Origin of the sequence: Desulfobulbus sp., assembly GCF_030824455.1 — a bacterium.
In the GTDB taxonomy this organism is placed as follows: Bacteria; Desulfobacterota; Desulfobulbia; order Desulfobulbales; family Desulfobulbaceae; genus Desulfobulbus.
Window position 1 is genome coordinate 1 of record NZ_JAVBXR010000127.1, and the last position, 47,278, is coordinate 47,278.

Below are 47,278 nucleotides of genomic sequence, written 5' to 3' on the forward strand. Positions count from 1 at the left end.
ACGCCAATGTCGCCGTAGCGTGCGGGTCATGCCAACTTCGGGAGTTGTCACTCCCTGAAAAACGACTTAACCGAACCATAAAAGGGAAATCCGGCCAAGACTGTCACTGATTCAGGGCAAAGATCTAGATGCTAATAGCTTTCCACAAGACATGGCAAATTCTTATAATTTAAACCTTAAATACGAAATCACGCGTCCTGTTCCAGGTTTTTCCCCAATCCACACTTATCTGCACACTGGAGAAAATGAATATATTAGAGTTACAACATTTGGATTTGTTTATATTAAAAAAAGAGAAAAAGGTAATTTCGATTAGCTGCATAGACATAAATAAGGAACTAGAGAAACATTAAAATTGCGCTTCACCAACTGCATGAGGCGGCTGAGGAAATCAATCAATCCAACACCTCCGCGCCTGAAAAATTCAATACATTACAACAAATATTTCACCAACAGCAACGGGGCGACAGTCCCATTGTTTTTCAGTCGCTGGAAATTTTGCATGGCAATTCTGGCATCTTTCTCGGGTGTTTTTCGGGTCTTTTTGACAAATCCATGCAGAAGGACGATATCGTTGGCCGGTGTTTTGACAAAAAGCACCCGGGCAGACTCTTTTCCGCAATCCACGCGCAGCTTGTAAACGGGGGGTTCCGGTGACATGATACGTAATTCCAATCGAGGCTAATTTTCTCTCCCGCCTCCATCTGCGGAAAGGAAACGGGGACGGATTCATGTTCAAAGGCAGCAACTTTTTTTGGAAATAAGGAGTCAGAGAAACCTTGGAATTGCGCTTCACCAACCGCATGAGGCGGTTGAGGGCATCCATCAATCCAACACGTCAGCGCCTGAAAATTCAATACATTACAGCAAATATTTTGCCAGCGGCATGGGAGCGACGGCCCCGTTGTTTTTCAGTCGCTGGAAATTTTGCATGGCGATTCTGGCGTCTTTCTCGGGTGTTTTTCGGGTCTTTTTTACAAATCCATGCAGAAGGACGATATCGTTGGCCGGTGTTTTGACAAAAAGCACCCGGGCGGACTCTTTTCCGCAATCCACGCGTAGCTTGTAAATTGTTCCCTTATATCCCCAAATTCTGGGGTTGAGAATTTTCAAACTGCTGCAGGAATACACATCATCGAACTCGTTGTAGGTCTGCATTTTTCGACATATCGCCGCAGCGAGCTTCCCGGAAACCAGATGCAAAAAGGCTTCGAACTCGGGCAAGCCGTCAGGCCCGTGCAGACTGAGTATATTCATGACCACACTTCCAGAAAAGAAGGGGCAGCAGGGCATCCAGCAGTGCACTTTCAGCCGCGTCACGCAGCATTGGGGCGAAATCCATTAACGTCGCCATCCCCAGGCGTTGCGGGATTCGGCTCGCTCGCCCCATGCCGGTTGCCTCCGACCATCGCCGGAACGGCACTCCGCCCCCCTGTGGAGAAAGAGGCCCGGCGACAACCATCGGGTTCAGCGCGAGGCGACCACCTCTTTTCTCCCCTCGATCACCAAAAAATTCAGGGTGACGTGGATGGTAAACAGGGGAAAGAACAGGGCCATCAAAAAGACGTTCAGTAGCGGGATCATGCTGATCACCGCTGGAAGCACTCCCAGTCGGAAGGCCTGATGGGGATGCCGCCGCAGCCAGAGCATTTTCGCGCCCAGGGTCCAGCGGTAGCGGGAAGCCGGATAGTCGACAAACATCAACGCCGAGTAATAGGTGTAGAGAACAAAAACCGCCGCCTGGCCGACCACCGGAATGAAGTTGGCAAACAGGGCGACCACCGTGACCACAATCCCCATGGCGCCGATTTTTATACCCTCCCAGAGATCAATCAGCGCCCCCGACAGGGTCAGGGCGGCCTCTCCGTGTCCAGCCTGTGCACAGTAGCGGTTGCCGGCCCAGGTGCTTAAAAACACGTATCCCGGTGTGGTTAAACTGTACGCCAGGACAAAGGCCAGGTAAAAGGCGACCACTCGGGAAAGAATAAGGTACACCCATTTCATGGCCGTCCATCCCCACAGCAGGGGCCAATGCCAGAATTTGTCCACGGTTGGCGGGGTGGTGAACAGGGAACCGCTGAGCTGGTTGATCAGATCAACGGAAAGCAGATACCCCAGCCAGGTGAGGCCGCCGGTGAGCACGACCAGCACCAGGCTCCAGCCCAACAGGCGGGGATAGCGAAAGAGAAAGGAAAAGGAAAAGCTGAGCGGCACCCAGGGAGGCGACGCGACGGGATGGCCGGGATGGGATGAGGTGGTTGTGTTCATGGCTTTTTGGCTTTTGGGGGAATGCCGCACCAGGCGGATGGGTTGGACTGCGTCGGCAAGCGATGCGTGCCGGCCGATTGAGAAGAACTAGCCGGCTGCTTTTCTCACAGCAGCGGGCACTCCTCTTCAAGGCCACTCTATAGCCCTCTGGAGCGAAGGCGACAAGAGAGAAAGCGCGACAAGCGGCACGCCCTTGCGCAGGGGTTCCAAGAGAGTTCCGAGAACTTTGCCCTGCCCGCCGGGCAGGGTGCAGGGGCTTATCAGCCCTGATAGGCGCAACTGACCAGGTCGGCGGTTTCGCATGCGATGGCATGGTCCGCCAGCGCTTTGAAAACGCCCAGCAACTGTTCCCTGCCGGCGATTGCCGCCACGGCGCCGTTCTCATCCTCCAGGATCGTATAGCCGCAGGACCGCAAAACGGACAGCGCCTTTTCCAGGCAATCGACCCTCAGGCCCAGACGGGAAAAATCGTTCATGTAAAACAGCGGCCACTCCCGGTGGCAGGCCGTCGGCTTTCCTTTTTCCATAATCGGCAGCAATCCCATTGCCGTCTCCTTCAAGGTAAAGGGTTATTCCATTTCAAAAGTGAAACGCGGTTGTGCTTGGACACCAGAGAACGAGAGCGGGCCGGCGGACCGTAGCCTGGATGCAGCTTGCGGAATCCGGGGTTTGATATGATCTGTTCCCGGATTCCGTTGCACTTCATCCAGGCTACGGGTTGAGATGACGCACCCTCCTCGACGAGATGTTGCGGTGTGCAGCAGGCCTCGTTTGATTGAGAAATGGAATTACACAACACACGCCAACCTATCGCCCGGATATTCGGCCCTCTGCCAGGCTCTCCTGCGCGCCAGCCGCCGGACAAAATTCAGGATGCGGGCGAAAAAAACTCCTTTGCATCCGCGTCCCGTGCTACGGTGCGCGCGAGCAGCGGCGCAATGCGAACCGCCGCAGCAACCACTTCCCCAACCATGCTGGAGCCGCCATGTCGACATTGAATGATCCCAGGGTGTTTTTCGCGGCCGAACGGACCTTGCTGGCCTGGACCCGCACCTCGCTGACGCTGATGGCCTTCGGCTTTGTGGTCGAGCGCTTTGGCCTGTTCCTCTCTACCCTGCTGCCGCAGCAGAGCCAGACGCTCCAGCGCGGACTTTCATTCTGGATTGGCCTGTCCTTTATTCTACTCGGCTCGCTCTCCGCAGTGGCGGCGGTGACGCAGTACCGCAAGGTTCTGCGCACGCTCAACCCCAAAGAGATCCCCGACGTTTACCTCACCGGACTCGCTCCCTGGGCCAATCTGATTGTCGCCGCACTCGGCGCAGCCCTGAGCGCCTACCTGTTCCACGGCGCAAGGCTCTGAGCTTGCCCGAAGCGCAACCGCTGCACCGTCCCCAGGCGCTGCCGACCAAGCGCCGCCCCTACGGGAGCGTCGGCAACAAGCGGCCATAGCGGCGTTTGCGCTCAGCGGTAAACGACCACCAGGGGCGGGATTCGCCGCCCGCCATGAAATCGACCGCAGCCATGAAGACGTCGAGCACGCAGGGATCGTGTCGCTGACCGGTGATCTCCTGCAGCGCCTGATAGAGCTGAAGCGGGTCCCGGCCGATCAGTTGTTGCGGGTGTTCGATGCCGAGCAGGCGGAGGTCGGCGGCCATGGCCTTGCCGATGTTGGGCAGCTGTTCCAGTCGGTCGAGGAGTGTTCGGTCAGGATTTTTCATCGGCGCAGGTCAGGCGGGAAATAGCCCGGCGTTCCATGGGACGCTCACGCGGCAATATCGGCAACCGGACCGCCGGCCAGGCGGATCAGGTCTTCGCTGGCGATGCTGAACACCGCGTGCGGGGTCCCGGCGGCGGCCCACATCCGCGCAAAACGCCGCACCGTGGCGTCCACCAGCACCAGGGGCTGCTCCGCATGGGCAAAGGGGCCACCCCGCCGATGACAAAACCAGTGCGGGCGCGGACAAAATCGGCGTCCGCCCGGCCGATCTTCTCGCCGATCACGCCGGCCACCTTCTTTTCATCAACCCGGTTGTCGCCGCAGGCAATCACCAGCACCGGACGGTCACTGGCTTTGGCGCGGAACACCACCGATTTGGCAATCTGCGCCGGCGTGCAGCCCAGGGCGTCGACCGCCTCCTGCGCGGTCCGGGTGCTGGCGGCAAGAATCTCCACCCGGCTGTCCAGGTCGCTTGCGTCTAAAAATCGCTGCACCCGCTGGCAGCTTTCCGGCAGATCAACCATGTTGACGACTCCACTTATGATTGTTCATCTTCCCTGCTCCTGTACAAACACCACCACGTAGCGGGTAGCGCGGTTCAACCCAATCCTTTCATCCCGGCAATCCCGCCTCAACGCACCGAACGATCCAGCATGGCCGGCAGGCCGCCCTGGTCTTCCGGGGCAAACCCAAAGACCTGCCGCCAGATCGTGTCGTTTTCCATACAAAAATAGATGCAGGTGCGCGGACTCGCATACTTGCGCAGCTCCTCCAGAATAAACCGGTACATCTCCACCCGCTGGCTGCGGAAATAGCGGCGTTTGCCGTCCAAACCGTCGATGAATTCCTGGTAAAAAAAACGCGAGCCCGGAAATCGTTCGGCCGCAATCTGTTTAAGAGAGGGCAGATAGCGCAGCGCGCCCATGCTGATCCAGGCGATGGACTCGGCCGGGACTGTGGCAAACAGCCGGCGGATGGTGGATTGGTACCCCTCCTGCCAGCCGTCGTGGAGGATGATCGGGTCAAAGTGGAAGGCCAGCCGGTAGCCCCACTCGGCGCATTGGGCCGCCGCCTGCAGACGCTCTTCCAGTGTGGCGGTGCGGATCTCCTCGCGAGCCATGATCGGCGGGCTGTTGAGCGACCAGGCGACCAGGGTGCGGCCTTGGTGCTCCAGGCCTTCGAGGTTGGCGATGTTGACGCTTTTGGATTTTAGCTCCAGCACCGCGTTCTTACGTCCGGCCATATACCGCACCAAAAGGGGGCTGAGACGGGTGAGGCTGTCCAGGGCCAGGCTGTCGGTGAATTCGCCGGTGCCGATGCGAAAGAAGCGCTCGGGCTCGGCGTCCAGGGCCGCGTCAAGCTCGGCAAACAGGTCCTCGACGTTGATGAAAAAGCTGAGCCAAGGGTTGTTGAGATAGGCCTGGAGGATGCAATAGACGCAATCCATGGGGCAGTTCATGCCGATGTTGAGCACCTGGTAGTCGCAGCAACGGTACTCGCGGGTGCCGGGACAGGGCTTGAAAAAAGCGCCCCGGTTGCGGCACAAGAGCAGGTGGCGCTTGCCGGCGGTCATGTTGTAGGGATAATCGCCGGCAATGTCGGGCGCGCCGCGCTCGCCGACCACGGTAACCGGCAGGCCGGCGCGGGCGATGATCTCCCGGGCGTAGGGCGCGTCCAGACAATCTTCCGCCACATGCAGACGGGTGACAAAACCGGCGGGGTCGCCGTAGGAGGAGGTCTGTTTCAAAACTCGTGTTTCCCTGTTGATTGATGGAGCTGGGCCAGCGCCAGATAGCGCGCCCCTTCCTCGGGTCGGCCGTGTTTGACGCAGCCCTGGCCGTAAATCAGACACTTGCGAATCAGTTCGATGCGTGCCGCCTGCTGCTGGGCTGGGGTCAACACCCCTGAATCGAGCAGCTGGGCCAGCGACCGGATGCGGAAGACGTCCATGCCCATGCGGTGGATTTCAGACAGCTGATCCGGCCGGCCGCCCTCCTTGCCTGTCAACGGTTGAGGCACCAGCAGGAAAGGTTCCCGACTCCCGGCCCGCAGCCAGAGATCGTAATCCTCGCAGCAGGGCAGGTCTTCGTCAAACAAACCGTAGCGATCAAAAAATTGCCGCCGCGCGACCACCGTGGACATGCCGACCACGCACATCCCCAGGCTGGCGGCAAAGACGTCGCCGTCGGGCGGGTCGTGCTTCTTCTTCTGATTCACCCGTTGGCCGTTGCGATGCCAGATCTCGCGGGTGTGGGAAATCAGCACCTCAGGCCGGGCCTCCATGGCCGCCGCCTGCACGGCCAGTTTGCCCGGCAGCCACCAGTCGTCGGAATCAAGAAAAGCCAGCAGCGAGCCCCGCGCCATGCGGATGCCCAGGTTGCGGGCTGCGGCCGCGCCCCGGTTGTCCTGGCGCAGCACACGAATTGGGATGCGGGCGCCTTCGGCCAGTCGCGCCAGCACGGCCTGCGTCTGGTCGGTGGAGCCGTCGTCGACCACGATCAGCTCGTCGCAGGCCCGCCGCTGCGTCAGCACCGAGCCGATGGCCCGCTCCAGGTGCGCGGCCCGGTTATAGGTGGGGATTATTGCCGTAATCAAATCAGTTACCAACCCCAAACGGCCCCGCCGCCGGCCTGCGGGCCTGGGTTGCGGCCAATTTACCCTAGCGGTTTGCCGACAGTATAGTATAGTAAAATGCTTGTTTCATAAAAACTTACGCGTCCGCACGGTTGCGCCTTGGCCCTTGGTTACAGCGGACGGCATCTGACCCGGCATTTCTATGTACACAGACATCCTCATCAATGCAACCTCCTACGAGAACCGGATCGCGCTGGTGGAAAACGGCAATCTGCGCGAATTCCACCTGGAACGGGTCTCGGAGAAGGGGCTGATCGGCAACATCTACCTGGGCCGGGTGGTTCGGGTGTTGCCCGGCATTGATGCGGCTTTTGTCGACGTGGGTCTGGACCGCACCGGCTTTCTCTACGTCGACGAAGCCCTGTACATATTTGCCGAGAATTTCCAGCGCCTTCCCCTTGGGCACAAACTTCGCTCGATCCCGCCGCCCCATCTCTCCGCCGCCCCGGCCATCAACGAGATCCTCCGCGAGGGTCAGGAAATTCTGGTGCAGATCGCCAAGGAACCCATCGGCTCCAAGGGCGCCCGCCTGACCTGCAACATCACCCTGCCCTGCCGCAACCTGGTGTTCATGCCCCTGACCGACCACATCGGCATCTCGCGCAAGATCGAGGACGAGGTCACCCGCCAGCAGCTGCGCGACAAGATCGAGGTGCTGCGCCCGCCGGGCACCGGGTTCATCATGCGCACCGTGGCTGAAAACATCGGCAACGAGGCCCTGGAAGCGGACATGGAGTTCCTGCTGCTGCTGTGGGACGAAATCCTCACCAAGGCGCAGAAGTCGCCGGCCCCCTGCCTGATCTACAAGGATCTCGACATCATCCTCCGTTCGGTCCGCGATTTCTTCACCGAAGACATCAACGAGCTGGTGATCGACAACCACGAGGTCTACGAGCAGCTGCTGTCCTACGCCAAGACCTTTGCCCCCCAGCTGCAGGACAAGATCACCTTTTACGAGTCCGACCTGCCCCTGTTTGAACGCTACGGGGTTGAGGCGGACATCAACAGCGCGCTCGACAAAAAAGTCTGGCTGCGCTCCGGCGGCTACATCATCATCGAGCCCACCGAGGCCCTGACGGTGATTGACGTCAACACCGGCCGCTACGTCGGCGCCAGCGACCTGGCCGAGACCATCTTCAAGACCAACATGGAGGCGGTGCGCGAGATCGCCCGCCAGCTCCGGCTGCGCAACCTCGGCGGCATCATCATCATCGACTTCATCGACATGGACAACGAACAGCACCGCGAGGAGCTGTACACCGCCTTCCAGGAAGCGATGCGCAACGACAAGAGCAAAGTCAACATCCTCAAGCTCTCGGAGTTCGGCCTGGTGCAGATGACCCGCAAACGGCTGTCGGAAAGCCTGATCCAGACCATGTGCGAGCCCTGCCTGTACTGCGGCGGCGACGGCTTCATCAAGTCGCGGCGCACCATCTGCCATGAAATTTTCCGCAAGATCAGCCGCGATTCGCGCAAAATCGGCGGCTCGCACGTCACCATCAAGGTGCATCCCCACATCGCGGAGATGCTGCTCAACGAGGAATCCTACACCATTGAGCTGCTCGAACAAAAAACGGAAAAACGCTTCACCATCATCCCGGTTCCGGACATGCACATCAAGCGCTACGACGTGATCTGGAACGAATAGCACAACCCGATCAACCCCCAAATCCAATTTCTCCAACAGTTATCTATGGCTACACAAATCCGATTGCGCGGCTCGGCGCGAAAAGGCGGTTTCTTCAAACAGTTGCTCCTGGCCCTGGCCGCCACCGCCGTACTTGCCCTGGCCGTGGTCGCCTTTCTCCTCTTTGAATTTGAAAAACCGACCCTGGTGCTGGACAAACAGATCAAATACCTGGGCGGCAAGGTTGAGCTGCCCCTGCACGTCACCGACAACAAAAGCGGCATCAGCGCCGTGGTCATCACCCTGACCCAGGGCCCCAAAAGCGCCGTGCTCCTGGAACGCACCTTCCCGCGCGCCGCCTGGTTCAAACCCGCCGGGCCGCAAATTCTCAACGAAAAGGTGACCATCGACGCCCAGAAAGCGGGCATCAAGGAAGGCAACGCGGAGCTGACCATTTCGGTGCGGGATTTCTCGCTCAACGGATTTTTCAAGGGCAACGAAACCCTCACCCGCATCCCGGTGGCCATGGACACCACCCCGCCCAAGGCAGTGCTGACGCACGGTCCGCGCCTGATCCATCCCGGCGGCAGCGGCATGGCGCTCTACACCGTATCCGAGCAACCGGCGCGGCACGGAGTAATGATTGACAACGCCTTTTTCCCGGGATTTCCCACGAACAAAGCAAACGCCTTTGTCGCCTACTTCGCCCTGCCCTGGGACGCCGGCAAACCGGAAAAGGTCCGGGTGGTCGCCTTTGACGAGGCCGGCAACGAGGCCGCAGTCCCCTTGCCCTCGGTCTTCAAGAAGGACCCGGACAAACACGACAGCATCAATCTCAGCGAACAGTTCCTGCAGCAAAAGATGCCGGAATTCGAGCAGCACTATCCGGAGATGAAGGGCACGCTGCTGGAAAAATATCTCTACGTCAACAACCAAGTGCGGCAGAGCAACGCCCAGGCCATTGCCAAGACCTGTGCAACCACCGATCCCCAGCAGTTGTGGACCGACCGGTTCTTCCGCATGCCCGGCGCCGGACGGGCCGGGTTCGCCGACCAGCGCACCTACCTTCACAACGGCACGGCCATCGACAACCAGACCCATCTCGGGGTCGACATCGCCTCCACTGAACGGGCCGAGATCCGCGCCGCCAACCGGGGCAAGGTGGTGTTTGCCGATTATCTGGGCATTTACGGCAACATGATCATTATCGACCACGGCCAGGGCGTCGCCAGTTTGTACTCGCACTTGAGCAGCATCGAAACCACCGTGGGGACGCTGGTGGAGAAAAACCAACCCATCGCCCGCTCTGGCACGACAGGCATGGCCGGCGGCGACCACCTCCATTTTTCCATGCTGGTGCACGGCATTTTCGTCACCCCAATCGAGTGGTGGGACCAGCACTGGATCGACGTCAACATCAAAGCCGCCTTCAATGCGCCCTGAACCGACTCCAGCAGACGGCGTGAAAACGGCCGCCGACGGCGTTGCGCCGTGGTTTCGGCGCCGCCCGCCCCTGCTGCTCTACAGCTACATCGCCAACGAACTGCTGGCCCCTTTCTTTGCCAGCTTTCTCATTCTCTACGGCGTTTTTTTCCTGGTGCGGCTGATTCCGCTCCTGGAGGTGGTGCTGGCCCTGCGCATTGGTCCGGCTGATTTCATCCGCTTGTTTTCCTACATCTTTCCCCGGATGCTGCTCTACATCATTCCCATGGCCAGCATGGCCGGGGTGATCGTCGGCTTCACCCGCCTGACCAACGACCGGGAGATTCTGGCCCTCAAGGCCTGCGGCGTCAGCCTCAAGCAGATGCTGCCGCCGGTGATTCTCATCGCCGCCGCCATCGCCACCCTGACCGGTTTTTTTTCCATCCGCCTTATCCCCGCCGGCGCGCTGGGATTCAAGCAACTGATGTTTCAACTGGCCAAGGAAAAGATCGACAAGGGGCTGCAAGCCAAGGAATTCACCGAGGCTCTGGGCGACATCGTCGTCTATGTCGATGAAATCGACGACCAGCAGCGCTGGCACGGGGTTTATGTCTCCGACATGCGCGGCCGCACCCAACCGCTGATCACTGTCGCCAAAACCGGGCACATGGAGGCCGAGATGGAGCGGATGATGGTGACGATTGTCCTCAACGACGGCACCCTGCACAACAACGAAGGCCTGGACAACCAGTTGATCCGCTTTGAGCGCTATCAGCTGCAGATTTCACTGCGCCAGCCGACCCAGGTCGGCAAGGAAGACGTCACCAGCCAGACCCGCGGGGCTATGAGTCAGGATCAACTGCTCAAGGCCGCCGCCAAACTCGCGCCCGATTCCAAGGCGGCGCGCATTTACCTGTCCGAATACCACCATCGGTTGGTGTTGCCGGTCGGCTGCTTCATCCTCAGCCTGCTCGGACTGCCGCTGGGACTGCAGGCCGGGCCGGGTCGACAGGCCGTGGGCATCCCCTTGGGGCTGGGCTTTTTTGTGCTCTACTACATCACCTTCACCACCACCCGGGTGATGAGCGAGGAAGGGGTTGTGCCCCTGGTTTTGGGGATGTGGCTGCCCAACATCCTCTTTTTGCTCCTCACTGTGCTCATTTTCCGGCGGGTGAACCGGGAACGGCCGCTGATCCCGGAGCCGGTGCAGCGGGTGCTGCTGGCCTTCTACGACCGGGCGCTCAAGACCGCCTGGCAAAGGGCCGTTGCTCTCGGCCGACGACTGTTTGATCGCCTCGCCGGCCGCAAGCCCTAACCCAGGGAGCCGCGTCGCGGAACCAATACGCGGTTGCCGCCGGCCGCAAGTCCCTTTATAGTGACGAGCAGACCCGACCTGTTTTTGGGCGGCAGCTGGTTGCAGCTGTTGCCGACGCCCCGCAAACCCTCACGATCACGAGAACATCGCCCATGCAACTGGCCTCTGCCGCGCAGATGCGCGAACTCGACCGACGCGCCATTGAAGAGATAGGCATCCCCGGCATGGTGCTGATGGAAAACGCCGGCCGGGGCACGGTGGATCGAATGATCCAAATTCTGGGACCGGTGGCGGGCAAAACCGTGTGCGTCTTTGCCGGCCCCGGCAACAACGGCGGCGACGGCCTGGTGATCGCCCGCACCGTGCATGGCCTGGGGGCCTTTCCCTTTGTCTTTTTCCTGGTTGATCCGGAACAACTGCAAGGCGACGCGGCCCACAACTTCGCCATTCTCAAACGGCTCCGCCTGCCCTACCAGGTGCTCGATTATTCAGAAAAAATGCTCACCCTGATCGACACCGTCCTAACCCTCAACCGGATCCATCCCATGCACTGCCTGGTGGACGCGATCTTCGGCACCGGGTTGGCGCGAGCGGTCGAAGGCCGTTTCCTGGACGTAATCACCGGCCTCAACATCCTGCGCGAGCGCCATCAATTGCCGGTGGTCAGCGTGGACGTGCCCTCGGGCCTGAACAGCGACAGCGGCGCCGTCCTCGGCTCGGTGGTCCAGGCGGACCTCACCGTCACCTATGGCCTGGCCAAACCCGGACATTTTCATCACGGCGGCCCCAGTGTGGGCCGGCTGGAACGGGTCGACATCGGCATCCCCACCAAGGTGGTGGCGCAGATGGGACTGAGCGGTTCGCTGCTTGACCGCGACATCGCCCACCTGCTCCAGCCCCGTGAGAAAGCCGCGCACAAGGGCGCAAACGGCCACCTCCTGATTGTGGCCGGCTCCGAGGGAAAAACCGGCGCCGCCCTGCTCTGCGCCCAGGGAGCGCTGCGCAGTGGAAGCGGTCTGGTGAGTTTTGCGGTTCCCCAGGACCTCAACCCCATCTTTGAAACCGCCATCGCCGAGTCGATGTCCGTGCCGCTGCCCGCCTCGCATCGGTTTCTTTCCATTGACGACTATCCCCTGATCGAATCCACGGCCAGGGGCAAAGACGCCCTGGTCCTCGGTCCCGGCATCGGCACGGAAGAGGCAACGGCGCAGCTGGCGCTCCGGCTGTACGCGGAAATCAGCAGCCCAATGGTGGTGGACGCCGACGCCCTCAACATCCTCGCCGCCCATCCCGAGGTGATTCGCAAACCAGCCGGCCCGCGGATTTTCACCCCCCATCCGGGCGAGATGGCCCGCTTGCTCGGATCAACCATTGAGGCGGTGCAGGCGGACCGACTCGCGGCGGCCCAGTGGCTCAACCAGGACATGGCCGCCGACAGCCCGCCGATGATCACCGTGCTCAAGGGCGCGGGCACGGTGGCGGCTGCGGCCACAGGGGAATGGGCCATTAACGGCACAGGCAACCCCGGCATGGGAACCGGCGGCATGGGCGACGTGTTGGCCGGCATCATCGGCGGTTTGCTGGCCCAGGGGCATGCTCCCTGGCAAGCCGCCTGTCTTGGCGTGTATCTTCACGGTCTGGCGGCCGACCAGATCGCCGTTGGTCGTCCCTACGGCTTCTCCGCCACCGAGGTGGCTCAGATCTTGCCGCAGGTCATTGGAACTTTTATCAAACCCTTCAACCAGGAGAATATAATATGCTGACAGCACAGAACATCATGACGAGCGAGGTCATCACGGTCAAAGAAAACGCCACGGTGCGGGAATTGGCCGCGCTGTTGCTCACCAGCAACATCAGCGGCGCCCCGGTGGTCGACGACGCGGGCAAGGTGATCGGCGTGGTTACCGAGAGCGATCTGATTTTTCAAAACAAAAAGGTGCATCTGCCGACGGCCTTTGCCATCTTGGACGCCTTTGTTTTTCTTGAACGACCGGAAAAGATGGAAATGGAGCTGAAAAAAATCGCAGGCTCCAAGGTCGGCGACATCTGTTCGCGCAAGCTGATCAGCGTCGGGCCGGAAACGGAGTTGGAGGAACTGGCTACCTTGATGGCGGAGAAAAAAATCCACACCCTGCCGGTGATGTCCGAGGGGCGGTTGGTGGGGGTGATCGGCAAATCGGATATTATCAGGACGATTGCCCAGGGGTTGTAACGATGGGCGCGTAGAGCTGCCAGCAGTTGCGGCCTTTTTTCTTGGCCTCGTACATGGCGATGTCGGCGTGGCGGAGCATGGTTTCGGCGTCGCTGCAGTCGTTGGGGAACACTGAGATGCCGATGCTGGCGCCGATGAAACAGATGTGATCGTTGGCTTCAATCGGTTCGTTGAGCGACTCGATCACCTTTTGCGCCACCAGGGTTGATCCTTCCAGGGTCTCGGTGCTCTCCAGCAGAATCACAAATTCGTCGCCGCCCAGCCGGCACACCGAGTCCGAGGTGCGCAGCACGCTGCGCAACCGTTCCGCCACCTGCATCAGGACAATGTCGCCGACCCCATGCCCGAACTGGTCGTTGATCGGCTTGAACCGGTCGAGATCGATGAACAGCAGGCAGAGGATGCGGCCGTAGCGCTTGGCCAGGGAGATGGCCTGGGGCAGTCGCCTGCGGAAATAGTTGCGGTTGGGCAGGTTGGTGAGCGGGTCGTGGTTGGCCATGTAGCGGATGAGTTCCGCCGCTTCCTGGCGCTCGGTGACGTCCTGAAACACCAGCACCCCGCCGACCAGCCGCTGCCCCTGGCGAATCGGGGTGGAGCGAAAATCCACCGGAAAGCTGGTGCCGTCCTTGCGCAGCATCCGGGCCTCGTCGTAGCAGGTGGTGGCGTGTGCGTCCGGTTGACCAAAATACGGGCAGCAGGCCTCGGAAAAATCCTCGCTGCCGGGCAGGGAGAGCTTGAAGACGTCGCCGCAGTTGCGCCCCCTGACTTCCTCGTTTCTGTACCCCAGCATTTTCAACGCCGCCGGATTGATGTACGAAATCATGCCGGCGTCGTCGACGCCGCAGATGCCGTTGGCCGCTGCGTCGAGAATCATCTCGTAATTGCGCGAAAGCAACTCCAGTTCCTGCTTGGCCCGGTGTGAGCCAAGGATATAGCGGATGCGGTTTTTCAGCACCGGCCAGCGCAGCGGTTTGCGAATGTAGTCAACCGCGCCGGCGCTGTAGGAGCGTTCAATGCTCCGTTCGTCGTCCAGGGCCGTCACCATCAGCACCGGCGGCGGGTCGGTCATGGAGCTGCGGATGTGCTCGCAGACGCCGGGTCCGTCTATGCCCGGCATGGCGATGTCCAGGATGATCAGATCAAAGGCCTGCTCCGCCGCCTTCTCCAGGGCCTCGTGGCCGTCCTCCGCCTCAACGACCGCATAGCCCTCGCTCTCCAGAAACTGGCGCATGAGCATGCGGATCACTTCGTCGTCGTCGACAATCAGAATGACCGGTGTGGAGCCCGACAAAAGGGAGACTGTCATAGCCTGTGCATCACCAAGAAGAGGTTTGATTTGACGAACAGTTCAACTGTAATTGTAGAAAGAACTCAAGATTAATCAAGCTGTTCGGCGAAAAAATGCTTTACCTGGGCCACGGCTTGGACAATTTGCGCAAAAATGCGGTCAATTTGGGCGATATTGCCGTTCTTGCCCATGTTTTCCGCCAACAAACACAGATGGGCCAGCTCCTCGGCTCCGAACTGGCTGCTGCTGCCTTTCATGGTGTGGGCCACCTTGTTGATCGCCTCGCTCTCCTTGGCTTGCACTGCCCGCTCCAGCTCGGCGACCCGACGGTCAAGAGAACGCAAAAAGACGCCGACCACCGGGGCGATGTTGCCGACATGCTCGCGCAAGCGCGAGAGCACCGCCGCGTTGACCACCACGGCGCCGGTTGCCGCCGCGTCCGCCCCATCGTCGCCGCCCTCCTCCGCAGCCAGCGATTTGGGCACCACCGAGGCCTGCAGTTCGGGCAGCCAGGACGAGAGCACCGCCTGTAATTTCTTAAAATCGAGCGGTTTGATCAGATAATCGACCATGCCCACTTCCTGGCACCGTTTCTTGGCCCCGGCGGTGGCGTCGGCGGTGAGGGCGATGATCGGAGGCGGCTTGCGCTGGTTGCGCTCGGCTTCCTCCATAATGGCCTTGGTGGCGGCAAATCCGTCGACCACCGGCATCTGGCAATCCATGAAGATCAGATTAAATCGGTTGGACCGGCACAGGTCAATGGCCTCCTGGCCGTTTTCCGCCAGCACAATCTCAACCCCAGCGTGGCGGAAGGTTTCCGCCATCACGATTCGATTGGTTTCCTCGTCGTCGACAAACAGCAGCCGGAGCCCTTTTTCGGCCCCAGGAGGCGGTCCGGCATCGATTTCGCCAAAGATCGGCAGATGCTCCGCCGGCTCGCGTTCCTCTGCGGGCGCGGTTTCGGTCTCGGGGCTGGTTCTGGCCGCCGACAGCGGCAGGGTGAACCAGAAGGTCGAGCCCTGGCCGTAGTTGGAGCGGACGCCAAGGTCCCCTGCCATCAACTTGACCAGCTTGGCGCAGATCGAGAGCCCAAGCCCGCTGCCGCCATACCGCCGAGTGGTGGAGCTGTCGACCTGAGAAAAGGGCTGAAAGAGCTTGCCTATGGATTCGTCGGCGATCCCCACTCCCGAATCCTGCACCTCGAACTTAAGCAGGTCCCCATCGTCGCTACGGTGAATCAGGCTCACCCGCAGCAGAATCGTGCCCTGCTCGGTGAATTTGACCGCATTACCCAGCAGATTGACCAGCACCTGGCGCAGCCGGTAGGCGTCGCCCAGATAGCGCGGCGCCAGGGTGGGGGCGATCTCGGCGCTCACGGTCAATCCTTTGCGCCGGCCGGTCACCTGATACAGGGCCACCAACTGGGCCAGCAGGGTCTGGAGATCAAAGGGCTCGACATCAAGGGCCATCTTGTCCGCCTCGATCTTGCTGAAATCAAGCAGGTTGTTGATCAGAGTCAGGAGACTGGCGGCGGAGGTGCGGATGAGCTGGGCAAAGTGCTTCTGACGCGGTTGCAAGTCGGTGTCGAGCAGCAGTTCGCTGATGCCGATCACCCCGTTCATCGGCGTGCGAATCTCGTGGCTGATCATCGCCAGGAAATCGGATTTGGCCTGATTGGCCGAATCGGCCTGCCGGGCCTTTTGCCGCAACTTTTTGTTTTCCCGCTCCAGACGCTGGGTCTCGGCTTCGAGTTCGGCGATGCGGTCCTGCAGTTGCGTCAACGGGTCCATGGCTCAGGGAAAAAGCAAGAGTTGCCGGTGCGCCGGCTTTCGTTTCGCGGCCGATCGCATTTGGGGCGGCGGCGAAAAAACAGTGGGCGGCAATTCCGCCAAAAAAGGCGAGGGTTGCCGGTGGTCGGATTGCTGACCATGCACCGACCGCGACCGGCTCCAGGTGAGGTAGAGCGCCGCCCCCGCGCGAGTAAGGCCCACGAAAAACAGCCGCCGCTCCTCCTCGAGATGCGCCTTCAGGGCTTCGGGGGCCAGCGGCTGTCGCGGCGCCAGCGGCAGCAGTCCGTCCTCGACGCCGGCAATGAACACCACCGGAAACTCAAGCCCCTTGGCGGCGTGCAGGGTGGACAGGGTCACCGCCTCGGCGCGCGGATCAAACAGCACCGAATCGCTGAACCGCTGGAGATGGGCGGCAAAATCCGGCAGCGAGTCGCCAAAGGTCAGGGCCAGTTCGCGCAGGCGAGCCAGATCCGGTTCCTGGGCGTCAAACTGGTAATGGTCGATGAGCGCGGCCAACACCGATGCTGCCGATTGCTCGCCCGCCAGCCGCTGCAATTGGGCGTGTAGCCGGCGAAACCGCGCTAAAGCCGCTCCGGCGGGGCCGTCCAGGGCCAGATGGTCAAGCGACGGCGGCCCTTGGCCTGCGTCCAGAAAACTAGCCCGCGCCAGCTGCAGGGACTGACGCCCGATTCCCGGCTCGCGGCCGAGCAGCCACAGCAGATGCTCGGGTTCGGCCAGCCCGGCCAACAGCAGCGTCCAGGCGTAGAGCAGGCGGCAATCGCCCTTGGTGTAATAGGCCTCAAGATCGACCAGCTGAAAGGGAATGGAGCGCTCGTTCAACACCCGGCCGATGACCTCGGCCTGACGCGAGGTCCGGCAGAGCACGCCGATGTCGCGCAACGAGGCGGCCGCCGCCCCGGTGTGATCAAACCGCTCCAGGCTGCGGTGCGAGGTGCCGCCCAACTGCAGCTCGATCTGATCGGCGATGAAGACCGCCTCGCGTTCCGGGTTGGGGCAGTCCTGTTGATGGAGCGTGCCCGGCTGTCCGCTGCACGGTTGCATGGGTTCAAGCGGTCGGGGATGGGGATTGCGGCGGATGAGTTGTTCGGCTGCGGACAGGATCGCGGCGCCGTTGCGGTAGTTGCGCCTCAGCTGATGACACTCGGGCTGAAAGTCCTGGATAAAGGTGTGGAACCAGCGCGGGTCCGCGCCCCGGAATCCGTAGATGGCCTGGTCAGGGTCGCCGATGACAAACACCGAGGCATGCTCGGCCAGCAGCGCCACCAGGGCGTACTGCGCCTGGTTGACGTCCTGAAATTCATCGACAAAGAGATGGGCGACGCCCGCGCGCACCGCCGCTGCAGGCTCGCCGCCCCGGCGGAGCAGTTCGACCGTTTGCGGGACCAGGGCGTCAAGATCCGCCAGCGAACGCTCTTCCAGGACCTGGAGATAGCGGCGCGCATCGGTTCCCGGCGCCGGCAGCTCGGGGCTGCGCAAGGCCAACGACAGGGCGCGGGAAAAATCGGCCCGCTCCTGTTCGCTCCACTCGGGATGCAGCTCGGCAATCAGGGCGGCCCGCTCCGTAGGCCCGACTACCTGCAGGTTGGGCTGGGCGCGGCGCAGCTGGCTCAGGCAGAAGCCGTGAAAGGTGGCGACGGTCGCGTTTGCCAAATTCGCCGCATCCTTGCCCAGTCGCTCGCGCACCTCGGCCGCCGCCTTGTTGGTGAAGGTGATCACCGCACAGGGTCCGGAGCCATGTCCAAGCTGCCGCTGCACCCGAGCAACCAGGGTGTGGGTCTTGCCGGTTCCCGGTCCGGCCTGGACCAGAACCAGCGAGGCCTCGCTTGCCACCGCCCGCTGCTGTTCGCTATTCAGGCCTTTGGCCGTCGGCGCGACCACCACCAGCTGGATGCGCTCATCTTCGGCGGAGTCCAGCCGGGTTCGCTTGGTCCTGCTTCGCGGCACCGGCGCAATCGGCCCCAACAGGCTGCTCTGCCCGCAGAGACTGGCGCGCTCGCCGGCGGAAAACACCGTGATCACGCCAAACTCGCCGTCGTACCCGGCCTGGCGGATCACCCGGTTGGTCCGCACCCGGTCAATGGCCTCGGCCAGGAGCGGAAAGCCCTTGCTCTGAATCTCCGCAATCGGCGTATCCAGGAGCAGACCGAATTCCGAGCCAAACACGCTGATCAGCCGCGCGTAGCCTGCCGCCACTTTCTTGCTGGCCGGACCGCAGTCCAGCAGCTCGGCAACGATTTCCTGCAGGGGAATAAGGCTGTGCACCGCCGGACTGCCGGCTGGAAAGACCGGTTCAGCCCGGTCGGCCAATTCCATCACCCGGTGGAGCACCCCGATGGTCAACGGTTTGCCGCAACTCGGGCAGAGCCCGCCCACTTTGCGGGTGGCCGCAGGCTCCAGGCAGACGTTGCATTTGCGGTGACCGTCGCAGTGGTACTTGCCCTCTTCCGGGTAGAACTCAACCGTGGCGGCAAAGACCTGCTCGCCTGCCGGGTTGCGCGGGGAGCGCAGGGCCTCGCGCAGGGCAAAATAATCAAAATCCGTTGCCAGCAGGTTGGCCTCGCGGCCCAGCTTGCCGGGGGAATGGCAATCAGAGTTGGAAATCAGGGTGAAACGGTCAAGGCTTGAGATCAGCCGGTTCATCTCCGGGTCCGAGGACAGCCCGGTTTCCAGGGCAAAGATGTGATCGCTAAGGTCGCCGAAGCAGTCCTCGATGCGGTCAAACCCGGATTTTGAACCGAACAGGGAAAACCAGGGGGTCCAGATGTGGGCGGGCACGAGGAACCCCTGCGGTGCCTTTTCGAGGAGAATTTCAAGCAGATCGCGGGAATCAAGGCCCAAAATGGGGCGACCGTCGGAGGCGATGTTGCCCAGGGTGGCCAGGGTGGCGTTGATGCGCCGGACCGACTCCAGATCCGGGGCGTAGAGCAGGTTGTGCACCTTGCGCACCTTGCCGCCGCGCTTGTAAATGGAGCTGATCTCGGCGCTGAGCACAAAACGGACCGATTCGGGGGGAACAACGGGCTGAACGCCCGGCGGCAGCAGGTTGCTCCAGTCGCGGCCGGGTTCGCTTTTCAGGCGGAAGAAACCGGGTTCGGCCTCTTCAAGGCAGTCGTGGAGATGGGCGAACCAGCCGGGGTGGGTGAAATCGCCGGTCGCCGCCACGCCAATGCCCTTGACCGCCGCCCAGGCCGCCAGCCCATGCAGATGGCTGGCCTTGCTCGTGGCCCGGGAGTAATGGGAATGGATGTGAAGATCGGCGATATAGTTCACGCGCTGTCCCGCCAACCGTAGAGATGATGGGTTTTGATGTAGGCGAACACCGCCGGCGGCAGCATGGCCGGGACCCGGCCCAGGGCCAGTTCCTTGCGGATCGAGGAGGAGGAAACCGGCAGTTCGATGTCGCTGAGATAGGTCACGGTCCGCCCTCCCGGGCCGTTCCAGCGCCCCTGGGGCTCATCGAAGTGGAAGGCGGGATCAAGGGAGACGAGCGCCTGGTTGATCATCACTGCATCCACCGTGTCCCGTCGAACCACAATCAGATCGACCAGGGCCAGGAGTTCGTCGGAGCGGCGCCAGTGCGGCAGATCAAACAACGAATCCGCGCCGATGATGAGGGAAAAGCGCTGTCCCGGCGCCTGACGCGTCAGGGCCTCCACCGTGTTGATGGTGTAGGAGGGCGTGGGCAGGTGTTCTTCGATGTAGGAGCACTGCATCCGGCCGTGATTGTCGGCCGCAAGCAGCGCCGCTTCGAGCATGGCCGCGCGGTGGGCAAAGGAGACTGCGGTCTGCCGTTTGTGCGGCGGCCGCGGCGCCGGGATGAACAGCAGGCTGTCCAGACGGCAACGGTCGAGCACGTGGCGGGCCAGATGCACATGCCCCGAATGCACCGGATCAAAGGTGCCGCCGAACAGGCCGATAGTGCGGCCCTCGCAGGGAGCGGGCACGCTTCAGGCGCGGGTTTCGCCCATGCCGTAGACGATGAATTTCTGCGTGGTCAGCTCTTTCAGGCCCATGGGCCCGTAGGCGTGCAGTTTGGTGGTGGAGATGCCGATTTCAGCGCCCAGGCCAAATTGACCGCCGTCGTTGAAGCGGGTGGAGGCGTTGACCATCACCGCCGAGGCGTCGACCTCGCGCAGGAAACGCTGGCTGCGCTCATACGAGCGGGTGAGGATGATTTCCGTGTGCTGGGAGCCGTAGCGGGCAATATAGTCCATGGCCTCGTCGATGTCGGCCACCACCTTGACCACCATGGCCAATTCCAGAAACTCCCTGCCCCAGTCGCTTTCGGCTGCGGGTTCGATCATCTCGTCGCAGAGCAAACAGCTGCTGTGGCAGCCGAGCAGGCGGACCCCGGCCTTGTGCAGGGCCTGGGCCACGCGGGGGAGGAACTCCGCCGCGATCTCCCGATGCACCAGCAGCGCTTCCAGGGAATTGCAGGCGCTGGGCCGCTGCGCCTTGCTGTTGAGGATCACCGGGATAGCCATGTCCATGTCGGCGTCCGCGTCGACAAAGCAGTGGCAGACGCCCTTGTAGTGTTTGAGCACCGGGATGCGGGATTTTTCGGTCACCGCCCGGATCAACCCCTCGCCGCCGCGCGGAATGACCAGGTCAATGTAGGCCTCCTGCCGGAGCAGACAATCGACGCCGCCCCGGTCGGTGAAGGCCAGCACCTGGACGATGGCGGGATTGACCTGGTGTTTGGCCAGCACCTCCTGCAGCACCTTGGCCAGGGCCAGATTGGAACGCAGGGCCTCAGAGCCGCCGCGCAGGATCACCGCGTTGCCGGCCTTGAGGCAGAGGGCCGCGGAATCGATGGTGACGTTGGGACGGGATTCAAAAATCATCAGGATAACGCCGAGCGGAGCGCGCATGCGGCCAACCGTGATGCCGCTCGGGCGGCGGCGCATCTCGCTGATCTCGCCCACCGGATCTTCGAGGGCGGCCACCTCGCGCAATCCCTGGACCATGTCGAGAATGCCCTGTTCGGTGATCTGCAGCCGGTTGAGCATGGCCTCAGACATGCCCTTGGCCTTGGCGTCGGCCATGTCTTTGGCGTTTTCCTGGAGGATGAACGGTTGCTGGGCTACCAGGGCCTCGCCGACGTCAAGCAGCACAGCGTTCTTCACCGCCGCGGGCAGGGCGGCGATGCTGCGGGAGGCGGCCTTGGCTTTTTTCACCATATCCAAAACGATTGCTTCGATCTGCACGGGTTCCATTGCGGGGTTCTCCTCTGCTCTGCACGGGGCGCCTGCCGGGTGGTCCGGCGGCGCGGCTCTCAATCTCACCTTCAACGCCCCACTATGACGTGAAGCGCCTTGCTTGTAAAGCGGCTTTACAACAGGCCGTCCCGACCCATGACCACCAGGTTGTCGCGGTGGATCACCTCGTCGCTGTCCTTGCCGCCAAGGATGGAGGCAATCTCATGGGTTTTTTTGCCTCGAATCCGCTCTACGTCAACGGCGTTGTAATTGCTCAGACCAGCGGCAATCAGCACCCCGTCCTCGCCCAGACAATGGACCGGCGCGCCGACGGCGAAACTCCCCCGGACCTCGCACACCCCGGAGGGCAGCAAACTCTTGCCCTGTTCCACCAGGGCGCGGCGGGCTCCGTCGTCGATCACCAGAAATCCTTGCGGTTTGAGCACATAGGCGATCCAGTGTTTGCGCCGATTGATCTTGCCCTTGCCGGGCAGGAAAAAGGTGCCGACCAGTTCGCCGCTGAACAGGGCCTGGAGGATGTCCGGCCGCCGGCCAGGGCCAATGAACGAACACCCGCCGCAGGCAGCCACCATCTTGGCGGCGCGGATCTTGGCCATCATCCCGCCGGTGCCGACCAGACTGGTCGCCTGTCCGGCCATAGTCTCGATTTCCTTGGTTATCTGGGCAACGGTGTAGATGGGGCGGGCGGTGGAATCTGCCGACGGATTGCCGGTATAGAGGCTGTCGACGTCGGTGAGGATAATAAACATGTCGGCGCCGATCATGTTGGTCATCAAGGCGCCCAGGGTGTCGTTGTCAGAGAAACGCAGTTCCTCGGCCGACACGGTGTCGTTCTCGTTGATGATCGGCGCCACCCCGAATTCAAACAGGGTGAGGATGGTGTTGCGGACGTTGAGATACCGGCCCCGGTGGGAGAGGTCGGCGTGGGTGAGCAGCACTTGGGCGACCGGCTGCTGAAAATCGGCAAAGGCCTGTTCATAGGCCTGCATCAGCAAGCCTTGACCGGTGGCGGCCAGGGCCTGCTTGATTCTGAGTTCCTCGTGCGGGGTTTTGACCACGCCCAGCCGCTTGCGACCGGCGGCCACCGCCCCGGAACTGACCAGAATCACCTCGCGTCCGGTGGACTGAAGAAAGGAGACCTGGCGGGCAATGTTGCCGATGATGGTCAAATCCAGGCCGTTGTCGTCGGTGAGGACGGCGCTGCCGACCTTGATCACCACCCGCTTGGCCTGATCAAAAAGGGACTGACGGTAAAAAAGACCGTCGTCTTTACTCACCTGAAAGGTCATGGCGCACCTCTGCGCGCTGCTCCTCCAGCAGATTGCCGAGCAGCTCCTTCAACGATTCCAGACCGTCTTCCATCTCCGCCGATATTGCCAGCACCTGAAATCCGGCCCCGGCAAACTGCGCCGTGACCTCGGCCAGACGCTCTTCATCGACCAGATCGATCTTATTAAGGACAATCAAACGCTTGCGCCCGAGCAATTCCTCGTTGTACGCGGCCAACTCGCTGGCCAGCACCTGATAATCCTGCAGGGGCTGATCATCGGGGCTGGAAACGTCGATCAGATGCAGCAGGATCGAGGTCCGTTCAATATGGCGCAGAAACTGATGTCCCAGCCCGACGCCTTCGTGCGCGCCCTCGATCAAGCCTGGAATGTCGGCAATGATGCAGGGATCGCTGAATTTGATGTGCATCACCCCCAATTGTGGTTCCAGGGTGGTGAACGGATAGGGCGCGATTTTGGGATTGGCGGCGGAGAGCTTGGACAGCAAGGTCGATTTGCCGGCGTTAGGCAAGCCGATCAGACCGACGTCGGCCAGCAGCTTGAGCTCAATCCGCAGCCAGCGCTCTTCGCCCGGTCGCCCGAGGGTGGCTTTGCGCGGCGCCCGATTGGTCGAGGTGGCGAAACGGGCGTTGCCCAGGCCGCCCTTGCCGCCTTCGGCGGCACAATAGACCTGCTCCGGTTCGGTCAGGTCGACCAGCACCGTGCCGGTTTCCGCATCCTTGATCACCGAACCAAGCGGCACCCGGAGCACGCAATCCTTGCCGCCCCGCCCGTGCCGGTCGCTGCCCACGCCGCTCACGCCGGGTTCGGCCTTGAAATGCGAATGGTAGCGAAAATCGATCAGCGAGCGGAGATTGGGGTCGGCCACCAAGTAGACGTCGCCGCCTTTGCCGCCGTCGCCGCCGTTGGGGCCGCCCTTGGGCACATATTTTTCCCGCCGAAAACTGACGCAACCATTGCCGCCGTCACCGGCCTTTACGAAAAATTTCGCTTCGTCGACAAAACCCATAATTCATCCGGGAAATACAAGGAGGGGGATAATACGAAAAAACCCGGCATCAAAAATTTGATGCCGGGTCCGCAATGCTTCAAGCGGGGCAACCCCTCGAAAGGAGGGAAAAAAGACCCTCCGCAGGCGTGAACCGCCTACTCGACAGGATATACCGCGACTCTTTTCCGATCCTTGCCAAAGGATTCGTAGGTCACGGTGCCGTCGACCTTGGCAAACAGGGTGTAGTCCCGACCGCAACCAACGTTGGCGCCGGGGTGGATAACGGTCCCCAACTGGCGCACCAGAATGCTGCCGGCTTTGACGACCTGTCCGCCGAAACGTTTAATTCCGCGCCGTTGTCCCGCGCTGTCGCGGCCGTTTCGTGAACTGCCGCCTGCTTTTTTATGAGCCATGGTGTGTTCTCCAGTAAATCAGTTTGTCACTTATGCTGAGATCGTTTCAATCGTCAAAGCGGTGTACATCTGGCGATGTCCGTTCTTCACCTGGTATCCCTGGCGCTTCCGCTTCTTGAAAACGATGACCTTTTTATGGCGGCCCTGCTCAACGATCTTGGCAACCACTTTCGCGCCGTCAACCTGGGGCTGGCCGATTGTAACGGTTTCGCCGTCAACCACCAGAAGAACTTCCGCCAACTCTACCGTGTCGCCAACTTCACCCTGAAGCTTCTCAACGCGAAGCGTATCACCGGCCTCTACCTGGTATTGTTTACCGCCGGTCCGAACTATTGCATACATGCGACTCCTCCTCTCTATCCTCAAATCTATAACGGCCAATGGAAATAATTAATCGCAAAGCGTGCTATTTAACCCGATTCCCACAACGCCTGTCAAGAGTAATGTGCACCTCGCGCCCTTTTCGCGGCAAACAATCGCGCGCAAGGTCTGGCCGGCAGCCCCTCGCCAGGTGCCCAATCCACTGTAAGACAACCACAACGAAGGATAATTTTTCTCAACAACACGTTCTTTGCCTTGTCCGCACGGCGAATAATAACTACTGTGAATGTACAGCGGATCGCCCGCGCCAAGCAGCCGTCTTGTCCAGTGCTGCGGGAAAACATCATCAAAACCCATCTTTCCAGGAGATATTGACATGCAGAAAATGGAATGCCCCTGTGGATACGTGTACGATCCCGAAGAAGGCGATTATGAGCACGGCGTAGCCGCCGGCACCGCCTTTGCCGACCTGCCCGACGAGTGGGTTTGCCCCAAGTGCGGCGCTGAAAAGGAATATTTCTACGCCGTTGACTGATTCCCCCGGCTCCAGACCGCCACCGCGCCGCGGTCTGGAGCCAGCCTGTCAACTGGCCTCAAGACCTCGTCTCGCCCCCTGCCTGATTCCCTGCGAAGCTCGCCCCCTCCTGAAGGACTGCCCCTATTTTTCCCTTGTGGAAAGCCGGACGATGCCATATCATCAATGATTCCGACAGGAAGAAACCCGTCCCCCGTTTTTTTCAAGAGGAGTTTCCCCATGCCTTTCCAGCGTTTGCGCCTTTTCTCGATGCTCTGTTGCGCCCTTGCCTTCCTCTTTTCCGTGGCCCCTGTTGCCGCCGATTATTACGGCGAACCGGCGGAATTGGTGGAACGCTCCGCCTCGGTGTACAAAGGCTTCATGGCCGATCCGAACATGGAGTGGTTTCAGCGCAACGTCAACCAGGCCAGGGGCGTCTTCATCGTGCCGCAGATGCTGCGCGGCGGCTTCATCATCGGCGGTTCCGGCGGTCGCGGCGCGCTGCTTGCCCAGGATCAGACCAGCGGCAAATGGAGTTCTCCGTCCTTTTACAGCATGGGCTCGGTATCCTTCGGCTTTCAGGCCGGGGCCGACGCCTCGGAGATCATCCTCCTGATCATGACCGACCGGGGGCTCAACGCCATGCTCTCCACCGACTACAAACTCGGCGCCGACGTGGCGGTGGCCGCCGGCCCCATGGGCGCCTCAGCCAAGGCGCAGACCGCCGACATCCTGGCCTTTGGCCGCTCCCAGGGCATTTACGGCGGCATCAGCCTCGAGGGCGCGGCCATCTCGCCGCTGGACGACTGGAATCGCCAGTATTACGGCAAACCGGTGCAGGTGTTCGACATTCTCATCAATCAGAAATGGAGCAACCGCCAGGCTGACCCCTTGCGCAACCTCCTGCCCAAGCCGGGAAGAAACGCCCAGCCCATAGGCAGATAATCGGCAGATAATCCCGGATCAATGTCTCGGGCAACGCAGCGTCTCGCAGGTTGAACCCCATGACTCCACAGCCTTGCTTCACCCTTGACCGCAGCCAGCCGGAACAACTGACCGTCCGGCTCGACGGCGCCTGGACCCTGCACGCCGCGCCGCCTTCGCCTGCGGATCTGCTGGCCGCCCTTGCCTCCCCTGTGCGCAGCCTCGCCTTTGCCGCCGCCGCCCTGGACGACTGGGACACCCAACTGCTGATCTTCTTGAAAACAATTATTGCCGCCGCCCGCGCAGCCAACATCAGCGTCGATCTGGGCGGTTTGCCGCCCGGAGCGCAACGACTGCTGGCGCTGTCCGAAGCTGTTCCGGCCACCTCCACCTACGACAAAAGCGGACGCGAATTGCTGGTGACCCGCCTGGGTCGCCTCGTGCTTGACATTGCCGGCCAGGCGCGGGAAGTGGCGGCCTTTACCGGCGAAATCGTCCTTGCCTTTCTGACCCTGTTTTCCGGCAAACCGCCGTTCAAAACCCGGGATTTCTTTTATTTCGTGCAGAATTGCGGCATCGATTCGCTGCCGATCGTATCGTTGATTTCTGTGCTGGTGGGGGTGATCCTCTCGTTTGTCGGCGCGGTGCAACTGCAGATGTTCGGCGCCCAAATCTATGTGGCCAATCTGGTCGGACTGGGCATGGTGCTGGAGATGGGCGCGCTGATGAGCGGCGTGATTATCGCCGGCAGAATCGGCGCGGCCTATGCGGCGCAACTGGGCACCATGCAGGTCAACGAAGAGATCGACGCCCTGCGCACCATGGGCATCTCGCCGGTGGGCTTTCTCGTCCTTCCGCGGATGCTGGCCCTGATGCTGATGCTGCCCTTGCTCTGCATCTACGCCGACATCATGGGCATTCTGGGCGGCTCGGTCATCGGCGTCACCATGCTGGACCTGTCGCTGGTCGAATACCTGGAACAGACGCGCAAAACCCTCCACCTCAGCCAGTGCGGCCAGGGTTTGTTCAAAAGTTCGGTCTTCGGGGTGCTGATCGGTTTTGCCGGTTGTCTGCGCGGCATGCAGTGCGGCCGCAGCGCCCTGGCGGTTGGCGAGGCCACCACCTCGGCGGTGGTCACCTCGATTGTCCTGATCGTGGTCTCGGACTCGATCATCACCTTTTTCCTGTACCGGTAAAGCGGCAATGACCACGGATCCTGTCCCGGTCATCGCCGTCAAAGGGCTGACCATGGCCTACGGCAGCTTTGTGCTGCAGCGGGACATTAATTTCACCATCGCGCGCGGCGACATCTTTGTGATCATGGGCGGTTCCGGCTGCGGCAAATCCACTCTGCTGCGCCACATGATCGGCCTCAAACCGCCGGCGGCCGGTTCGGTCTGGTTTGGCGAGGAAAACTTCTGGGAGCTGAGCGAGGAAGACCGCGCCGGGATCGTGCGCCGGGCGGGCGTGCTGTATCAGTCCGGCGCCCTGTGGAGCTCGATGACGCTGGCGGAAAACGTGGCCCTGCCGCTCCAGCACTACACCAATCTCACCCCTGCGGTGATCGCCGAACTGGTGACCTTCAAGCTCTCCCTGGTCGGCCTGGCCGGTTTCGAGGAGTTTTACCCGGCGCAGCTCTCCGGCGGCATGCGCAAGCGGGCCGCCCTGGCGCGGGCGATTGCATTGGACCCGGATTTTCTCTTTTTCGACGAACCCTCGGCCGGACTGGACCCGATCAGCGCCCGCAATCTCGATGAATTGATCATGGAACTGCGCGAGAGCCTCGGGGCCACAGTGGTGATCGTCACCCACGAACTGGCCTCGATTTACGCCATCGCCACCAACTCGGTCTTCCTCGACAGCGAGACCAAAACCATGTTGGCCACGGGCAACCCCACGACCCTGCTGCGGGAATGCCAAGACCCGACAGTGCTCAATTTTCTCACCCGGGGCACCGGGAAACGGGAGGTTCGAACGGTTTGAGCAAGAAAGCCAATCCCACCCTGGTCGGCGGCTTTGTCCTCGCGGCCCTGGTCCTGATCATCGCCGCGGTGGTCGTTCTGGGCGATTTCCAGCTCAAGGACAACAAATTCCGTTGCGTCGCCTATTTCACCGGTTCGCTCTACGGCCTCGACATCGGCGCGCCGGTAACCTTCCGCGGCGTGACCATCGGTCGGGTCAGCCAGGTCCGGATCAATTACGACCAGCAGGAGAACAATTACATCATCCCGGTGGCCATCGACATCGAGCAAACGCCGCAACTGGCGGACAATATCACTGAAAACGCCACCCCCGAAACGCTCCGCGCCATGCTTGCCCAGATGATCGCCCAAGGTCTGCGGGCGCAACTCAAGGTCACCAGTCTCCTCACCGGCAAGCTCTACATCGAACTCGCCCTGCATCCAGGCAGCGATGCGCCCCTGCGCAACAAGGACGCCAGCCTGGTGGAAATTCCCACCCTGCCCTCGGGCCTGGAACAGATCACCCAAAAACTGGAAAGCCTGCCGCTGAGCGAGATTCTCAATAAAACCGCCGCCGCTCTCGACGGCATCAACAGCATCATCAACTCCAAGGAAACCCGGCACGGCCTGGAATCGCTGGACGCAACCCTGGACCGGCTCAATTCCATTCTGGGACGCGCCGACGCCGAATTTCCGGCGCTGGCCGCCGAACTCAAGAAGGGCTTGACCAATTTCGCCGCCCTCTCGGCCACAGCCGACGTCTTTCTCCGCACCGCAGACAAGGAAATGCCCGAAATGAGCGCGGAGTTCAAACGTCTGCTGACCGGGCTCAACGCCACCGCCGGCTCCCTGACAAAAACCTTGAACAATATCGAACAAATGACCGCAAAAGACTCGACCCTTTCCTATCAGGTGGCCGCCTCCATGCGGGAAATTGAACGGGCAGCCGCCTCCATTAGACAACTCACCGATTACCTGCAACAAAACCCCAACGCACTGCTCTTTGGCCAGGGCGAGGACGCGCCATGAACGCCTGCCGATTCCGATTTTTCCTGCGCCGACTGTGGTTGCCGTTGGCCTGCGCGCTTCTGCTCGGCGGTTGCCTGGCCACCACGACCACCAACACCCTCTACGCACTGCAACCCATCCGTCAGCAACCGCTCGGCCGCGAATTCAGCAATTTCGAGGAGATTATCCTGCTCATGCCGGTGCAACTGGCGCCGCATCTCCAGGGACGGGGTCTGATCAGCCAACAAGCCTCGGGTGAGGCCCGCGCCTCGGCCACCCACCTCTGGGCCGGCCCACTTGAGCAACAGATCGCGCAGCAAATGGTCGCCAACCTCAAGGATGCGCTGGCCACCGACAATGTTGCCGCCTACCCCGGCCCGCGCTTTGGCGCCGTTCGTTATCAGCTGGAAATCGAGATGAACGAATTCAGCGGCAACGGCCAATCCTTCACCACCACCGCCGTGTATACGCTCAGTGACGCCGCCGACAAGACCATCCTAACGCGAAAGACATTTCGCCAGACGCGGCCCATCGACAAACCCGCCTATTCCGGCTATGTTGCAAGCGCTTCAGAGGCCATTGCCGATTTGAGCACGGAGGCGGCCACGGCCTTGCTGGCTGCCCGTCGCTCGCAACCCGCACCCCCGAAACGCCCATGAACATTAATCGCCTTGCCCTGTTCGCGGTCGCCCTGCTCGCCCTTGCCCGTCCTGTAAGCGCCGAGGCGCTGACCAAGTGGCTCGACCAGACCGTCTATGTCCCCATTTATTCGCACATTTACGCCGACGACCGCTACCGAGACACCCCTTTTCTGCTCACCGCCACCCTCAGCATCCGCAACACCGATCCCGCCAAGCCGTTCACCTTGAAGAGCGTCAGCTATTACGACTCCAAGGGCGCGTTGCTGCAACAGTATCAGGACAAGCCGGTGGTGATTGAACCGCTTGGCTCCACCCGCTACATTGTTCCGGAATCGGAATCCAAGGGAGGTTCCGGCGCCAAGTTCCTGGTGGAATGGGAGGCCGAATCGGCTGTTGTTGAACCGATCATCGAATCGGTGATGATCGGCACCAAAATGCAGCAGGGCATTTCGTTTATCTCCACCGGCCGGGTGATCAAGGGAACCCCGGCCCGCTAAAAAAGCACGCGTCTCCCCATGCGCAATCCGCTCATCCAAACCGGCTTTGTCCGCGTCCGTCGTCAAGGAACGTCCATGTCCCGCTTGTCTCGCCTCCTGCTTGTCTGTATCGTCGCGGTCGCCCTCAACGGCTGCCACGCCGCCCGAACCAAGGGTTTGTTTGGTAAAATGATGGAGCCCGAACCGTTGCGGGTGGGGATCTCCGTCGACGCGCCGCCGCTGGCCCACAAAAAGGACAACGCGGTCGTTGGCCTGGAGATGCAGTTTGCAACCGGCCTGGCCGCCTCGGTCGACCGAAAGCTGGAAGTGGTGACGGCGCCGCGACAGGATCTGCCCCAGGCCCTGCTGGACAAAAAGGTGGACATCATCATGAACGGGATGAGCGTGGCCGAGGCTCACAAGCAGAAACTGGCCACCGCCAACCCCTACATCATTTCAGGCCAAGTGGCCCTGGTGCATCTGGACGACTTCAAACAGTTCGGCAGCGGCACGCACAATCTCACCGATAAAAAGGTGCGGCTCGGCGTTGTCGACGGCAGCTCCGGCGACAACCTGATCAAAGGGCTCAACCCCAAAGGTGCAACCACCCGCTACCCCTCGGCGCCCGAGGCCTTGCGGGCCCTGATCACCGACCGCATCGACGTCTTTGTTTTTGACCTGCCCGCCAACTTCTACTACGCCTCCCTCTTCGTCGACAAGGGGCTGACCCCCGGCGTCACCCCCCTCACCCGCGAACCGCTGGCCTGGGCCGTCCGCCCGGACGACGCCAAAATGCGCGACGCGGCCAACGCCTACCTGGCCGGCATCGAAAAAAGCGGCGAGCTGCAGAAAATGCTCGAACGCGCGATCCCCTTCTACCGCAACACGGCGTATAGCCCGAAGCTGTGACGGCCGTCCTGTGGAGGCGCGCCGACCATTGGCCCGATTCTCCACCAGACCAAGACGCCCATTTTCCTTTGCCCGCAGTCTTCTGTCAGCGTCCTGTTGCTTCAACCCAGTTTGCCAAGCGCAATGCTCACGCATTCAACTTCACGAACAGTATTGGCAACCAGCGTCAACCCTCCACTGCGCGCGTGCCCGGCAACAAGGCAGGCGCGCAGTCGAACCGCGTAATGAAATAATCCTGCCGCCGGATCAATCTGGTTGATTCAGTGTGAATTATCGAAACATTGATTGAACTGGCCCGAGAGATTCACCCGGTTGACGCACCAAACGATGCGCTCAATCTGGTGAAGGACTCGTCTTTTGCGGCTCGCGTCTTCAGGCGGAGTCCGCCTGCTCTTCCCGGGAAAGCGTTTCCCCCGCAAGCTGATCATCCATCCGCACATCCAACCGCACCAGCGCCCGGTACAGACTCTCCCGCCCCATCAGCTCGTCGTGGCTGCCCTGCTCGACAATCCGGCCCTGATCCATGACGATGATCCGGTCGACCCGGCGGATGGTGGACAGCCGGTGGGCGATCACCAGCGAGGTGCGGCCGCGAAAACCGGTGGATATCGCCTCTTCCAGCAAATTCTCCGATTCGGTGTCAATCGAGGCGGTGGCCTCGTCCAGCACCAGAATGGCCGGATTGCGGTAGAGGGCGCGGACAAAGGAAAGCAGTTGCTTCTCGCCCAAGCTGAGGTTGAGCGCGCCTTCGCCGATGCGGGTGTCCAGCCCCTGGGGGAGACGGTCGATGAAGGGCTGCAGGCCGGTCTGGGTGAGGATGTCGGCAAGCCGCGCCTCGTCCGGCGGCTGATCCAGGATCATGTTGGCCCGCACGGTGTCAGGCATGATGAAGATGTCCTGCATGATAATCCCAACCCGCTGGCGCAAGGCCGCAAGCGGCAGATCGCGCACGTCGCGGCCGTCGATCAGAACCTGCCCCTGCACTGGATCGTAAAACCGGACCAGGAGCGAAATCAGGGTTGATTTGCCGGCCCCGGTGGCCCCGACCAGGGCGACCGTCTCGCCGGAGGCGATGGTCAGGTTGATGTCAGTGAGGATCGGCTGATCCTGCTGGTAAGCAAAATGAACCCCGCGAAATTCGATCGAACCGGTCAGGGGAACGGCTGCGGCCGTCGTCTCGGGCGCCGGCGCCTGCATGGCGGAGCGGGCGTCCAGGGTCTGAAAGATGCGTTCCGCCGAGGCCATGGCCGACTGGACAATCGAATACTTCTGGGACAGCTCGCGCAGGGGCTGAAAAAAGAGCCGCATGTAGGAGATAAAGGCCGCCAGCTCGCCAATGGTCAGGTGGCGACGGATCACCTCGCCGCCGCCGTACCAGATGATCAGGGCAATGGCCGCCGAGCCCATCAGCTCGGTCAGCGGCATGAAGGCGCCAAAGACGCGGATCTGGCCAAAGGAGCGTACCAAATATTCCTGGGTCAGGCCACAGTGGGTCTGGCTGCTCCGGCCCTGACCGCCAAAGCTCTGGATAACCCCGACGCCGGCCAGGGACTCGGCGAGGAAGCTGTTGATTTTCGACATCTGCGAGCGGATGGCGCGGAATTTCTCGCGGGCAAAGCGGGAAAAAACCACGGTCACCACCACGGCCAGGGGGATGAAGACCGCCATCACCAGGGCCAGTCGCCCGTTCATCATGGCCAGAAACCAGAAGATGCCCGCCAGTTTGAGGCCGTCGTTGAACAGGGTGACCATCACCGAGGTGAACATCTCGTACATGTTCTGGATGTCGTTGGTCAGGCGGGTAACCAGCCGACCGGCGGGCTGGCTGTGGAAATAGCTGAGATCCAGGGTCAGGACATGGGCAAACAGGTGCTGCCGCAACCGCTGCATAATCGATTGGCCAATCCATTCCAGCAGTACCACCTGGGCGAAGGTGGCGGCAAAAACAACGCCGACCAGCAGGCCGTAGTACAGCGCGGTTTGTCCCAGACCAGCAATCCGCGCCGCATGGTCGAGGCTGTCGGCAACGATGTAGTGGTCGATCCCCAGTTGCATCAGCCGGGGCAGGCCAAGGGTGGCGGCGGTGACGACCAGGGAGAGCGCCACCGCGCCGCCCATGCCCAGCACATGGCCCCGGCAGTAGACCAGGAGCCGCCGCCAGATGTGGGCGTCGCCGAACGAGCCGACCTGGCCCTCTTCTGAATAGCCGAAATTATGCATGGCCCTGCTGTTTTTCCGCCATGACGCGGTAAAAAGGGTTGGCCAGCAGGTGTTCGTGCCGGCCTTGGTCAACGATCCGGCCCTGATCGAGCAGGACGATCCGGTCGGCGTGGCGCAGCACGTTGACCCGGTGGGAGACCAGCAGCACCGATTTGCCTCCCAGGCTGGACAAAATGCCCTGCAGCACCTGCTGTTCGGTTTCGACGTCAATGGCGGACAGGGCGTCGTCGATGATCAACAGCGGCCGGTCGCAGAGCAGCGCCCGCGCCAGGGCCAGCCGTTGCCGCTGGCCGCCGGAGAGCTTGACGCCGCGCTCGCCGATGACCGACTGGTAGCCCTCGGAAAAGGTGCGGATGTCGCCGTCAATGGCCGCCGCCCTTGCTGCCGCCTCGATCTCGGCCAGGGTCGCCTCGGGCCTGCCAAAGGCGATGTTGGCGGCAATGGTGTCGGCAAAAACCACCGGCTCCTGGCCCACATAGGCGATGCAGCGGCGGATGTCGGCCTGGGAGAGCCGGTTGACGTCCACACCCCGGAAAAAGAGCATGCCGTCGGCCACCGGATACATCCTGAGCAGCAGTTTGCACAGGGTGGACTTGCCCGAACCGGTGCGGCCGCTCAGCCCCATCAGACCGGGCGTGATGGCTAGGCTGACGTCGCTGAGCGCCGGACGAACGGCGCCCTGATAGCTGAAACTCAGCCCCCGGCAGACGTAGCTGGTGGTTGCCGCCTGCGGCAAAGGCTCGGTCGGGCCGATGTCGACCGCCGGTTGCTCCGAGAGCAGGCGGTGAATCCGACGCAGACTGGTGACGCCCCGCTGGGCGAGGTTGGCCACCCAACCCACCGCCATCATCGGCCAGATGAGCATGTAGAGGTAGCTGACAAAGGCGACGAACGAGCCAATGGTGATGCCGCCCTCGATCACCAGTGCGCCGCCGTAATACAGCAGCAGCAGCATGCCGATGTTGCCCACCAGGGTGGAGATGGGAAAGAGCAGCCCCTGGATTGCCGCCACCTTGAGATTGATCCGCACATAGGCCTCGCCCAGGGTCTGAAACCGCCCTTCCTGGAACCGCTCCAGGGTGTAGGCTTTGATCAGCCGGATCGACACCAGATTGGCGCGGGCAAATTCGGTGATCAGGGAAAACTGCTCCTGCACCAGGTTGAAACGGTGGTGAAGACGGCCGGAGAGGATGCGGGTGCAGACGATTAGCAACGGCATGGGCAACAGCGCAATCAGGGTCAGTTTGACGCTGATTGCCAGCATGAAGCCCAGAGCCGCAGACGACATCACCAGCGCGTCCACCGCCGCCACCAGCCCCATGCCGCAGGCCATCTGGATGGTGGCCAGATCGTTGCTGGCGTGGGCCATGAGATCGCCGATGGTCCACTTCTCGAAAAACGGCTGGTCCATGCGCAGGATGTGATCAAAGAGCCGGTCGCGCAGTTTTTTCTCCAGGATGCGGGAAAAGCCGATGATCAGATAGCGCCAGGTGAAACGGAGCGCCGCCACCGACAGCGCCACCAGGCAGACGTACAGGCTCAACTCCAGCAACCGAGCCGATGTGGCGGTTCCGGCCGAGAGCGCGTCCACCGCCGACTTGACGAATCGGGGAATGATCAGCTGGAGGAAATCAACCACCACCAGGGCCACAAAACCGCAGGCCAGGCGCAGCCAATGGGTGCGGAAAATGGGCCGCAGGATGCGCAGCAGCGAACCGATGCGGGCTTGGCTGCCGGCGTCGGCGGCAGGATGTCCGGCGTCAGGGCCGGCGGGAAAATCGCTCATGGCAGGGAGGGCAGCAGCTCTTCGTAGGCGGCGGTGAGGCGAATGAATTGCTCGGTGTCGCCGCCCTTGTCGGGGTGCAGCTCAAGGGCTTTTTGCCGGTAGATGCGGGTGAGGTCTTTTTTGCGCATGCCCGCCAGTTGCTCGGCAGTGAGCCCCAGAATGGAAAATGCCTGGGGACGCGACATCCGGTCGGCGTCAGGCCGGACGCCGCTGTGAAACCGCCGCGAGCGCGAGGAACGGGAAAAGCGGGTCCAGGCCGGGGACTGTTCCGGGGCGGCGTCGAAATACATGATCAGATAGCGGATCAGAGGGTCGGGCAGACAGCGGGCAGGTTTGTATCCGCGCCAGAATTCCGGGTCGGCGGCCAGGCGGCAGACCTCGGCGACAAAATGGGCGTCCATCTGGTCGCGATTGAGGGCCTGAGGGATGGAGCGGGCGTAGCTTTCCGGAAAAAACCGCTGCAGATCAAACACCGCAAACAGATAGTGCGGGTATTCCCGGGGCGGCAGGGCCTGCTCCCGCGCCAGGATCAACTGCTCGATCTCGTCGCGCGATTTGTCGAGCAGGACGGTGTAGAGCGCGGCAGTCTTGTCGATCGTCTCCACCGACGTCCGGCCAAGCCGTAAAAAATGGAGGCGGCGGCGGTCCATGGCGTGGGTCTCGCGCATCGCCCTGGCGCGCAGGGCCTCGTCCGCCGGACGCCAGTTGCGGTAGGCGTGGCGGTTGCGAAAGGGCTGCAGCTTGGTTTTGATGTAGGGGTCGATGAAGGGAAAAAACAGTTCTTCCAACTCGCGGTACGGCGCGGCGACGCCCTGGGCGCGCAACCCTTTGAGGAAATCTTCGTCAATATGAAACGAGGAGTCGCCGCTGTAGACAAACACCCGGCCAGGATCAAGCCCTAAATCGACGAGGTCGCGGGAGAGAAAAACCCCGCCGCTGCAATAGGATTCCCGAAGAATGTAACGATGGAGCCGGGAGCCGGCCTCGGTGCGGGCAAGATACATAGACAAAAAGCTCAACGACGCAAGGCAAACAACAGAGGAAGCGACGACCGGCCGACCGGGAGAATCCCGCAGCCGGACGATTCACAGAAAACGGCTGACAATGTCCTCAACCGCGTCAATTGAAAAGGGTTTGGCCAGGGCCGAGACAAAATTATATTCGGCAAAGCGCTGAATGACCTCGCTGCCGCTGTCGCCGCTGACCGCAATCATGGCCGCTTCGGGATGCAGCTCCGCAATCCGGCGGGACGCGTCCAGCCCGCCCATGCCGCTGTGCACTCGCAGATCAAGCAGGGTCAGATCAAAGGGCTTGCCGGCGGCCATCTGGGCGCTATACAGTTCCACAGCCTCCTCGCCGGTGGAGGCCACGCTCACCATGCAGCCGTAGTGCTCAAACATCTTGCGGTTGATCAGGCGCATCATCTCCTCGTCGTCCATGACCAGCACCCGCCGCCCGCTCCCCGCTCTCGCAGCAAACCGGGGATCCGTAACCACCGAGTTCTGCAGGGGAAAATAAAGATAGACCGTGCAGCCGCCGCCGGCGGGCGACTCAATCCACACCAGGCCGCCGTGTTTTTTGACGATGGAATGGACAATGGTCAGCCCCAGCCCCATGCCCTTCTGCGCCCCCTTCTGCTTGGTCGAAAAATAGGGATCAAACACCTGCTCGGCAAGGGCCGGCGCAAGGCCTGGACCGGAATCGTGAAACGCGATCCGCACCAGTTCCCCACTCGGCACAGGCTGACCGGTTCTAGCCGCCTCCTCGGCGCCGTCGACGCGGTCCAGGGTCACCTCAATGCGGCCGGTTGCGCCCATGGCGTCGACCGCGTTTTGGGTCAGGTTGACAAAGACCTGACGAATGAGATCGGGGTCCAGGGTGATGGCCAACTCTTCTGCGCCGCCCGTCACCTGGCAGCCGATGCCGGTGGGGGCGAGTTCGTGGGCCAGCACCGCGTCGATCAGACTGCGCAACTGCACATGGGATTTCTGCGGCAGGTAGTTGTCCGAGAAGGTGGTGAACTGGCGGATCAACTGCACGGTGAGGTCGAGCGCCTTGGCCGATTCATTCAACAACTGGTTGACGCCGCCGTCCCGGCTGATGTAGCGGGCCATCTCCAGGTTGCCGCTGACGATAGTCAGCAGATTGTTGAAATCATGGGAAATGCCGCTAGCCATGAGCGACATCGCGTCAAGCTTGCGAATCCGCTGCAACTCTTTTTCCAGCTGGCGCTGGCGTTGCTCCAGCATCTTGCGCCGACTGACGTCCTGCAGAATGCCGATGATGAAAAAGGTGTCGTCCTCAGGCACCGGCGCCAGATTGAAGGTCACCTGCCGGTCGCCCAAAAGGATGGGGTCGTCGTAGGCAAACACCAGGGGGGTGAAATCGGCGGCGCCAGCCACCTGCTCCAGCCACTGGTTGACGCACTCCCGGCCGGCCTCGGGCAGCAGTTGCGCCAGGGCCGCCCCCAGCACATGGGCCTCGGGCAGATTGAACAGGGTCAAGGCGGCGCTGTTGGCCATAACAATCCGACCCTGATGGTTCAATTCCACCACCCCCTCCGCCATCCTCGCCAGGATCACCTCGCGGTGTTTTTTACTGATCAGGAGTTCCTTGGTGACCTCGCGCGGATACAGCCCCTCCAGGCCTTCAATGCTGCCGTTTGCGCCGCGCTGGTTGCGCCGATACCGTTCCAGAGCAGCCTTGACGTGTGTCTGCATGGTGATGGTCGTGCCCTTGGCAATGCAGACGTCGGCCCCGATCCCCAGGGTGGCGTCGTTGTCCTCAAGGGCCACCCCGGAGAGCACCACCAAAAAAATGCCCTGCAACTCGGGCGTGTTGCGAATAATGTAGCCCAGCTTCTCGCCGTCGATCTTGGGCATGATCAGATCGGTGAAAATGATGTCGGGTCGTCTTCTGGCAATGCAGTCCAAGGCGGCCAAGCCGTCCTCGGCCGCTTCCACCTCGCAACCTTCGCCCTCGAGCACGTAGCAGAGGATCTTCCGGATCACCGGACTGTTGTCGACAACCAGCGCCTTGATCTCAGCCATTTTCGAGCAACTCCTTGACCGCGCCGGCCAGTTCGCGAACGTCAAAGGGTTTGCTGAACACCCTGTCCGCCCCCAGCTCCTGCGCCGCCGGCAGATAGGCCTCCGGGCCGATCCGGCCGCCGCCGGATATGGCGATGATTTTGATGTGGGGAAACTCTTTTTTCAGCGAAGTGATGGTCTCCAGCCCTTCCTGTTCGGGCATGATCAGATCCGTAATCACCAGGTCTGCCGGCTGTTTGCGCTGCTTGTGCATGCCTTCGCGGCCGTCGCCGGCCTCCGTCACTTCGTAGCCGGCCCACTCCATCACCTGACGCAGCAGAATCCGCATCTGCTCGTCGTCGTCAATGACCAAGACTCTCATCCTTCTCCTCCGTCGCGACTGGGCAAAATCTCCCGGATGGCCATCGCCAGCAGCCGCATGTCCACCGGCTTGGCCAGAAATCGGCGGACCCCGGCTTCCAGCGCCTCTTCCAGGGTCACCGCCTCGCTGTATCCTGAACAGAGGATGATGGGCAGATCCGGATGCAGGGCGTTGATCTCCGCCGCCAACTGCAAACCGGTCATCCTCGGCATGGTGTGATCAGTAATGAGCAGATCGATCTGCTCCTCCCCTCTGGTGAAATACCCCAGGGCCTGCTCCGGACTGGTCGCCGGCAACACCCGGTAGCCGAGATAGGAGAGCATCCGGGTGCGCATGCTGACGATGTCTTCCTCGTCGTCGACAAAGAGAATGGTTTCGCTGCCGCGCGGCATGGCGGTGGCCGGGTCGTCTTCTTCGCCCTCAGCGTCCTGCACCCGGGGGAAAAAGACGGTGAACGCCGAGCCCTTGCCCACTTCAGATTTGACGTCGACGACGCCGTCGTGGGAGACAATGATGCCGTGCAACACGGCCAGACCCATGCCGGAACCCTCGCCCACCTCGCGGGTGGTGAAAAAGGGATCGAAAATCCGCTCCAGCATCTCCGGGGCAATGCCCTTGCCCGTGTCCTGCACCGTCAACACCACATATTTCCCCGGCGCCAGGTCGTGGTAGCGCAACTGTTCCGCCCGGCCGGTTTCGATCTCCCGCAGTGAAATTTCAATGGTTCCTGCAGCGTAATTCAAGGCCTGGGCGGCGTTGGTGCAGAGATTCATCACCACCTGCTGGATCTGGCCGGGGTCGGCGTAGATCATGCCGATGTTGTCGCCCACCGCCACTTTCAACTCAATAGTGGCCGGCAGGGAAGCGCGCAACAGGCGGCAGGACTCCTTGACCACCGGGGCGACCAGCAGGTTGCGACGCTGGTTGACGGATTGGCGGCTGAAGGCCAGGATCTGGGTCACCAGTTCCTTGGCCCGGTTGCCGGCCCTGCGCACGGCTTGCACGTGTTCGGTGATCTCTTCATAGGTGATGGGCGGCCCCATCGACGCCTTGGCCGCGTCTTCCTGGGCCGGCAGGCGATAGAGCAGCAGATCGGCGTTGCCCAGAATAGCCCCAAGGATATTGTTGAAATCGTGGGCAATGCCGCCGGCCAGGGTGGCGATCGACTCCAGCTTGTGGGCGTGGACCAGCCGCTTTTCCAAATTGCGCTGCACGCTGATGTCCTTGGCGGAATAGACGTAGCCGACAATCTGCTCATCAACAAACAGGGGCGCGCAGGAGACGGAAAAGGTGCGACCCAGGTAGCGGTGGGTGATTTCCTGGCAATGCGGCTTGTTGTCGTGTCGCACCGTTTGCATTGGGCAGAGCGGACAGACGGCGTCGGCGCCGGCAAACAACTGGTGACAGGTCTTGCCCTCAATGGCCGCCCCGTTGACGGACAGCAGTTGAAAGGCGGCCCGATTGCCTTTGACGATCCGCAACTCGTTGTCCAGGATGAGCACCGGATCGATGATGGCGTCAAAGGTGTTGCGCCACTCCTCAAGCGAGCGCTGGAGCGCCGGGCTCAGAGGGTTTCCGGCAAACAGTTCGTCCGTCCCGGTTGCGACTGGCGCGACAGTTGGCGACGACTTGGCCTGAGCAGCGCGCAGACCGGGGCGCAGGCGCGTCAGATAGAACACAACCGTGAACACGGCATACACAGCAAGCAGGCACGAGACAAGGGGCAACACGGGGCTGTTCACTTCACCTTTCCGGAAAGTTGAGGGGATCGTTGACGAAATATCCGTTCCCGGAAAAAGTTGATCGTCTTCCGGCGGCGATCAACAATCCGGACCTGTTCGGGGATAAGGTCCGAGATGCCGTTGCGCATGATGGACATCTTGTATTCTATGTTTGCGGCAAACCGGTTGTCCAGGTACCAGGCGTAAAAAAGGCCGAAAAAGAGTCCCGGCGGCGTGAACCCTTCGCCGGGATTGATCACCCGAGTAAACACCCGCTCGTCTTCCCGCAACCGGTGCATCCGTGAGAGCCGCAGGTAGGCGTCGATGTCCTCAGGGGTAAGGAAAGAGGCCAACTGCTCTTTTTCCCGAACTTTGAGGCGGAAGACCCGTCCCACCAGGTCATCGCCGGACACCAGATCGGCCATCCGCTTTTCCTGGGCGTAATTGCCCAACAGCGACTGGCCCAGGGCGACGAGAAAGACCATCTCGAACCGGTTGAGGTTCTCGGCCTGATCCTGGCGGATCTTGATCCGCTGATCGTGGGGATCGTAAAAGGAAAAAACATTGTCCCATTCCTGGCAACGCTTCCACGAACCCGGCTCCACCAGGGTGACGCCGCGAATAAACTGCAAATGCTCCAGAGGGATGTCGGGATGGAGCCAAATGATCTCCACCACCCGCTCCAGCAGCCATTTGCGTTCAATCTCGGTCATTTTGACCATGGTCATGGAGCCCGCCGGGATCAGCTCGGTGCTGAGATACTGCAGCTGCGAACGGATCTTGTCATAGCGCAGGCAGGGAACCAGCTTGACCGGACACTCGCCGGTGAACACGCCGTCGGCGGCCGGCAACGGCTCCTTGCACGCGGGCGGTTTCAGATAACCGGCCAATTGCAAGGCCCACAACCCCTTGATGGCCTGGGCCAGGGCGTCGGGGTCGTGTTGAATGGCGCCGCGCTGCCGCAACTGCTCCTCGGAAAACACCTTGGCCTCGATGGAACCAAAGCCAAGCGCCCGGACCCGGTTGCGGTCGATATAGATCGGCTCCTTGTCCTCCAAGGCGTAGCGCTGCAGGACTGAACCGGGGATGTCGGTCAGATCCAGGGCCACCACATGGGAAAACAGGTCGTAGACGCCGCCGGGGATGTTGCGGTGATAGGCCCGGATCAGATCGGAGACGTAAAATTTGCGGTCCGGCGCGTCGCGGGCCACGTCGGTCTCGCCCTTCTGCACCCAGATGTTGGCCACCAGCACCTTGAGGGCGGAACGGTTTTTGCGAATGGCCTCGGCCAGACCGGGCACCTGCAGGATCGGGATAATCGAGGTGTAGAGACTGCCCGGGGCAAAGAGGATGATGTCGGCCGCTTGCACCAGCTGCGCCACCTCCGGCTGGAGAAAGGGATTGCGGCTGAACTCGACCAGCACCCGGTCCACCGGATAGCCACGCCTGGCCTTGCCCGATTTGTCTTCGCTGGTGACCAGCACGCCGTTGCCATAGAGGATCTGCAGTTGCGACAAGGTGGTGGTGCAGGGAAACACCGCGTTCTGCTGCGCCCCCAAACAGGTGGAAATCTCGGCCAGCCCGCGAATGGTGGCGGTGCGCACCACCTGATGCGAGGCCAGCAACTGGGTGGCGTCCAACGAGGGGTCGAGCTGTTTATAGATCGCCCCGGCCAGGAGCAGGTTGCCCAGACATTGCGGCCGATGCAGGGTTGGCGCCAGGCGAGGGTCGGAGTAGAGCCGGGAGGCAAGATCGCCCAGATACACGCGCAGGGGTTCAGGCAGGTCGCTCAGGACCGCGTTGGTGTCCTGCAGCAGTTGCGCGGCCGATTCGGGATGGGAGATGAAGCGGTAGTTGAACACCGCGTGCAGGGCGGCGGCGCAACGGGCGGCGCCCATCCGCTCCAGGCCGTAGATCCGAATCAAGTTGGCCCGCCGGATGGAGGAGATCAGCACATGGCGAAGATCGCCCAAGGCAATCAGGGGCAGGTCTTTCTGCAGCTCGCCGGTGGAACCGCCGTCGTCGGTGACGCAGACCACCGAGCTGACTTGAGGGAAGACCTGCTTCAGGCCGGTAAAGGGCGTCCGCGCCCAACCCAACCGCCGGGAATCGCCGCCGACGATGTTGGACAGTCCGGTGCCGCCGCCCAACACCACCACCCGGGCGGCGCTGCCGTCAACCACCTCGATCTGTTGCCGAAGTTTTTTAAACAGCGAGGCGATGGCCGGCGAAAAGGCGGCCACCGGGGTGTTGTCGAGGACAATCGAGGTGATCTTTTCCGCCAGGGAGTTTTCCGGCAGGACGTCGAGCACCGAAAAACCCTCGGAGGTCAAAAACTGCAGCTGCGACTTGAGTTGCTGCGGGCCGGCCATGCCTAACCTTGCCCCCGTTGCGCGGAGCGAGAGGCTGTCACTGCGCCGCCGTCAACAGTGCTTCGACCCGAAGCAAGTCCTTGGGGGTGTCGACCTCCACCGAATCGTGATCAGTCAGCACCACTCGGATGGTGTAGCCAAACTCCAGCGCCCGCAACTGCTCCAGCTTTTCAAACCGCTCCCACTGCCCTTCCGCAAGGCCGACAAAGGTCATCAGAAAATCTTTGCGGTAGGCGTAAAAACCAAGGTGTTTGTAGTAGGTCGGCTGCTCCTTTTCGCTGGGATCGCGCTGGAAAGGAATCGGCGAACGTGAAAAATAAAGGGCGTTGCCGCGGCAGTCAAACACGGTTTTGACATGGTTGGGGTCGGCAATCTCTTCGGGGCGGACAATTTTATAGATCAGGGTCGCCATGGGTAGAGAAGAGTCGTCGATCAGCGGCCGGGCCACCTGTTCGACGATCTCGGCCGGGAACAGGGGCTGATCGCCCTGGATGTTGACGATTACGTCCTGGTCGGCAATGTCGAGCACCCCGGCGGCCTCGGCCAGACGGTCGGTGCCGGTGGCGTGATCGCGCCGGGTCATGACCCAGGCGCCGCCAAAGGCCTCCACCGCCTGGGCGATGCGTTCGTCGTCGGTGGCTACAACCACCTGGGACAACAGCCCAACCCGACGGGCCCGTTCGACCACATGCTGAATCATGGGCTTGCCCTGGATCAGGGCCAGGGGCTTGCCCTCAAAACGGTTGGATTGATAACGGGCGGGGATAATGGCGATTACTTTGGGTTCGGTTGCGCTCATCAATCGTTCCTGGAGTTTTTCCCGAGGGAGGCGACATTGTTGTGTTCTTTTACTTGGGTCATGATACAGTGCGGCCAGACAAAAGGCAATCACCAAAAAAACCATCAGGTTACAACGGAAAACAACCTTGTCCGTCTCTCCCCTCCCCCTTGTTCTCCACGCCGATGGGTCGTCCGCCCCAGACCGGGCGCTGGGCCTGGCCCAAGCCCTCAACATTCCTCTGGCCGCCGCCCCTCCCGCCGAAGGCCTGCTGCTGCGCTTGACCTCAGAACATCTCGAATTGCGCAAATTGGGCGATCCGGCGTTGCCCGGTGCCCTGTGGGTGGATTTCAACCGCCCCGCCGCCCGCCGCCGCCTGCTCCATCCGGGCGAGGAGCTGCTGACTCAGGCGGCCAAGGTGCGCAACGCCGCCCAACCGCTGCTAATTGACGCCGCCGCAGGCCTCGGTCGCGACGGTTTCCTGCTCGCCGCCAGCGGTTTTCGAGTGCTGATGTTTGAATGCAATCCGGTGGTTGCCGCCCTGTTGTCAGACGGCCTGCAGCGGGCCGCCCGGATTGTGGAGCTGGCCGACATTGCCGCGCGAATGCGGCTGACAACGGCCAACGCCCTGGATCGCCTGCCCGCGCTGGCCGAGCAACCGGACGTTATCTACCTGGACCCCATGTTTCCAGAGCGGTCCAAAACCGCCAAGGTCAAACAGGATTTGCAGCTGTTGCAGTTACTCGACCAAAAAAGCGAACCGCCCGAGCAGCTTTTGTTCGCCGCGCTTAAGGTGCAGGCCAAGAAGGTGGTGGTCAAACGACCGCTCAAGGGGCCCTTCCTGGGCGAACGGGTGCCCTCCTACTCACTCCGGGGCAAGGCGGTGCGCTTTGACGTCTATGTGGGTTCCGGGAAAAAACGGGAAAGCCCCTGATTCAACGCGCCGGCTGGCGTCCCGAATCAGAGGCATACAGCAGGGAGCAGGGAGAGGCGGCTCAGACCTGCGCCGCTTTTTTCAGCGCTGCGGCAATCTTGGTTTTCTGCTCGTCGGCCAGCAGGATCGGCACCTGGTAGGTCAGGGCCCGCTCGAGAATCGCCGCCGAGGCCGGCAGGGCCTGCGGATCGTACACGATGCGCCGCTTGCCGTGGGCGCTGAACGGCCAGCCGCCGTGGCAGTAGGTCTTGCCTTCAAGCAGGTGCTCCCAGTTGGGATAGTAATGCCAGCCGTTTTCGCTCCAACGGACCGCGCCTACGCCTTCGTCGCGCAGCACCTGGTTGACCGCCGTGGTTCGCTCGCTGTCCGGCAGCATGAAGGTGAGGAAGGTGGCGGAATCGCCGTCGGCATCGAGAATCTCGCGGAACCGGACGCCGGGCAGCACGCTCGCCGCCTCCTGGAAAAAGGCTTTGTTGGTCTTTTGGGCGGCAACGATGCCGTCCAGCTTGGCCAACTGAGCCAGACCGATGGCCCCCTGGATCTCCATCATCCGGTAGTTGAAGCCAATGAAAGGCCGCCCCTCGCCGCCGCGTCCGCCGGGATTGGGCGCATGGTCGTGGCCGTGATCCTGGTATTCCGACATCCGCCGCCACAGCGCCTCGTCGCTGGTGATGCACATGCCGCCCTCGCCGGTGGTCATGGTCTTGACCGCGTCAAAGGAAAAGGTGCCCACCGCGCCAAAACTACCGAGATGCCGGCCGTGCAGCCGCCCCCCCGCCGCCTGGGCCGTGTCTTCGATCACCGGGATGTTGCAGCGGTCGGCAATGGCCTTGATCTCCTCGATCCGGGCCTGGGCCCCCATCATGTGCACCGGGACGATGGCCTTGGTTTTCGGGGTGATCTTCTTTTCCAGATCGGCCGGGTCCATGTTGAGCGTCAGGTCGACCTCGGTGAAGACCGGGACGGCGCCGCAATCGAGAATGGCCTCCCAGGTGGCGACAAAGGTAAAGCCCTGGGTGATCACCTCGTCGCCGGCGCCGACGCCGAGCGCGGCCAGCGCCACCTTGAGGGCCGCAGTGCCGGAGGTCACCGCCTGGGCGTGGGTCGCGCCGGTGTAGGCGGCAAAGGCCTGCTCGAATTCGCGCACCTTCCACACATCCTTGCGCTGGGCGGCAAACTCGTAGCGAAAGAGCACGCCGCTGTCCAACACGTCCAGAACCTGCTGTTTTTCTTCTGCTCCAAAAATCTCAAAACCAGGCACAATGCACCTCTTGTAGAATAGTGGGGATACCGAAAACGGCGAACTCCGTTCTCGGCCCGTCAGTTCGCGTCCTGGGGCAGGACATAGCCGTTGTCGATCAGGCGGACCTTGCCGTCGATGTGGACGGCCAGGGCCAGCACCGTGCGCTCGTCGGCCTCGGCAACCGGCTCCAGGGTTTCGCAGTCGACAAAGCTGGCGTAGTCGATGGCGGTTCCGGCAAAGGAATGGATGTGCGCCTCCACCAGGGCGTGCAACGCCGCCGTTGAGCGCACGCCCTCGCGCGCCTTGGCCCGCGCCAGCTGCAGACCGGTCGACAAACTCAGCGCGGCGGCCCGATTCGCCGGGTCGAGATTGGCGTTGCGCGAACTCATCGCCAGCCCGTCGGCCTCGCGCACAATCGGCTGGCCGACAATCCGCACCGGGATGTTCATGTCCGCGACCAACCGGCGAATGATTGCTAGTTGCTGAAAATCCTTCTCGCCAAACACCGCCGCATCGGGCTGCACAATATTGAACAGCTTGCTGACCACGGTCGTCACCCCGGCAAAATGGACCGGACGGCTTTTACCGCAGAGATGGGTCGCCAGATCTTTCACCCGCACCTCGGTTTGAAACCCCTGGGGATACATCAGGTCCGGGGTCGGGGCGAATACCGCCGCCACCTTTTCCTGCCGCAACAGCGCCATGTCGCGTTCAAAATCGCGGGGGTAACGGTCCAGATCCTCGTTGGGTCCAAACTGGGTGGGGTTGACGAACAGGCTCGCCGCCACCAGATCGCACAAGCCGGCCGCCCGGCGCATCAGGCTGAGATGGCCCTCGTGCAAAAAACCCATGGTCGGAACCAGGCAGATGGTCGCGCCTAAGCGCGCTTTGGCCCTTGCCCACGCCTGCATCTCTTCTGGCTTTTGAATTATTTCCATTATTTTTTCAGTTGGTTGAGTCTGGACTGCACCATCTCCCGAACCGGATCGGCCTGCCCCCGTGCAGCCTGCGCCCCTGCTGCTTCGAGATATTTGCCGTACATGGCCGCGGCCTCCTCTTTCTTGCCCAGCAGCTCGTTCACCCGGCCCATGGCCCGGTAGGCCTCGGCGGCAAACTCTTCCTTGGCGACCAGCTCGTTGTAAGCGGCCAAGGCCTTGTCCCACTGCTTCTCGTTTTCATACAATCCCGCCAGCTTGTTGAGCGCCAGGGGTTTAAGCAGGGATTTTGCCGACAAGCCGGCGTTGATCGCCTCCAGACGGCTGATTGCCTGGGCGCGCTGTCCTTCATGCTCCTCAAGCAAGGCCAGCTCGATTTGCGCCCAGAGCGCGGGGCCGGTTGCACCGTATTCCGACACGACCTTGTCCAGCAGCTGCCGCTTGCCCTGCTTGGCGATCAGGGCTGCGTCCAGGGCTGCTGACGCCTGCGCGGCGCGGTAATCGCGATAGGCAAAGTACGACGACAAACCAAGCGCCAGGAGCACGCCCACGGTCACGACGATCCAGATGGACCGCTGATTGCGCCGGATAAAGGCGATCATGGCCGGCGGCAGGTTGAACTGTTCCATCAGCCCCATGGGCGGGGCCAGCGGCTGCAGCTTGATGTTGTCGCGATCAAAGGCGCCTGGTTCGGTCATGCGATGGGTGCTCCCTGGTGAAAAATAATGTGGTGTATGGCGAATGCAGCGTTCGGCCGTGCCGATCAAAAGCCGCAATCAGGCGAAACCGCGCCGGGAAATACCCGTTGCGCGCGCCCGGACAAGGCGGTACAACACGCGAGCCCGGACGCCAAAATGCCCGATTATAACCCGGCGAAAAAAAAAAGCATCAGCCAATCCACCATGAAAATGCAAAAAG

General features: G+C 61.7%; 44 protein-coding genes and 1 pseudogene. 16 read left to right on the top strand and 29 right to left on the bottom strand.

Annotated features, from left to right (window positions below):
* Nucleotides 1-432: 432 nt before the first annotated feature.
* From RCH93_RS17630 to RCH93_RS17645, 4 genes are all read right to left on the bottom strand, one after another.
* Nucleotides 433-675, bottom strand: a complete 243-nt coding sequence (locus RCH93_RS17630) for a type II toxin-antitoxin system RelE/ParE family toxin (protein ID WP_306549750.1) — start codon at nt 673-675, stop codon at nt 433-435.
* 186 nt (nt 676-861) lie between these two features.
* Nucleotides 862-1,320, bottom strand: coding sequence for a type II toxin-antitoxin system RelE/ParE family toxin (locus tag RCH93_RS17635; protein ID WP_306549751.1), 459 nt, complete (start codon nt 1,318-1,320; stop codon nt 862-864).
* Between the two features lie 147 nt (nt 1,321-1,467).
* Nucleotides 1,468-2,268 (bottom strand): EI24 domain-containing protein, encoded by an 801-nt coding sequence (locus tag RCH93_RS17640; RefSeq protein WP_306549752.1) that lies wholly within the window; start codon nt 2,266-2,268, stop codon nt 1,468-1,470.
* 260 nt (nt 2,269-2,528) lie between these two features.
* Nucleotides 2,529-2,813 carry a hypothetical protein gene (locus RCH93_RS17645; RefSeq protein WP_306549753.1) on the bottom strand — a complete coding sequence of 95 codons (285 nt, stop codon included), beginning with the start codon at nt 2,811-2,813 and terminating at the stop codon, nt 2,529-2,531.
* A 440-nt stretch (nt 2,814-3,253) separates the two neighbouring features.
* On the opposite strand from RCH93_RS17645, the gene RCH93_RS17650 reads away from it, so the two are divergent.
* Entirely contained in the window at nt 3,254-3,628 is a 375-nt protein-coding gene (locus RCH93_RS17650; protein WP_306549754.1) for a YidH family protein, read from the top strand.
* Nucleotides 3,629-3,686: 58 nt separating this feature from the next.
* Here the strand turns inward: RCH93_RS17650 and RCH93_RS17655 are convergent, their stop codons facing one another.
* The 4 genes and pseudogenes from RCH93_RS17655 to RCH93_RS17670 form a co-directional block, all read right to left on the bottom strand.
* Complete coding sequence (locus RCH93_RS17655; RefSeq protein ID WP_306549755.1) at nt 3,687-3,986, bottom strand: helix-hairpin-helix domain-containing protein; 300 nt, start codon at nt 3,984-3,986, stop codon at nt 3,687-3,689.
* 44 nt (nt 3,987-4,030) lie between these two features.
* A pseudogene (locus tag RCH93_RS17660) lies at nt 4,031-4,509 on the bottom strand (YbaK/EbsC family protein).
* A gap of 107 nt (nt 4,510-4,616) precedes the next feature.
* The gene (locus RCH93_RS17665) at nt 4,617-5,732 is read right to left on the bottom strand and encodes a radical SAM protein (RefSeq protein WP_306549757.1); all 1,116 of its coding nucleotides are present in this window, start codon (nt 5,730-5,732) and stop codon (nt 4,617-4,619) included.
* Nucleotides 5,729-6,580, bottom strand: coding sequence for a glycosyltransferase family A protein (locus RCH93_RS17670; RefSeq protein ID WP_306549758.1), 852 nt, complete (start codon nt 6,578-6,580; stop codon nt 5,729-5,731). Before RCH93_RS17670 ends, RCH93_RS17665 begins: the two co-directional genes overlap by 4 nt.
* Before the next feature lie 181 nt (nt 6,581-6,761).
* On the opposite strand from RCH93_RS17670, the gene RCH93_RS17675 reads away from it, so the two are divergent.
* The 5 genes from RCH93_RS17675 to RCH93_RS17695 all read left to right on the top strand — a co-directional run bounded on the left by RCH93_RS17675 (nt 6,762) and on the right by RCH93_RS17695 (nt 13,195).
* Nucleotides 6,762-8,267 (top strand): Rne/Rng family ribonuclease, encoded by a 1,506-nt coding sequence (locus RCH93_RS17675; protein WP_306549759.1) that lies wholly within the window; start codon nt 6,762-6,764, stop codon nt 8,265-8,267.
* Between the two features lie 45 nt (nt 8,268-8,312).
* Complete coding sequence (locus tag RCH93_RS17680) at nt 8,313-9,689, top strand: M23 family metallopeptidase (RefSeq protein WP_306549760.1); 1,377 nt, start codon at nt 8,313-8,315, stop codon at nt 9,687-9,689.
* Nucleotides 9,690-9,708: 19 nt separating this feature from the next.
* Nucleotides 9,709-10,983, top strand: a complete 1,275-nt coding sequence (gene lptF / locus RCH93_RS17685; RefSeq protein WP_306549761.1) for an LPS export ABC transporter permease LptF — start codon at nt 9,709-9,711, stop codon at nt 10,981-10,983.
* A gap of 152 nt (nt 10,984-11,135) precedes the next feature.
* Complete coding sequence (locus RCH93_RS17690; protein ID WP_306549762.1) at nt 11,136-12,746, top strand: NAD(P)H-hydrate dehydratase; 1,611 nt, start codon at nt 11,136-11,138, stop codon at nt 12,744-12,746.
* Nucleotides 12,740-13,195, top strand: a complete 456-nt coding sequence (locus RCH93_RS17695) for a CBS domain-containing protein (protein ID WP_306549763.1) — start codon at nt 12,740-12,742, stop codon at nt 13,193-13,195. The genes RCH93_RS17690 and RCH93_RS17695 overlap by 7 nt, the downstream gene beginning before the upstream one ends.
* On the opposite strand, the gene RCH93_RS17700 is transcribed toward RCH93_RS17695, so the two are convergent.
* From RCH93_RS17700 to RCH93_RS17745, 10 genes are all read right to left on the bottom strand, one after another.
* Nucleotides 13,170-14,501: a diguanylate cyclase domain-containing protein gene (locus RCH93_RS17700; protein ID WP_306549764.1), complete on the bottom strand. Its 1,332-nt coding sequence runs from the start codon at nt 14,499-14,501 to the stop codon at nt 13,170-13,172. The genes RCH93_RS17695 and RCH93_RS17700 overlap by 26 nt on opposite strands.
* A gap of 71 nt (nt 14,502-14,572) precedes the next feature.
* Entirely contained in the window at nt 14,573-16,273 is a 1,701-nt protein-coding gene (locus RCH93_RS17705) for an ATP-binding protein (RefSeq protein ID WP_306549765.1), read from the bottom strand.
* Nucleotides 16,274-16,276: 3 nt separating this feature from the next.
* Nucleotides 16,277-19,564: a UvrD-helicase domain-containing protein gene (locus RCH93_RS17710; protein ID WP_306549766.1), complete on the bottom strand. Its 3,288-nt coding sequence runs from the start codon at nt 19,562-19,564 to the stop codon at nt 16,277-16,279.
* Nucleotides 19,561-20,238, bottom strand: a complete 678-nt coding sequence (gene nadD, locus RCH93_RS17715) for a nicotinate (nicotinamide) nucleotide adenylyltransferase (RefSeq protein ID WP_306549767.1) — start codon at nt 20,236-20,238, stop codon at nt 19,561-19,563. Before nadD ends, RCH93_RS17710 begins: the two co-directional genes overlap by 4 nt.
* Nucleotides 20,239-20,241: 3 nt before the next feature.
* Nucleotides 20,242-21,501 (bottom strand): glutamate-5-semialdehyde dehydrogenase, encoded by a 1,260-nt coding sequence (locus RCH93_RS17720; protein ID WP_373693319.1) that lies wholly within the window; start codon nt 21,499-21,501, stop codon nt 20,242-20,244.
* A 125-nt stretch (nt 21,502-21,626) separates the two neighbouring features.
* Nucleotides 21,627-22,802 carry a glutamate 5-kinase gene (gene proB / locus RCH93_RS17725; RefSeq protein WP_306549769.1) on the bottom strand — a complete coding sequence of 392 codons (1,176 nt, stop codon included), beginning with the start codon at nt 22,800-22,802 and terminating at the stop codon, nt 21,627-21,629.
* Nucleotides 22,783-23,811 carry a GTPase ObgE gene (gene obgE / locus RCH93_RS17730; RefSeq protein WP_306549770.1) on the bottom strand — a complete coding sequence of 343 codons (1,029 nt, stop codon included), beginning with the start codon at nt 23,809-23,811 and terminating at the stop codon, nt 22,783-22,785. The genes proB and obgE overlap by 20 nt, the downstream gene beginning before the upstream one ends.
* Nucleotides 23,812-23,948: 137 nt before the next feature.
* Nucleotides 23,949-24,206, bottom strand: coding sequence for a 50S ribosomal protein L27 (rpmA, locus tag RCH93_RS17735; protein WP_306549771.1), 258 nt, complete (start codon nt 24,204-24,206; stop codon nt 23,949-23,951).
* Nucleotides 24,207-24,236: 30 nt separating this feature from the next.
* Nucleotides 24,237-24,548: a 50S ribosomal protein L21 gene (rplU, locus tag RCH93_RS17740; protein WP_306549772.1), complete on the bottom strand. Its 312-nt coding sequence runs from the start codon at nt 24,546-24,548 to the stop codon at nt 24,237-24,239.
* Nucleotides 24,549-24,596: 48 nt separating this feature from the next.
* Nucleotides 24,597-24,884 carry a hypothetical protein gene (locus tag RCH93_RS17745; protein ID WP_306549773.1) on the bottom strand — a complete coding sequence of 96 codons (288 nt, stop codon included), beginning with the start codon at nt 24,882-24,884 and terminating at the stop codon, nt 24,597-24,599.
* A 19-nt stretch (nt 24,885-24,903) separates the two neighbouring features.
* Between RCH93_RS17745 and RCH93_RS17750 the strand changes: the two genes are divergently transcribed.
* From RCH93_RS17750 to RCH93_RS17785, 8 genes are all read left to right on the top strand, one after another.
* Nucleotides 24,904-25,062, top strand: coding sequence for a rubredoxin (locus RCH93_RS17750; protein WP_306549774.1), 159 nt, complete (start codon nt 24,904-24,906; stop codon nt 25,060-25,062).
* A 219-nt stretch (nt 25,063-25,281) separates the two neighbouring features.
* Nucleotides 25,282-25,986 (top strand): lipid-binding SYLF domain-containing protein, encoded by a 705-nt coding sequence (locus RCH93_RS17755; RefSeq protein ID WP_306549775.1) that lies wholly within the window; start codon nt 25,282-25,284, stop codon nt 25,984-25,986.
* Nucleotides 25,987-26,045: 59 nt separating this feature from the next.
* A complete protein-coding gene (locus RCH93_RS17760) occupies nt 26,046-27,161 on the top strand; it encodes an ABC transporter permease (protein WP_306549776.1) in 1,116 nt (371 codons plus the stop codon).
* A 7-nt stretch (nt 27,162-27,168) separates the two neighbouring features.
* Nucleotides 27,169-27,948, top strand: coding sequence for an ABC transporter ATP-binding protein (locus RCH93_RS17765; RefSeq protein WP_306549777.1), 780 nt, complete (start codon nt 27,169-27,171; stop codon nt 27,946-27,948).
* Complete coding sequence (locus RCH93_RS17770) at nt 27,945-28,955, top strand: MlaD family protein (RefSeq protein WP_306549778.1); 1,011 nt, start codon at nt 27,945-27,947, stop codon at nt 28,953-28,955. Before RCH93_RS17765 ends, RCH93_RS17770 begins: the two co-directional genes overlap by 4 nt.
* Nucleotides 28,952-29,593, top strand: a complete 642-nt coding sequence (locus RCH93_RS17775) for a membrane integrity-associated transporter subunit PqiC (RefSeq protein ID WP_306549779.1) — start codon at nt 28,952-28,954, stop codon at nt 29,591-29,593. The genes RCH93_RS17770 and RCH93_RS17775 overlap by 4 nt, the downstream gene beginning before the upstream one ends.
* On the top strand, nt 29,590-30,072 hold the full coding sequence (locus RCH93_RS17780) for a DUF3124 domain-containing protein (protein ID WP_306549780.1): 483 nt from the start codon (nt 29,590-29,592) through the stop codon (nt 30,070-30,072). The genes RCH93_RS17775 and RCH93_RS17780 overlap by 4 nt, the downstream gene beginning before the upstream one ends.
* 75 nt (nt 30,073-30,147) lie before the next feature.
* Nucleotides 30,148-30,960 carry an ABC transporter substrate-binding protein gene (locus RCH93_RS17785; protein ID WP_306549781.1) on the top strand — a complete coding sequence of 271 codons (813 nt, stop codon included), beginning with the start codon at nt 30,148-30,150 and terminating at the stop codon, nt 30,958-30,960.
* A gap of 372 nt (nt 30,961-31,332) precedes the next feature.
* On the opposite strand, the gene RCH93_RS17790 is transcribed toward RCH93_RS17785, so the two are convergent.
* The 8 genes from RCH93_RS17790 to kdsB all read right to left on the bottom strand — a co-directional run bounded on the left by RCH93_RS17790 (nt 31,333) and on the right by kdsB (nt 43,269).
* On the bottom strand, nt 31,333-33,180 hold the full coding sequence (locus RCH93_RS17790) for an ABC transporter ATP-binding protein (protein ID WP_306549782.1): 1,848 nt from the start codon (nt 33,178-33,180) through the stop codon (nt 31,333-31,335).
* The gene (locus RCH93_RS17795) at nt 33,173-34,966 is read right to left on the bottom strand and encodes an ABC transporter ATP-binding protein (RefSeq protein WP_306549783.1); all 1,794 of its coding nucleotides are present in this window, start codon (nt 34,964-34,966) and stop codon (nt 33,173-33,175) included. The genes RCH93_RS17790 and RCH93_RS17795 overlap by 8 nt, the downstream gene beginning before the upstream one ends.
* Complete coding sequence (locus RCH93_RS17800; protein ID WP_306549784.1) at nt 34,963-35,976, bottom strand: J domain-containing protein; 1,014 nt, start codon at nt 35,974-35,976, stop codon at nt 34,963-34,965. The genes RCH93_RS17795 and RCH93_RS17800 overlap by 4 nt, the downstream gene beginning before the upstream one ends.
* Nucleotides 35,977-36,051: 75 nt before the next feature.
* Nucleotides 36,052-38,016, bottom strand: a complete 1,965-nt coding sequence (locus RCH93_RS17805) for a response regulator (protein WP_306549785.1) — start codon at nt 38,014-38,016, stop codon at nt 36,052-36,054.
* A complete protein-coding gene (locus tag RCH93_RS17810) occupies nt 38,009-38,377 on the bottom strand; it encodes a response regulator (protein ID WP_306549786.1) in 369 nt (122 codons plus the stop codon). Before RCH93_RS17810 ends, RCH93_RS17805 begins: the two co-directional genes overlap by 8 nt.
* Nucleotides 38,374-40,119: an ATP-binding protein gene (locus RCH93_RS17815; protein WP_306549787.1), complete on the bottom strand. Its 1,746-nt coding sequence runs from the start codon at nt 40,117-40,119 to the stop codon at nt 38,374-38,376. The genes RCH93_RS17810 and RCH93_RS17815 overlap by 4 nt, the downstream gene beginning before the upstream one ends.
* A complete protein-coding gene (locus RCH93_RS17820) occupies nt 40,116-42,470 on the bottom strand; it encodes a gluconeogenesis factor YvcK family protein (RefSeq protein ID WP_306549788.1) in 2,355 nt (784 codons plus the stop codon). The genes RCH93_RS17815 and RCH93_RS17820 overlap by 4 nt, the downstream gene beginning before the upstream one ends.
* Nucleotides 42,471-42,507: 37 nt before the next feature.
* Nucleotides 42,508-43,269 (bottom strand): 3-deoxy-manno-octulosonate cytidylyltransferase, encoded by a 762-nt coding sequence (gene kdsB / locus RCH93_RS17825; protein ID WP_306549789.1) that lies wholly within the window; start codon nt 43,267-43,269, stop codon nt 42,508-42,510.
* A 127-nt stretch (nt 43,270-43,396) separates the two neighbouring features.
* Between kdsB and RCH93_RS17830 the strand changes: the two genes are divergently transcribed.
* The gene (locus RCH93_RS17830) at nt 43,397-44,182 is read left to right on the top strand and encodes a class I SAM-dependent methyltransferase (RefSeq protein ID WP_306549790.1); all 786 of its coding nucleotides are present in this window, start codon (nt 43,397-43,399) and stop codon (nt 44,180-44,182) included.
* Nucleotides 44,183-44,243: 61 nt separating this feature from the next.
* Here the strand turns inward: RCH93_RS17830 and RCH93_RS17835 are convergent, their stop codons facing one another.
* Genes RCH93_RS17835 through RCH93_RS17845 form a run of 3 tightly spaced genes read right to left on the bottom strand, consistent with a single transcriptional unit; the run spans nt 44,244 to nt 47,058 of the window.
* Nucleotides 44,244-45,443 (bottom strand): DegT/DnrJ/EryC1/StrS aminotransferase family protein, encoded by a 1,200-nt coding sequence (locus RCH93_RS17835; RefSeq protein ID WP_306549791.1) that lies wholly within the window; start codon nt 45,441-45,443, stop codon nt 44,244-44,246.
* 59 nt (nt 45,444-45,502) lie between these two features.
* A complete protein-coding gene (gene panC, locus RCH93_RS17840) occupies nt 45,503-46,363 on the bottom strand; it encodes a pantoate--beta-alanine ligase (protein ID WP_306549792.1) in 861 nt (286 codons plus the stop codon).
* Nucleotides 46,363-47,058: a tetratricopeptide repeat protein gene (locus RCH93_RS17845; RefSeq protein ID WP_306549793.1), complete on the bottom strand. Its 696-nt coding sequence runs from the start codon at nt 47,056-47,058 to the stop codon at nt 46,363-46,365. The genes panC and RCH93_RS17845 overlap by 1 nt, the downstream gene beginning before the upstream one ends.
* Nucleotides 47,059-47,094: 36 nt before the next feature.
* Between RCH93_RS17845 and RCH93_RS17850 the strand changes: the two genes are divergently transcribed.
* Nucleotides 47,095-47,278: hypothetical protein (locus tag RCH93_RS17850; protein WP_306549794.1), on the top strand; the 184-nt coding region annotated here is incomplete at its 3' end.

Coding starts and splice junctions, on each gene's coding strand:
- RCH93_RS17700 (WP_306549764.1), bottom strand. CDS start 14,501: ATGACAGTCTCCCTTTTGTCGGGCTCCACACCGGTCATTCTGATTGTC.
- RCH93_RS17785 (WP_306549781.1), top strand. CDS start 30,148: ATGTCCCGCTTGTCTCGCCTCCTGCTTGTCTGTATCGTCGCGGTCGCC.
- RCH93_RS17845 (WP_306549793.1), bottom strand. CDS start 47,058: ATGACCGAACCAGGCGCCTTTGATCGCGACAACATCAAGCTGCAGCCG.
- RCH93_RS17790 (WP_306549782.1), bottom strand. CDS start 33,180: ATGCATAATTTCGGCTATTCAGAAGAGGGCCAGGTCGGCTCGTTCGGC.
- RCH93_RS17680 (WP_306549760.1), top strand. CDS start 8,313: ATGGCTACACAAATCCGATTGCGCGGCTCGGCGCGAAAAGGCGGTTTC.
- RCH93_RS17675 (WP_306549759.1), top strand. CDS start 6,762: ATGTACACAGACATCCTCATCAATGCAACCTCCTACGAGAACCGGATC.
- RCH93_RS17820 (WP_306549788.1), bottom strand. CDS start 42,470: ATGGCCGGCCCGCAGCAACTCAAGTCGCAGCTGCAGTTTTTGACCTCC.
- RCH93_RS17705 (WP_306549765.1), bottom strand. CDS start 16,273: ATGGACCCGTTGACGCAACTGCAGGACCGCATCGCCGAACTCGAAGCC.
- RCH93_RS17760 (WP_306549776.1), top strand. CDS start 26,046: ATGACTCCACAGCCTTGCTTCACCCTTGACCGCAGCCAGCCGGAACAA.
- RCH93_RS17775 (WP_306549779.1), top strand. CDS start 28,952: ATGAACGCCTGCCGATTCCGATTTTTCCTGCGCCGACTGTGGTTGCCG.
- RCH93_RS17780 (WP_306549780.1), top strand. CDS start 29,590: ATGAACATTAATCGCCTTGCCCTGTTCGCGGTCGCCCTGCTCGCCCTT.
- RCH93_RS17645 (WP_306549753.1), bottom strand. CDS start 2,813: ATGGGATTGCTGCCGATTATGGAAAAAGGAAAGCCGACGGCCTGCCAC.
- obgE (WP_306549770.1), bottom strand. CDS start 23,811: ATGGGTTTTGTCGACGAAGCGAAATTTTTCGTAAAGGCCGGTGACGGC.
- RCH93_RS17640 (WP_306549752.1), bottom strand. CDS start 2,268: ATGAACACAACCACCTCATCCCATCCCGGCCATCCCGTCGCGTCGCCT.
- RCH93_RS17650 (WP_306549754.1), top strand. CDS start 3,254: ATGTCGACATTGAATGATCCCAGGGTGTTTTTCGCGGCCGAACGGACC.
- RCH93_RS17745 (WP_306549773.1), bottom strand. CDS start 24,884: ATGGGTTTTGATGATGTTTTCCCGCAGCACTGGACAAGACGGCTGCTT.
- RCH93_RS17765 (WP_306549777.1), top strand. CDS start 27,169: ATGACCACGGATCCTGTCCCGGTCATCGCCGTCAAAGGGCTGACCATG.
- RCH93_RS17695 (WP_306549763.1), top strand. CDS start 12,740: ATGCTGACAGCACAGAACATCATGACGAGCGAGGTCATCACGGTCAAA.
- panC (WP_306549792.1), bottom strand. CDS start 46,363: ATGGAAATAATTCAAAAGCCAGAAGAGATGCAGGCGTGGGCAAGGGCC.
- rpmA (WP_306549771.1), bottom strand. CDS start 24,206: ATGGCTCATAAAAAAGCAGGCGGCAGTTCACGAAACGGCCGCGACAGC.
- RCH93_RS17750 (WP_306549774.1), top strand. CDS start 24,904: ATGCAGAAAATGGAATGCCCCTGTGGATACGTGTACGATCCCGAAGAA.
- proB (WP_306549769.1), bottom strand. CDS start 22,802: ATGACCTTTCAGGTGAGTAAAGACGACGGTCTTTTTTACCGTCAGTCC.
- RCH93_RS17810 (WP_306549786.1), bottom strand. CDS start 38,377: ATGAGAGTCTTGGTCATTGACGACGACGAGCAGATGCGGATTCTGCTG.
- RCH93_RS17690 (WP_306549762.1), top strand. CDS start 11,136: ATGCAACTGGCCTCTGCCGCGCAGATGCGCGAACTCGACCGACGCGCC.
- RCH93_RS17805 (WP_306549785.1), bottom strand. CDS start 38,016: ATGGCTGAGATCAAGGCGCTGGTTGTCGACAACAGTCCGGTGATCCGG.
- rplU (WP_306549772.1), bottom strand. CDS start 24,548: ATGTATGCAATAGTTCGGACCGGCGGTAAACAATACCAGGTAGAGGCC.
- RCH93_RS17655 (WP_306549755.1), bottom strand. CDS start 3,986: ATGAAAAATCCTGACCGAACACTCCTCGACCGACTGGAACAGCTGCCC.
- kdsB (WP_306549789.1), bottom strand. CDS start 43,269: ATGAGCGCAACCGAACCCAAAGTAATCGCCATTATCCCCGCCCGTTAT.
- RCH93_RS17755 (WP_306549775.1), top strand. CDS start 25,282: ATGCCTTTCCAGCGTTTGCGCCTTTTCTCGATGCTCTGTTGCGCCCTT.
- RCH93_RS17795 (WP_306549783.1), bottom strand. CDS start 34,966: ATGAGCGATTTTCCCGCCGGCCCTGACGCCGGACATCCTGCCGCCGAC.